Genomic DNA, 54,627 nt, shown 5'->3' with positions numbered 1-54,627 from the left:
GGGGACCGGTTGCTGCGGGTCGTGTACGTCGACTCGAACATCCCGACCGACGGGAAGTCGTTCGTGGACGGCTGGTCCGACGAGGGGCAGGCGTGGGTGCGCGAGCAGATGGAGCAGTCTGGCGGATATTGGCCACCGCTGACCACGGAGGACTACGTCGGGCAGGACCTCTCCGAGGAGGCCGTCGCGTTGATCCTGGAGCGCGGTACGCCGCATCCGGGGCGCTCGATCTCGGAGCCTGCTCAGCTGATCAAGCCGATCGGCGAACTGCCCACGACGTACCTGAAATGCCTGATGGACGGTACGACGCCCTCGTCCGACGTGCTCGAGCAGCTCAAGTCCCCGGTGTGGGAGCTGGCGGAGCTCAACACGGGGCACTGGCCGATGTTCTCCCAACCCGCAGCTCTCGCGCAGATCCTGAGCGCTGCTGCTGGGTTCGTCAGGCGACCTGGTGTGGCTTGAACTGCATCTGCGGGTCGGCGTACGCCTCCTGTGATTCGACCAACTGCAACTCGCGCTCCCCCGACTCGTGGGTGCGCGTGAGCAGATCGAAAACGCTCGAGGTCGTGCGCGCAAGCGCCTCCGCGAGATCCCCCGTACGCCGGTAGTGCGCCGTGAAGAGCGCGGCCGTCACGTCGCCGGAGCCGTTCGCCTTCATCGGGATGTACGGCGTCTGCACGAGCCACGCGCCGCTGTCGTCGACGGCCAGCATCTCGATCGTGCCGTCCTCGCGATCGGGGCGCTCGACGCTGGTGACGAGCACCGTGCGCGGCCCGGTCGCGCGGACCAGCTCCACCGAGGCCAGCGTGGACTCGAGCGTGTCCGGCTCGGTGCCGGTCAGGAAGCCCAGCTCGAACTGGTTGGGAGTGATGATGTCGGCTGCCGGCACCACCCGATCGCGCAGCAGCACCGGGATCGCGGGAGCGACGAAGCATCCGGACTTCGCGTTCCCCATCACCGGGTCGCACGAGTACACCGCCGCAGGATTGGCCGCCTTCACCCGCTTCACCGTCTCCAGAATCACGTCGGCGATCCCCTCGCCACCCTGGTAGCCGGAGAGCACCACGTCGATCTGCGGGAGGACTCCGCGGTCCTCGATCCCGAGCAGAACCTCTCGCACGTCGTCCGGGCTGATCATGGGACCACGCCACGCCCCGTAGCCCGTGTGGTTCGAGAAGTTCACCGTGTACACCGGCAGCACCTCCACACCGATGCGCTGAAGCGGAAACACAGCTGCCGAGTTACCCACATGCCCGTAGGCAACCGCCGACTGAATCGAGAGAATCTTCACCGCCCGATCATCCCACCGCCCCCGAACCCGGCTGCGCGCAGTACTGAGAATGTCGCCGGCTTGGTCTACTGTGCGCGGCATGGCTGAGTTCGTACTGGTGCCGGGAGCCCGGCTGGGCGCTTGGGCCTGGGACGCCGTCGCGGAAAGTCTGCGGAGTGCCGGGCATGCGGTGTACGCGGTGACGTTGAGCGGGCTGGCGGAGCGCGGCGGGCCGGACGGGGATCGGACCGGGCAGCAACAGCATGTCGACGACATCGTCTCGGTGGTCGAGGGCAACGAGTTGTACGACGTGGTGCTGGTCGGGCACAGCTACTCGGGGATCCCGGTCGGGCAGGCGGCCGGTCGGATCGGCGATCGGCTGCAACGGGTCGTGTACGTCGACTCGAGCATTCCGGCTGACGGCCTGTCCTTCGCCGACGGCTGGCCCGAGGACGAGCGGGCGTGGCTGGCGGAGCAGCTGATCGAGGGCGACGGCACGTGGCTGCCGGCCGAGGCGGAGCACTTCGTCGACCAGGACCTGTCCGACGAGGCAATCAGCCAGCTGGTGTCCCGCAGTACGCCGCACCCGGGCCTGACGCTGACGCAACCGGCACGGTTGCCCAGGCCGATCGGCGAGCTGCCGACGACGTACATCAAGTGCCTGATGGCAGGAGACACGCCCTCGCCCGACGTCCAGGAACAGCTGAGGTCACCGCAGTGGCACCTGAGAGAGATGCAGACCGGCCACTGGCCGATGCTCTCCCAGCCCGCAGCGCTCGCGAAGATCCTCACCGAGGTGGACTGAATGCCGGCGCAGACACCGGACGACCTGGCGCGACTGCTGGTCGCGCGGTTCAACGCACGTGACATCGACGGCATGGTCGAGCTGTACGAGGACGACGCCGTACTCGCGCTGCCGGACAGATCACTCGCGGTCGGCCGCGACGCGATCCGCGAGTTCTACGCGTCGTTACCCGGCGACGTGATCTTCCAGGTCGGCAGGCAGTCCCCCGCGCTGGTCACCGGCGACCTCGCGCTGACCTCGACCGTCCTCAGTCCGACGACCGCCACCGCCGAGGTCGCCCGCCGCCAACCCGACGGCACCTGGAAGTGGATCCTCGACCGGCCCAACGTCTTGGACGCTTAGCTGAGCCATTCCTCGGCGGTGTCGAGGAATGCGTCGACCTCCGCCACGTCGTACCCCTCGGTCAGCCGGACCGGTGTGAATTGGACATGCCGGATCTCCCGTACCGTCACCGGCCGCTTGACCGGTTGCCCGTTCACGGTTGCCATCAATCGGTCGATGAACTCGTCGACCTCGTACGGCGCGTAGCCCTCGCGCAACCGCACCGGCGTGAACAGCGGCGCCGTCCGCTCCCCCTTGACCGACCCCGCCGGACGAGCCACCGGGCGATCGGGCAGCCAGCGCTCCGCCTCCGTCAGGAAGTCGTCGACCTCGTCGGCCCGATAACCAGGGCCGAGCAACGGCGCACGAAACGCCGCGTTGCGAAGGTCGTCCACCGCGACGTTCGGACCGACCGACCGGCGTTCGACCGTGGCGATCAAGCGGTCGACGAATGCGTCAACCTCACCGCGGTCGTAGCGGTCACCGAGCCGGCGCACGCTGAACGCGGGCTTCAGCATCAGGACTTGCTCGAGGCGGCCAGCTGCCCGCAGGCGCCGTCGATCTCCTGACCGCGGGTGTCGCGGACCGTGACCGGGATGCCGCCGGCCTCGAGACGGCGGACGAACTCGCGCTCGTCGGCCGGGTCGGACGCGGTCCACTTCGAGCCCGGCGTCGGGTTCAGCGGGATCAGGTTGACGTGCACCCAGCCCCAGTCGCCGCGCGCGTTGAGCTTCTCAGCCAGCAGATCGGCCCGCCAGGCGTGGTCGTTGATGTTGCGGATCATCGCGTACTCGATCGAGACCCGCCGCTTGGTCTGCTGCGCGTACCCCCAGGCCGCGTCCAGCACCTCGTCGACCTTCCAGCGGTTGTTGATCGGCACCAGTTCGTCCCGCAGCTCGTCGTCCGGCGCGTGCAGCGACAGCGCGAGCGTGACCGGGATCCCCTCGGTCGCCAGCTGGTTGATCCGCGGCACCAGCCCGACCGTCGACACGGTCACACCACGCGCCGAGATCCCCAGACCTTCCGGCGACGGGTCCGTGAACCGCCGTACGGCGCCCATGACGGCCTTGTAGTTCGCCATCGGCTCGCCCATGCCCATGAACACGATGTTCGAGACGCGTCCCGGCCCGCCCGCGACCTCGCCGCGCGCGAGCGCCCGCGATCCGTCGACGACCTGCTCGACGATCTCGGCGGTCGACATGTTCCGGGTCAGGCCGCCCTGGCCGGTCGCGCAGAACGGGCACGCCATCCCGCAGCCGGCCTGAGAGGACACGCACATCGTCACGCGGCCCGGGTACCGCATCAGGACCGACTCGACGAGCGAACCGTCGAGCAGCTTCCACAGCGTCTTGCGGGTCTCGCCGTTGTCGCACTCCAGGTCGCGGACCCGGGTCAGCAGCGGCGGCATCAGGTCCGCGACGAGCTTGTCGCGGGTCGCGGCCGGCAGGTCGGTCATCTCGGCCGGGTCGGACACCAGCCGGGAGAAGTAGTGGTTGGACAGCTGTTTCGCCCGGAACGCGGGCTCGCCCAGCGCTTCGACCGCCGTACGCCGTTCCTCCCCGGTGAGATCGGCCAGGTGCCGCGGCGGCTTCTTGGCACGGCGCGGCTCATCGAACACAAGGGGAAGGGAGGTAGACATAACCGACCTATTGTCGCCCGCCGGTACGGCGCTTCACAAATTCACATCCCCGGCGTGCTGCGGATCACTCTCCTTGCGGTCCGAGTGGCCGAGCTTGCGGTCCGGCGCGATCCGGTCGCGGACCAGCTGCTTCAGCAGTGGGATCTCGGCGAATCCGCCCTCCGCCTTCCGCGACCACAGCAGCTCCCCGTCGAGGCTGACGTCGAACACTCCCCCGGTCCCCGGAACGAGCGCCACCTCCCCCAGCTCCTTCGGGAACGTGGTCAGCAGCTCCTGGGCGGTCCACGCCGCCCGCATCAACCACCGGCACTGCGTGCAGTACTCGATCTCCAACCGCGGCACTCGACTCACACCCACCAGTATCCCGGACCCAACCTTGAGCACCCACCAACCGTTCCGGGCGCCGGAGAACGGTCGATGGGTGCTCAAAGTGCGTCAGGCGGAGTAGCCCTTCGGGGGGATGAGGGTGGCGAGTTGGTTGAAGGTGAGCCAGTACGTCGCCGTGGGGGCGAAGCCGGCTGGGTCGGCGATCAGGACGGTCTGGTCGCTGTCGTCGTACCCGATCACCGTGAAGTAGTGGTAGATCGTGTAGTTCGGGTAGCCCGGCGGGTGGTTGCTGGCCGGGGCGACGATGTTGGCGACGATCGGATAGTTGTTGTCGATGTCCAGTACGACGTCCCGCCAGAGCAGATCGCGCTGCGCCTGGGTGGGCGGGTCGTTCGGCATCTCCTTGGTCTCGTACCAGCCGGTGCCGAGGTGGTTGTTGAGCACCCGGGTGACCTGGCCGATCCAGTCGGTGCCGTTGGTTGTGGTCGGCAACTCGTTGGCCAGTTGCTGCTGGCTCGGCGGCGAGATCCGGGCCGAGAGCGCGATCCGCGTCGCGGCCGGGCCGCACCAGTAGCCGGTCTGCTGGTACTGGAAGTCGATGTTCAGCGTCTTGACGGTCTGCGTCGAGTAGCCGAGCTTCGGGACCGGTTTGGTCGCCGCGACCGCTTCGGCCGAGACAGTCTGCGGTACGGCGGTAGCCGCGTTCATCGGAAGCACCGCGGCCGCGATGAGGGCGAGACCGCTCATGGCGGCCTTGAACTTCGTCGTGGGGGTCATGTCAGCTCCTCACTGGACGACCGGGGCGGATCGTCCTGTGTTTGATCCTGACACAGCGCGCTGAGCAGTGGTGAAAAAATCACCACTCGTTTCCATCTCAGTGGAAAGGGTCGATGATTTCGCGAACCAGCCAGCGCACGGCGTGTTCCGGGTACGGGCGCGGCAGCGAGAGGACGATGTGGTCGAAGCCGAGTTCAACGGCTTTTCGTACGATCGCGCGGGTCTCGGCAGGGTCGTCGTACGAGACGATCTGCTGCAGCGAGCGGCTGAGCGTGGACGGATCCCGTCCGATCCGCTCGCATTCCGCGTCCAAACGGCGTACGCGATCGGCAAGGGTGTCGAAGTCGACGTGCGGCGGGCCGCTGATGTTCCAGGTGTCGGCGTACTCCGCGACGAGCCGCAGCATGCGGTTGCCCCAGCCGCCGATCAGCAGCGGCGGACCATCTTTCTGAACCGGTTTCGGCGCGTTGCGGGTCCGCTCGAGCGTGTAGTGCGTGCCGTGGAAGTCGAACTCGTCCTCGGTCCACATCCGGCGCAGGATCTCGATCGTCTCGCGCAGTCGGTCGACCCCCTCCCCCGGCGGGACGAGCGTCAGCCCATAGGCGGCGTACTCCTCGATCGCCGGATTCGGGCCCGGGATGCCGCTCTGGCCGGCCGGTTGGTGGGTGCCTCCGGCGCCGAGGCCCATGATCAGCCGACCGCCGGAGATCACGTCCAGCGTGCTCGCGATCTTGCCGAGAACGGCCGGCGGGCGGATCCGGTTACTGGTGACCAGCAGACCGAGACGGAGCCTCGTGGTTTGTGCGGCGAGCGCGGTCAGCAGGGTCCAGCCCTCGAGTACGTCGCCGTCCTTCGGGCCGGCGAGCGGGAGGAAGTGGTCCCAGAGCCAGGCGTCGCGGATCTGCGGCACCTCGTCGGCCTCGAGCCAGACGCGGCGGATGTCGGCGTACGGGACATGCATCGGGGTGGTCTTCAGACCGAAGGTCGGTTCCATAATCGTCAGGATAACTGATGATCAGCTCTCCTGACGATCAGTTGCCCGGTAGATTTGCCGGTATGGCGTCCGACCGGCTGGGGTACCTGCTCAAACACGTCCTCGCGCAGCTCACCGACGCGCAGACATCGGCGTTGGCGCCGCACGGCCTGAACGGACGTGACCTGGCGGTGCTGGCAGCGATCGTGTCCGGTGAGCCGCTGTCGCAGCTCGAGGTCGCCGCGCGGCTGCGGGTGGACCGGACGTCGATCGGCGATCTGCTGGACGGGCTCGAGGAACGCGGCTTCGTCGAACGCCGGCGCAGCCCGGAGGATCGGCGCCGGAACGTCGTCGTCCTGACGCCGCTGGGCGAGTCCACGTTCGAGACCGCGGAACGGATCCGGTTGGAGGTGGAGCGGGAGTTCCTCGCTCCCCTGTCCTCAGCGGACCGTTTCCGCGACGACCTGAGGCTGCTCCTCGGGGAATGAGCGCTCCGGCGAGCAGGTTGGACTCTGCATGCTTTCCGTCCCGCTGTCAGTCCTGGACCGCTCCCGGACGCGAGTAGGCGAGTCAGAGGCGGAGACACTGCGCGCGACCGTCGCACTGGCGCAGCAGGTGGAAGAGCTTGGCTACAAGCGTTTCTGGGTGTCGGAGCACCACAGCGTGCCAGGAGTGGTCGGCTCTGCGCCGACGGTACTGGCTGCGGCAGTTGCCGCTCGCACCGATCAGATCCGCGTCGGCACGGGCGGGGTGATGCTGCCGAACCACAAACCACTCGTCGTTGCGGAGCAGTTCGGCGTACTGGAGTCGCTGTACCCGGGCCGGATCGACATGGGTCTCGGCCGCTCGGTCGGCTTCACCAACGGCGTACGGCGGGCTCTCGGTGTCGAGAAGGACGCAGCGGACGACTTCACCGCGCAGGTCCGGGAGCTCCTCGGGTATCTGGCCGGTACGTCGACCGACCAGGTTCATGCGCGACCGGGTGAGGGACTGCGCATCCCGCCGTTCGTTCTCGCTGTCGGCGAAGGCGCGACGATCGCGGCATCGCTGGGGCTGCCCGTGGTGCTGGCGGCGCGCTCAGACTCGGCTGATCTGCTTGAGGACTACCGGAGCACGTTCCGCCCGTCTGTATGGGCGTCGGAGCCGTACGTCATTCTCGCGGTCACCGCTGCGGTAGCTGACTCCACCGAGGCAGCGCGAGAGCTCTTGTTGCCGGAGGCATGGGCCAGCGCGTACTCGCGTACACGGGGCGTGTTCCCTCCGCTGCGGCCCGACGTACCGGACGAAATGACCGCGCGCGAGCAGGAGTTCTTCGAGAACGCGCTCCGCGGTCAGATCTACGGCACGCCCGCCGACGTCGACGAGGCGCTCAACGACCTGGTACGTCGTACCGCTGCCGACGAGCTCCTGATCACCACGAACACCTACGACCGCGCCGCGCTGCTGGCGACCTACGCGGCGCTGGCGAAGCTCACCGGTTGATCCGGTCCTCGAGCCGCTTCCGAACGTCCGGCCACTCGTCGGCCAGGATCGAGAACACCACCGTGTCGCGGAACGAGCCGTCAGCCATACGCTTGTGCCGCCGCAGCACGCCCTCGCGGGTCGCACCGAGCTTCGCGATCGCGGCCTGCGAGCGGGTGTTCTTCGAGCCGGTCTGGATCTTCACGCGCCCGAATCCGCAGGTCTCGAAGGCGTGCTCGAGCAGCAGCAGCTTGGCCGCCGGATTGACCGCGGTCCCCCACACGGCCGGCGCGTAGCCGGTGTAGCCGAGGTGGATCTCCTCGTTCGCCACGTCGACGTCGGCGAGGCTCGACGTACCGACGACGGTGCCATCGGCAACCAAGCGGACGACGTACGCGAACCGCTTGGCCGCGGCCGGGATCCACTTGGCGCGCATGTCCTCCGAGCTGGTCGGCATCGCGGCGGGGCCGCCGCCGAAACCGCCCGCATACACCTGCTCGTTGGCGATTGCGGCGTACAACTCGTCGATGTCGGACTCCTGCAACCGGTCCAGACGTACGACGTCGCCGACCAGGGAACGTCCGTCCGGTGCGACCGTCATGCTTTCACCAGCAAGTGCAGGAGGAGCCAGACGATCGGCGCCGTCGCGAGCAGCGAGTCCAGCCGGTCCATCACGCCGCCGTGACCGGGCAGCAGGTTCGACATGTCCTTGATCCCCAGGTCGCGCTTGATCATCGATTCGCCGAGGTCACCGACCGTCGCGGTCAGGACTGCGACGGCGCCGACGATCGCGCCGACCCACCAGTGACCGTCCAGCAGGAAGACGACCGCAGCGATACCGGCGCCGATGCACGCGAGCGTCGAGCCGGCGAAGCCCTCCCAGGACTTCTTCGGGCTGATTGTCGGCGCCATCGGGTGCTTGCCGAACAGCACGCCGGCCGCGTATCCGCCGACGTCACTGGCGACCACGACCCCGAAGAACGTGACCACCCGTCCGGGACCGTCCGCCTCCGGCTGGACCAGCAGGATCGCGAACCCGGCCAGCAGCGGCACGTAGCCGATCAGGAACACCCCGGCGCTCACGTCCCGGACGAACCCGACCGACCCGCCCGGCATCCGCCAGAAGATCGTCCCGAGCACGGTGATCCCGAGCGCGACGAGCAGTGCCATCGGTCCACCGAAGTACGCCGCCACCAGCATCGCCGTCGTACCGGCGAACAGCGGGATCCGCGGGATGACCGCCCCGCCGGTGCGCAGCGCCTTGATCATCTCGTCGACGGCGACCAGCACGACGGCCAGCACCAGGACGGTGAACAGGACTTTCTGCCAGTACAGCGATCCGAGGATCAGTGCGCCGAGCCCGACCCCCACCGCGATCGCCGCGGGCAGATTGCGCCCGGCACGGCTCGGGCTGGGACTCGGCGCAGGCGTGCTGTCGACGCCCATCACACCTCGAGCAGTTCGGCTTCCTTGTGCTTGAGCAGGTCGTCGATGGAGTCGACGAACTTCTTCGTCAACCCGTCGAGCCGCTTCTCAGCACTCTTGCCCTCGTCCTCGCCGGCGTCACCGTCCTTGACGGTCTTGTGCACCTGGTCCATGGCGTGCCGGCGGATGTTGCGAACCGAGACCTTGGCCTCCTCGGCCTTGGTCTTCGCGACCTTGATGTACTCCTTGCGGCGCTCCTCGGTCAGCGCCGGCAGCACGACCCGGATGATCGCGCCGTCGTTGCCCGGGTTCACACCCAGGTCAGAGTCGCGGATCGCCTTCTCGATCGCCGCCATCGCACCCTTGTCGTACGGCGAGATCAGCACGGTACGGGGCTCCGGCACCTGGAAACCGGCCAGCTGCTGCAGCGGGGTCGGGCTGCCGTAGTAGTCGGCCAGAATGCCGGCGAACATCTGCGGGTGCGCCCGGCCGGTGCGGATCGCGGCGAAGTCGTCCTTCGCAACCTCCACGGCCTTCGACATCTTCTGCTCGGCATCGCGGAGAGCTTCGTCGATCACGACATTCCTCGCTTCCTCTGGGCCACCTCGGCGCGGCCACACTCCTACCCTACGAACGCGGGTCTACCAGATAACGGACATCCACCCGTGTCCGACGATCCTAGTCGTACGGGCGGGTACCGAGTAATGCCGGGTACGCCCAGTTACTGGCCCCGGGAGACGACCGTGCCGATCTTCTCGCCGTGGATCACCCGGGCGATGTTGCCCTCCTCGAGACCGAAGATCACGATCGGCAGCGCGTTGTCGCGGGCCAGGCTGATCGCGGTCGCGTCGGCGACCCGGAGACCGCGGGCCAGGAAGTCGTCGTACGACAGCTGGTCGAACTTCACCGCGTCCGGGTTCTTCTTCGGGTCGGAGTCGTAGACACCGTCAACGCCCTGCTTGCCCATCAGCAGCGCCTCGGCGCCGACCTCCAGCGCACGCTGGGCGGCGACCGTGTCGGTGGAGAAGTACGGCATACCGGAGCCGGCGCCGAAGATGACCACGCGGCCCTTCTCCAGGTGCCGCTCGGCCTTGCGCGGGATGTACGGCTCGGCGACCTGGCCCATCGTGATCGCGGTCTGCACCCGCGTCTCGATGCCGAGCTTCTCGAGGAAGTCCTGCAGCGCCAGGCAGTTCATCACGGTGCCGAGCATGCCCATGTAGTCGGCCCGGTTCCGCTCCATGCCGCGCTGCTGGAGCTCGGCGCCGCGGAAGAAGTTCCCGCCGCCGACCACCACGGCGACCTGCACTCCCGCCCGCGCCACGTCCGCGATCTGCTTGGCGATCGAGTTCACCACATCGGGGTCGACGCCAAGCTTGCCGCCGCCGAACACCTCCCCCGACAGCTTCAGCAGCACACGGTGGTAGGCGGGCGAGGACGGCGAAGAGGCCGGACTCGTCTCGGTACCCAGGGTTTCCGTCACGATTCCGGCCTCCTCGTTCATTGCCTGTACTTCGGTGCCTGCGCTCAGATCCTTCGCGGGATCAGGCGCCGACCTCGAAGCGGGCGAACCGCTTCACGGTGACACCGGCGGCGTCGAGCACAGCCTTCACGCTCTTCTTGTTCTCCGTGACCGACGGCTGCTCGAGCAGCACGACGTCCTTGAAGAAGCCGTTGACCCGGCCCTCGACGATCTTCGGCAGGGCGCCTTCCGGCTTGCCCTCCTCGCGCGCGGTCGCCTCGGCGATCCGCTTCTCGTTCTCGACCGTCTCGGCCGGGACCTCGTCGCGGGTGGTGTACAGCGGGCGCATCGCGGCGGCCTGCATGGCGGCGCCACGGGCGGCCTCCACGTCGTCGCCCTCGAACTCGACCAGTACGCCGACCTGGGCCGGCAGGTCCGCGGCGCGCTTGTGCATGTACGCCGTGACCTTGCCGTCGAAGACGGCCACCTTGCCGAGCTCCAGCTTCTCGCCGATGACCGCGGCCAGCGCCTCGATGTTCTCGGCGACCGACTTGCCGTCGGTCAGCTTCTCGCTGAGCAGACCCTCGACGTCGCCGACCTTGCTCGCCGCAGCGTGCGCGACGATGTCGGCGGCCAGCTGCTGGAACTGCTCGTTCTTGGCAACGAAGTCGGTCTCGCAGTTCAGCTGGACCAGAGCGTTCTCCGCCGCGGCCACGAGGCCGTTGGTGGCGGACCGCTCGGCGCCGCGCTTGGCCGCCTTGGCCGCGCCGTGGATGCGCAGCTCCTCGATCGCCTTCTCGAAGTCGCCGTCGGTGGTCTCGAGCGCCTTCTTCGCGTCCATCATGCCCGCGCCGGTGGCGTCGCGGAGCTTCTTCACGTCAGCGGCGGTGTAGTTCGCCATTCCTCGATCTCTCGTCTTGTTCTGATGCGGCTGGGTGGGCGGGCAGCGCCGGCGGCCGGGCCGCGGCAGCTGGTGATGCCGCCCGGGATCGACCCGGGCGGCACCAGCGGGCTGTCAGGCCTCGTCGGCCTTCGGAGCGTCGTCGTCCTTCTTCGCCTCGGTGACCTCGGCGTCGGTCGCGACCGGCTCGGTCACGACGTCGGTCGCCGGAGCGGCCTCGGCAACCTCAGCGGCCGGAGCAACCTCGGCGGTCTCGGTGGCCTCAGCAGCCGGGGCAGCCTCGGCGGCCGGAGCGGCCTCAGCGGTCTCGGTGGCCTTGGCGGTGCCGTTCTGGCTCTCCAGCAGCTCGCGCTCCCAGGCAGCCATCGGCTCTTCCTGACCCAGCTCCTCGCCGGCGGCGGCGGAGCCCTGGCCGGAGCGGCCCATCAGGCCGTCGGCGACGGCGTCGGCGACGACCCGCGTGAGCAGGCCGACCGAGCGGATCGCGTCGTCGTTCCCCGGAATCGGGTAGTCGACCTCGTCCGGGTCGCAGTTGGTGTCCAGGATGCCGATGATCGGCAGCTTCAGCTTGCGCGCCTCGTCGACGGCGAGGTGCTCCTTCTTGGTGTCCACGATCCACACGGCGGCCGGAACCCGGGCCATGTCGCGGATACCGCCGAGGGTCTTGAGCAGCTTGTCGTGCTCGCGACGCTTCTGCAGCAGCTCCTTCTTGGTGACACCGGAGGCGGCGACGTCGTCGAAGTCGATGAGCTCGAGCTCCTTGAGCCGCTGCAGGCGCTTGTTCACCGTCTGGAAGTTCGTCAGCATGCCGCCCAGCCAGCGCTGGTTCACGTACGGCATCCCGACGCGGGTCGCCTGCTCGGCGATCGCTTCCTGGGCCTGCTTCTTGGTGCCGACGAACAGGATCGCGCCGCCGGAGGCGACCGTGCTACGAACGAACTCGTAGGCGCGGTCGATGTACGACAGCGACTGCTGCAGGTCGATGATGTAGATGCCGTTGCGCTCGGTGAGGATGTAGCGCTTCATCTTGGGGTTCCAGCGCCGGGTCTGGTGCCCGAAGTGCACGCCGCTCTCGAGCAGCTGCTTCATGGTCACGACGGCCATGAGGTGGTCTCCTTATTGCGACCCGGAGTGCTCTCCGGGTCTACTCGGTTGTCTCGCCACTGACCGGATGATCCGTGGCTCCTGATGCCCGTCGCACGAATCCACCCGGATCGCTCCGGGACCGTTGGATTCGACGCTCTTGTGCGGGCATGCGTAGTCGCCCCACCTAGGTGTGGCGCCACCGGAAGTGTACGGGACCACGCACGCCCAACGCGAACCGGGTCAGGTTGTCCACAAATCCCGGATCGCCGGTCCGCAGCCACCCCGAAACCGGCATCTTCCCTGGCATGAACCTCGCCTTGCTCCCCCTCGCAGCCCCGCCCCCGCCACCCACACCCAGCCCACCCCTGCACGCCGTCGCCGCCTGGCCGCTCCAACCCCGCCCGGAGGTCGTGCGCGGCTTCGAGCTACCCGCGAAACCCTGGCTACCCGGCCATCGTGGCGTCGACCTCGCCGGCCGCCCCGGCCAACCCGTCCTCGCAGCCACTCCAGGCACGATCACGTACGCCGGTGCACTCGCCGGCCGCGGCGTCGTCACGATCACCACCGGTCCCCGCCGTACGACGTACGAACCCGTTGTCCCCGCGGTCTCGGTCGGAACCACGGTCAAGACCGGCACCGTCATCGGCCGCCTGTCCGCCGCGGGCTCGCACTGCCTGCCCAGATCCTGCCTGCACTGGGGCCTGCTCCAGGGCAAGCAGTACCTCAACCCCCTGACCCTGCTCCCCAACCGCCCGGTCCGCCTGCTCCCACTCACCGACCGACAGAGCCAACCGGCCGCAGCCGCACCCCGCGGCACGTCGCCTGACCTGTCGCGCGATCTGCCGCCCGCCCCGGCACCTGACGGCCCGCCGGACAGCAACGGACGCGCGGCCAAGCTCGTCATCGCTGCCACCGCGGCCCTGACACTCACCGCCGGCCTGCTGATCAGGCGCGAATGAGCCTCACGCGTGCGGCAGGTTCAGCTGCCACGACACCCCGTACCGGTCGTTGACCCACCCGAACTTCTTGCTGAACCCGTAGTCACCCAGCGGCATCAGCGCGCTCCCGCCCTCGACCAGCGCGCCGTACAGCCGATCGAGCTCCGCCTCGTCCGCACAGTCCACGAACAACGACATCGAAGGAGTGAAGGTGAAGCCATGATGCTGATAGCTGTCGCTGCACATGAACTGCTGCCCGGCCAGCCGGAACACGGCCACCATCACAGACCCCTCGGGACCCGGCCCTTCGGCGCCGTACTTGACCATCGACACGACCTCGGCGTCCTCGAACAGCGACAGGTAGAAGGTCATCGCCTTCTCCGCACCGCCCTCGAACATGAGGAACGTCTTGATCTGCTGCATCGCTCATCTCCTACAGTCGCTGCTTATATAAGTCACGACTGTAACATGCGGTCAGCTGCCGGGGACCCGGGCCTGCCAGGCGTCCTCGTCCTTCGACCGGCGCTCGACGCCGGCCGGGAGCTTGTTCTTGGCGAGATCGATCAGCGTGGTGTTCTCGAGCACGTCCCGGAGGCTCGCGCGGGCGGCGATCCAGACCCGCTGCAGGACGACCGCGTGCTCGTTGTACGTGACGCTCTCCGGCCGGACACCCGAGATGCTCACGATCGGGCCGTCGACCGCGCGCATCACGTCGGCGACGGAGATCTCGTTGGGGTCGACGGCCAGCCGCCAGCCACCCGACTGCCCACGCTGGCTGGACAGGACGCCGGCTCGCCGCAGATCGGCCAGGATGCCCTGCAGGAACCCGTGCGGAATGCCCTGCGCCCGGCTCAGCTCCTCGGCCGACACCACAGCAGCATCGCCGGCCACCCACCGCTGGGTGATCTCGATCAGAGCTCGCAACGCATAGTCAGACTTCGCCGAAACCCGCATGTCCCGCAGTCTGCCGCATCCCGGCGCCCACGCGCCGCATCCCCTGCGAATGTCATGCCCTGGGGTGCGCCTGCTGGTAGGCCTGGCGGAGACGGTCCGTGGACACATGGGTGTAGATCTGGGTCGTCGCGAGCGACGCGTGCCCCAGGAGCTCCTGCACGCTCCGCAGATCCGCGCCGCCCTCCAGCAAATGAGTGGCGGCCGTATGGCGCAGACCGTGCGGCGCGAGATCCGGTACGTCGACGACAGCGAGCCGCTCATGCACCATCCGCCGTACCGCCCGCTGATCGATCCGGCCGCCCCGCGCCCCGAGAAAGGCCGCCGGCCCACTCCCCTCGCGCGCCAATTTCGGCCGCGCCTCGACCAGCCACCGCTCGAGCGCCTGCCCAGCCGGTACGCCGTACGGAACCGACCGCTCCTTCCGCCCCTTACCGAAGACCCGTACGACGCGGCGCGAGTCGTCCACGTCGTCTACGTCGAGGGCACACAGCTCGCCGACGCGGATCCCGGTTGCATAGAGCAACTCCATGATCGCGAGATCACGCAGCCCGACCGGACTGCCGTCGTCCGCCGCAACCGCTGCAGCGTCGAGCACCGCGCGGGTGTCAGCCTGACCGAGCACCCCAGGAAGGGTCTTGTGCCCCTTCGGGCTGGCCAGCAACGCTCCGGGATCCGTATCGATCCGCCCGGTCCGCTGCGCCCAGGCGGTGAACACCCTTGCGGCCGTCGCCCGGCGAGCCATCGTGCTGCGGGATTTCCCCAGACTTTGCTGTTTGGCCAACCATGACCGCAGGCTCCGAATATCCAACTGCCCGAGATCATCGTGACCAAGCCGAATCAAATGATCGAGTAAATCCGCGACATCTCCGATGTAGGCTCTCACCGAGTGAGTGCTGAGGTCTCTTTCCGCCGTCAGATGCCTTTCGTAGTCGGCCAGTAACACAGCGAAACCCTCCGGCCAGGAACGGTTTCCGCTGACTTCGTCCGGCGTCATACCTCGACGATGCGTGAGGTGGCCCTGCATCGCAAGCCACCGCGCGGGACCGACGAGAGGAGGGCTGGTCGATAGCCCAACGGTCGACTACTGTTCGGCCCGATTGCCCTAGTAGCAACGGAGGCACCCCTGACCATGGCCCCCTCAGCGAACGGACAGACCGTAGGCCGGCGCCTGCCGGTCGAGTCGGCGTTCACTCGAGTCGAGGACGCGCGGCACCGTCTGCCGCGTTTGTTCGGTCGTCGCGACCTGGTTGTACTCGGCCTGGGCGTGATGATCGGCTCCGGCATTTTCAGCATCAGCGGCGTTCAGGCGGCGAATGTCGCCGGACCGGCAGTCATTCTGTCGTTCGTCATCGCCGCGATCGTCTGTCTGCTGGCCGCGGCCTGTTACGCCGAACTGTCGTCCACCATCCCGGTTTCCGGTAGCGCGTACACATTCAGCTACGTCACCTTCGGCGAAGCGTGGGCGTGGCTGGTCGGCTGGGCGCTCGTGCTCGAACTCGTCACCGCGGCGGCGATCGTCGCCCGGGTCTGGTCGGCGTACTTCCTGGCCACGCTCGACGGCTTCGGAGTGACGCTGCCCGCCGGAGTGGCCCAGTTCTTCGGCCCCGAGGCCAAATTGAACCTGGTGGCCCCGCTGCTGCTGCTGATCCTGACCGCGTTGATCGTGACCGGCACCAAGCTCTCCTCCCGCGTGCTGACCGTCGTGGTGATCGCGAAGGTCGCGGTGATCCTGCTGGTGGTGATTGTCGGCGCCGCGCACATCAACATGGACAACTACCACCCGTTCGTGCCGCCGTCCCGGGCCGCGCCCGCGACCGCGAGCCCGACGTTGCTGGGCTGGATCCTGGACTCGTCGTTCGGCTCGTTCGGGACGATGGGCATCTTCACGGCCGCGAGCACGATCGTGTTCGCCTACATCGGCTTCGACCTGATCGCGACCGCGTCCGAGGACGCCCGCAGCCCGCGGAAGACCGTCCCACAGGGCATGCTGCTCGGCGTCGGCGCGGTGACGATCCTCTACATCGCGATGGCAGTCGTCCTGGTCGGCATGCGCCCGTACGGCCAGTTGGGCGGCGGTGCGCCGGTCTCCGAAGCGCTGGCCGCAGTTGGGGTCGGGTGGGCCGCCAAAGTGGTCAACCTGGGTGCGTTGCTCGCGTTGATGACGGTGATCATGGTGGTCCTCATCGCGCAGAGCCGGGTGCTGTTCAACATGGGCCGTGACGGCCTGCTCCCGAAGAGCCTCGGCCGGGTCAGCCGCGTGTACTCCTCCCCCGCCCGCGCCGCCGCCTTCGCAGGTCTCGCCGCGCTGGCGCTCACGCTCTATCCGAAGGTGCTCGAGCTCGAGGAGCTGCTGGTCATCGGCGCCCTGTTCTGCTTCGCGTTCTGCGCGGTCGGCGTACTCACGCTGCGTCGCTCGGAGCCCAACCTGGAGCGCGGTTTCCGGGTACCGATGGTCCCGCTGATCCCACTCCTCTCACTCGCCGCCACGGTCTGGCTGATGCTCAACCTGAAGACGAGCACCTGGACCAAGTTCGGCATCTGGATGGTCATCGGCATCGCGATCTACGGCCTCTACGGCCGCTGGCACAGCCGCCTCGCCAACGAGGACAGCTGGGACTTCGACCTCGGCGACACCGACCCCGGCACCGGCGGCCTCCAGGCCGTCCGCCAGGACCACGACCGCCCCACCGAACTCCGCGCCATTCGCACCCCACCCCAACAGCAACCCCACAAACCCACCCGCGGCAAACACATGCGCAACTAGCCCCTCGACAACAAATCTCGCCGACTGCAGACGAGTCGCCGCCAACTCATCGACTCGTCAGACCTTCATCGACCGATGAGGGCACGGGTTCCCACGCGAATCCGTCCGGGTCGACGAAGGTGCCCGCGTCCGCGCTCACGGCGATCCGGTGCGAGCCGCTGCCGTCGGCCGGTACGCCGGCGTCCTTGGCCAGGGCCTTTCGCCCGTACAGGCCCAGCTTGATCGGGCCCGTGGTGGCGAACTCGACGTACTTGCGTCCGAAGCTCCTGGCCACGGACAGCCCATGGTCCACATAGAACTTCTTGCTCACGGCAACGTCAGCGCATCCGAGCAGCAGTACGACGGAGTCGATCGCGCGTGTCGCCGGACCGGTGTCCTTCTTCGCCGAGGTGGCCACCTTCCAGGTCGTGCCGTCGGGCGCCTGGACGACGCCGCCGTACCCCCAGAGCGACTTGGTTACCGGCTTCACCACCGTCGCGCCGGCGTCGACCGCCGTCTCGAACAGGCTGCTCACCGTACTCGGCTGGGCCACCGTCAGGGACAACGTGAAGTCACGGAAACCGGCCGTTTCCGCGCTGGATTCACGCACCCGTACTTGATCAGTCAGCCCGAAAGCATCCGTCAGGAACCGCTCCGCCGATGCACCGTCGGCCACTTCGAGAACCACACTGTGAAGAGTTGTCATGTCTCCAAACTAGGGAGCCAGACCGCGCCCCGCTTCTCGATTCCTGACCACCTCCGAATGGGTGCCCTGCGGGACCGGCAGAGGTGGGCGAGTCGGTGGATTGATCTCCTGGTTGTTACGGGCATGGTGTGGCGGGTGTTAGGCGCCAGCCGGTGGGGGTTTGGGTTATGAGGGTCAGGGTCGTGAGGGTTTGTAGGCATTGCTGGGTGGTGGGGAGGTCCAAGCCTGCGGTGCTGGCTATGCGGTCTGTGGGGGCGGGGTTGTGGACCGGGACGGCGTCCAGGGTTCGTTGGAGGTCGGGGTCGAGGGTGTCGGTGAGGGTTGGGGCGGCTCTTGGGGGTTGGGTGAGGTTGGTGCCGAAGGGGGAGATTGCTTCGATGATGTCGGCAACGTTGGTGGCCAGGACGGCATTGCGTTCGCGGACGAGTAGGTGGCTGCCCGCCGACATTCGCGAGGTGATCGGGCCGGGGACGGCGAGGACGGGGCGGCCGCATTGTTCGGCCCAGCCGGCGGTGTTGAGGGCACCGCTGCGTACTGCGGCCTCGATGACGACGGTGCCTTGGGTGATGGCGGCGATGAGCCGGTTGCGGGCGAGGAAGCGGAGCTTGGTCGGGGCGCAGCCGGGTGGGAGTTCGGCGACGACCAGGCCGTCCTCGGCGATGCGGCTGAGCAGGGCGGAGTTTCGCTTCGGGTAGCTGACGTCGACGCCACAGGCGAGGACTGCGATTGTCGTGCCGGCGGCTGCGAGGGCTCCGCGGTGTGCGGCCGCGTCGATGCCGTAGGCGCCTCCGGAGACGATCGTGAGGCCGTTGTCGGCGAGGCCCGAGGACAGTTCGGCGGATACGTGTTCGCCGTACGACGAGCAGGCGCGGGCGCCGACGATGGCGACGGCTCGGGTTAGGGCGTGGCGGAGGTTCGCGCGGCCGCGGACCCAGATGCCGAACGGTACGCCGGCTCGCCGGGTCAGCTGACCGGCTTCGTCGAGGACCTCGACTTCGGCCGGCCATTCGTCGTCGCCGGGGATCACGAACCGAGCGCCAGCGGCTGCGGCTCGCTCGAGATCTCGGTGTGGGTCGGCCGTGGCGAGTCGGGTGGACCAGCGCTCCAGGCCGGCGGCGTTGTGCTGGAGGCGGTCCCAGATCTCCAACGGGGGAAGGCCGTCGAAGGCCTTCAGGGCGGCGAGGTCGCCTGGCTCGACCACCCGCGACAGGCCGGCGCGCGCCAGACGCTCCTCATCTCCGTTGCCGCTAGCAACCGACTCGTAGCCATCCGCCCCTCGCCCGGAGCCGGAACCTTCGGTCGTGAGTGCGTAGGTGGGTGTCATGGGGTGGATCCTTTGAGGGGGCGGAGGTCGGCTAGGTGGGTTAGGGGTTCGCCTGAGCGGAGTTGGAAGGCTTCGTGGGTTTCGTCGACTGTGGGGATGGTGGCGCCGGCTAGGTCGGTCAAGGTCCAGGCGAGGCGGACTACGCGGTCGAAGCCTCGGGCGGTGAGGCGGCCGGCTGTGTAGTGGTCTTCCAGGAGCTTCTGGCTGGCGTCGTCCAGCGGGTGTTCGCGACGCAGGACGGGGCCGGGGATCTCGCTGTTGAGGGTCCAGGCGGTCTCGCGGTAGCGGTGCGTCTGGCGATCGCGGGCGGCCTGGACGCGAGCGGCGACGACGGCAGTCGACTCCACGGGTTGGCCGTCGGTGACGGTGCGGGCGGCCGGCAGGATCTGGCGCTGAATGTCGAGGCGGTCCTTGATCGGGCCGCTGATCCGCTGGCGGTACCGCGCCAGGTGCTGTGGTGTGCAACTGCAGATGCCTTGGTTCGTACCGGACATGCCGCACGGACAAGGGTTCGCGGCGAGGACGAGCATAAAGCGGGCGGGGAACTTGGCAACGGCCGCCGCCCGGTGGATTTCGACGAATCCCGATTCGAGTGGCTGCCGGAGGCTGTCGAGGGCCAGTGGATGCATCTCGGGTGCCTCGTCGACGAAGAGGATGCCGCGGTGCGCGCAGCTGATGGCGCCCGGTCTCGGCACGCCGGTGCCGCCGCCGACCAGGCTGGCCAGGGACGCCGTGTGGTGGGGCGCGATGAATGGTGGTCGGTGGACCAGCTCGGCGTCGTTGGTGAGCAGGCCGGCGAGTGAGTGCACGGCTGAAACTTCCAGCGAGTCGTCGGTGCTGAGGTCAGGCATGAGCCCGGCCAGGCGCTCGGCCAGCATCGTCTTGCCGGACCCTGGTGGGCCGTGCAGGAACAGGTGGTGACCGCCGGCGGCTGCGGCCTCGATCGCGCGTCGACCCTCCTGCTGGCCGATGATGTCCTCGAGATCGACCGCCGGCAGTCGGATCAGCGATTCCGACACCAGGCGTGGCTCGGCGCGGGGTGGTGCTTCGTCGGGGATCTCGGTGCCACGGAGCAGGGCGAGGACCTGGCGGAGCGAGCGAGCGCCGTACACCTCGATGCCGGGGACCAGGCGGGCCTCGCCGACGTTGAGGTCGGGGACGACGATGCGGTCGAATCCGGCCCGGGACGCGGCCAGGGTCATCGCGAGCGCGCCGCGGACCTCGCGGATGCGGCCGTCGAGGCCCAGTTCGCCGATGATCGCCGTACGGCGGAGCGCGCCGGGATCGACCGCGCCGGCCGCCGTGAGGAGCGACAAAGCGATGGCGACGTCGTAGTGCGAGCCGGTCTTGGGCAGAGTGGCGGGTGACAGGCCGATCGTGAGCTTGCGGTCGGGGAACCGCTCGCCGCTGTTCACCACGGCGGCGCGGACACGGTCGCGGGCTTCGGACAGGGATGTGTCGGGAAGACCGATCAGGGTCGTCTTCGGCAGGCCCTGGGCGATGTCGGCCTCGACCTCGACCAGGTGACCCTCCAGACCGACCAGGGCGACGGACCAGGTGTGTGCGAGGGCCATCAGATCGCACCTCGGACGTGGTCCACGGTCGGTGGCGTGTTGTGGTCGAACAGGATCGAGATGATGTCGATCCGGATCTCGGCGGGTCTGAGCTGATGAGTCTGCAGCCAGCGGCCGGCTAGCCTCCGGAGCCTGGCCAGCTTCCGGTAGGTGATCGCCTCCAGCGGGGTGCCGTAGTTCAGCCCGCGCCGGGTCTTCACCTCACAGACGACAAGTGTGTCGCCTTCGCGCGCGACGATGTCGATCTCGCCGAACTCGCAGCGCCAGTTGCGCTCGAGCACGGCGAAACCGTGGGTGCTGAGATACCTCGCGGCGAGATCCTCGCCGTACCGTCCGACGGTGTTCCTGGTCCGCATCGATGACCACCTCCGGCAGAGAAGATGCCGGGATCAGGCCTCGGAAACGGACCTCACCTTCAAACTGTGGACAACCGCGCGCCTGTGGACGACGTCAGCGGCCGAAGTCGGAGTCCTTCGGGACTTCCAGGTCGGACTTGGCGAGCTCTTCGATGTTGACGTCGCGGAAGGTGACGACCTTGGCGTTCTTGACGAAGCGGGCGGAACGGTACACGTCCCAGACCCAGGCGTCGGCCATCGTCACCTCGAAGTACACGTCGCCGCCCTCGGTGCGGACCTTCAGGTCGACCGCGTTGCACAGGTAGAAGCGCCGCTCGGTCTCCACGACATATTTGAAGATCCCGACGACGTCCTTGTACTCCCGATAGAGCTGAAGCTCCATATCGGTCTCGTACTTCTCGAGGTCGTCTGCACTCATCGGTTCTCCACTCCGGTGGGACTGGTGACATTCTGTCCCATAACGGGCCGCAGACTGCGGCGGACATTCTCAAACCGGCGTCGATGTTGTGGGCACGGGCCGTATTCGTCCAGTGCCGCCTGGTGTTCAGGGGTGCAGTACCCCTTGTGGATCCCGAACCCGTACTGCGGGTACACCTTGTCCCAGTGCTCCATCACGCGATCCCGCGTCACCTTGGCGATCACTGACGCGGCAGAGATGCAGGCGGCCACCCGGTCGCCCTTCCACATCGCCAGGCCCGGTACGCCGAGACCGTCGACACCGAAACCGTCGGTCAGCACGTATGACGGCCGCACGTCGAGCCGGAACAGCGCCCGGCGGAGCGCCTCCACGTTCGCGACGTGCATACCGAGCCGATCGCACTCGTCCGCCTCGATGGACACCACCGACCAGGCCAGGGCACGCTTGCGGACCTCTTTGTAGCAGCGCTCCCGCGCCTTCGCGGTGAGCAGCTTCGAGTCGGCCAGCCCCGGGATCTGACCGCGCTTGCCCTCCGGCAGGATCACCGCGGCAGCCACCAGCGGTCCCGCGCACGGTCCACGACCGGCCTCGTCGACACCGGCGATCGGGTCCAGGCCGACGCGGCGCAGCGCGCGCTCGTACCCGTACAGCCCGGCGTCCCGCCGTACCGTGCTCCCGCGCGGTAACGCGCTCATCCAGCCCTCCGCATCACACAACTCACCCTAGGCGTCCGAGGCGACAGAACGGTTACTTGGGTGGTGGCGTGAGCGATATCGAAGGTTTGTCAGGCGCCGGACCGGCCGCCGGCACCGCCTTGAACGTGTCCGGTACGCCGAGTTTGCCCCAGCGGCCCGCCGGCCAGACGATCATGATCGCCCGTCCGGTGACCTTGTCGAGCGGGACGAACGCCGCGTCGCCCTGGTTGCCGCCGTTCGCGTCGAGGTCCTGCAGGTGCACGCGGGAGTCCCCGGAGGCGGAGCGGTGGTCGCCCATCACGAAGATCCGGCCGGCCGGGACGGTGACCTGGAAGTCCATCTGGGACGGGGCGTCGCCCGGATACAGGTAACTGGTCTCGTCGAGCGGCTGGCCGTTCACGAGCAGCCGGCCCTTCGCGTCGCAGCAGGCGACCTTGTCGCCGGGCATGCCGATGAGGCGCTTGATCAGGTGGCCGTGGCTGGAGTCCGGCAGCAGGCCGACGATCTCGAAGAACCGACCGATCGAGCCGCGCTTCTGGCCGCTCTCCTCGGCGCCGAGCCAGCCGCCCGGGTCCTCGAACACGACCACGTCACCGCGCTTGACGTCGGTGAGCTTCTCCACCACGACCCGGTCGCCGACCAGCAGGGTGTTCTCCATCGACTCGCTCGGGATGATGAACATCTGCCCGACGAACGCCCGCAGGATCGAGGAAACGATCAGGGCACCGACCACGATCAGCACGAACTCGCGGGCGGCCGCCGCGAAGCCCGAGCGGTGGGCAGGTTTGGCGTCCGTCTTGGTCGGTGTATCGGTCACTTCTTCAGCCCCGGCTTCTTGAAGGTTTCCGGAGGACGCAGCATCGTCATCCGGTCAGACGGCCAGATTACGCAACAGGCCCGGCCAACCACGTTCTCGACCGGCACGAATCCGCCGCCGGGGCCGCCCATGTGGGCGCGGGAATCGGCGGACTCGGCCCGGTTGTCGCCCATCACCCACAGGTGACCGGCCGGAACCAGCACGTTGAAGGGCAGCTCGGACGGTTTGGCGTCCTTCAGGAGGTACTCCCGCTCGTCCAGCGGGATGCCGTTGACGGTGATCTGGCCCTGCTTGTTGCAGCAGACCACCCGGTCGCCGCCGATGCCGATCACCCGCTTCACCAGGTGACCCTCGCCGCTGCGCGGCAGGATGCCGACGAACTCACCGATCCGGCGCACCGTGCCCGGCTTGACCTCTTCCTCGTTCAGCCAGTTGTCCGGGTCCTTGAAGACGATGATGTCACCGCGGTCGACGTCGCGGTGCAGGTAGCTGATCTTCTCGGCGAGGATCCGGTCGTCCTTCGTCAGGGTGTCGTACATCGACTCCGACGGGACGTAGAACGCCTCGGCGACGAACAGCCGCAGGACCACCGTGATGACGAGCGCGAGCACCGTGACGGTGCTCATCTCGACGAGCAGGCTGAGCAGCGGATTCCGCTGCTTCAGCCTGCGGTGACGTCCTTTGCTGCGACGTGCCCTCTTGGATACCGGTCGAGGGCGAGCGCGAGTCGCAGTGCTCGGCGCCATAGGTGACCGTCGTCGTTACGGGCGTCAGGAGGCCGGGACTTCGCGCTTCTCCTTGATCTTCGCCGCCTTACCGCGCAGCTCGCGCAGGTAGTACAGCTTGGCGCGGCGGACGTCGCCGCGGGTCACGACCTCGATCTTGTCGACGATCGGGGTGTGCAGCGGGAAGGTCCGCTCGACGCCGACGCCGAAGCTGACCTTGCGGACCGTGAAGGTCTCCTGCAGGCCACCACCCTGGCGGCGGATCACGACACCCTTGAACACCTGGACGCGGGACCGGTTTCCTTCGACGACCTTCACGTGCACGTTCACGGTGTCACCGGCGCGGAAGGCCGGGATGTCGTCGCGCTTGCTCGCGTTGTCGAGCTCGTTCAGGATGTTGCTCATCAGGTGTCTCTTCCTCGCGCGTGCCACAGGTCACCCACGAATGTCGGTGGTGATGAAGTCATCAAAAGGCTGCCGGTCGGTGGTCACCCCCTGTGGCAGGAGCACCGAAGGGCAGCAACAGACAATCTTGCCACACGCCCCACACGGCGACGAAATCCGGTGCCCCGTCGACCGCGCAGGGTGATCACTTACGGCGTCTGCGTTTGCCGAGCCGGACCAGGTCGACCTTCGGCGTCTGGGGCTCCCGGCTGAGCTCCCGATAGCCCGCTTTCCGGTACAAGGCGAGGTTCCGGTCGCTCAGGGCGCCCGTGTTCAGCGTGTACGACGTGACTTCGGCGGGGGCCACCTGCTCGGCGGCACGCAGCAGGCGGGCACCGAGCCCGCGGCCCTGCCAGTCCGGGGCGACGATGAGCCGTTCGATCTGTCCGACCGTGTCGTCGACGAGGAGCTGGACCGATCCGACGATGCGGGTGCCGGCGACGGCCTTCAGGACGGTCCCCCGCTCCAGGCGGGCGGCAGTCGCGGCAGGGTCGTCTGTCAGCGGCGGAATCGTGTAGTCGTCGTACAGCTGCGCTTCGGACAGGAACGCGGCCAGCTGCAGTACGTGGATCTCGCCTGCGTCAGCAGCCGTAGCGGGCAGCAGGCGGACCGCTGAGGTCGCGTCTTCCTTCTGAGCGACCACGTCGCCCCACGCGGCCAGGAGGTCCGGCCGGCGTTCCGCAGTACGCCGTACCGACTCGTCGTGGCGCCAGTCGGCGATCAGGCCGTGGTTCCCGGACAGCAGGACCTCAGGTACGTCGTACCCACGCCAGCTCGGCGGCTTCGTGTAGACCGGGTACTCGAGCAGGCCGTCGCCCGAGTGGGACTCCTCCGCCAGCGACTCCGGGTTGCCGATCACGCCGGGCAGCAGGCGAGCCACGGCCTCGACCATCACGAGTACGGCGACCTCACCGCCGTTCAGCACGTAGTCGCCGATGGACACCTCGTCGACGCGCATCCGCTCGCCGGCGTACGACGCCACACGCGCGTCGATGCCTTCGTACCGGCCACACGCGAACGCGAGCCAGGGCTCGGCGGCGAGCTCGTACGCGAGCTCCTGGGTGAAGGGCCGCCCGGCTGGTGTCGGCACGATCAGCCGCGGCTGCGCGGGACCGTCCACGGGGGCGATCGCGTCCAGCGCCTGTCCCCAGGGCTCTGGCTTCATCACCATGCCCGCTCCCCCGCCGTACGGGGTGTCGTCGACGGTCCGGTGCCGGTCATGGGTCCACTCCCGCAGGTCGTGCAGGTGGATGTCCAGCAGCCCGCTCTTGGCCGCCTTCCCGACCAGGGAGACGTCGAGGGCCGCCAGGTACTCCGGGAAGATCGTGACGACATCCAGGCGCATGTCAGTCCCCCGGCTCGGTCTGGACCACCTCTGCGCCCTCGGGGTCGAGCAGGCCGGGGCGGTCCGCCACGACGACGTACCGCTTGTCGATGTCGATCTCCGGGACGAGTTCCTCCACCATCGGGACCAGCACGAGGTTGCCCGCGGTACGCCGGATCTCCAGGAGGTCCTGCGACGGCAGATGCACGACGTCGGTCACCTCGCCCACGTCAGCGCCGTCGGTGGTGCGGACCGCGAGGCCGATCAGGTCGCGGTCGTAGTACTCCTCCGGGTCCTCCGGGCGCTCGTCCTCGTCGATCTCGCACTGGATGACCAGGTTGCGCAGTTGCTCCGCCGCGGTCCGATCCGGCACCTCGGCGAACTTCACCAGCAACTTCCCGCTGTGCCAGCGGCTCGAAGCGATCGTCAGCGTCCGCGACACCTTCGCATCGGTCACGACGGTCGCGCCGTCGGCGAACCGGCGATCCGGCTCGTCGGTACGCACGTCGATGCCGACCTCGCCCTTGATCCCATGCGCGCGGCCGATCCGACCGACAGTCACCAACACCTGCATTACTCCTTTGTACGAGAGAGGGGCCGCACCCCAGACCGGGTGCGGCCCCTCACAGGACTGCTGTGGACTACCGAGTCAGCGGCGCGGGCGCCGGTTGAACTCGTCGACGAAGTCGATGCGCAGGGACGACTCGGAGCTGAGGGCGCCGACGACGGTGCGGATCGCGGTGGCGGTGCGGCCGTTGCGGCCGATCACCTTGCCGATGTCGTCGGGGTGGACGTGCACCTCGAGGGTGCGGCCACGCCGCAGCGTCCGGGCCCGGACGCTGACGTCGTCGGGGTTGTCCACGATGCCTCGGACCAGGTGCTCGAGCGCCTCGGTCTCCATCATCGTCAGGCCTCGGTGGTCTCGGCCGCAGCCTCGTCGGCCTTCGGCTCGTCGGCCTTGGCCGCGGCCTTCGCGTCGTCCGCCTTGTCAGCCTTGTCAGCCTTCGGAGTCTCGTCGGCCTTCGGCGCCTCGGCGGCGGCCTCTTCCTTCTTCTCGGCCTTCTTCGCCGTCTTCTTGGCGGTGACCGCCTCGGTCTTCAGCGAGCCGTGGGCCTCGGCCAGCGCCTCGTTGAAGATCTCCTGCTTGTCCCGCTTCGGCTCGGCCACCCGCAGCGGCGCCGGGGCGTCCAGGCCCTTGAACTTCTGCCAGTCGCCGGTCGCCTTGAAGAGCGCCTCGACGGCCTCGCTCGGCTGCGCGCCGACGCCCAGCCAGTACTGCGCCCGCTCCGACTCGACGCGGATGAACGAGGGCTCGGTCTTCGGGTTGTAGATCCCGATCTCCTCGATCGCGCGGCCGTCCCGCTTGGCGCGGGCGTCCATCACGACGATGCGGTAGTGCGGGGTGCGCTTCTTGCCGATGCGCTTCAAACGGATCTTGACTGCCACGTTTGTGGGGTCTCCCTTGGAAATTACTGTCTTGATGAACTGCACGACGCGTCGTGGGGACAACGCAGTGACAGCTCGATGGGCCGGCCGGGCAGTGGAGTTAGAGGGCTGCACGAACCTGGACGGACTCAGCAGGCCATTGTGCCAGAAACCACGCTGCCCAACCAATTGGCCTCAGGGACGTAGATAGGCCAGGTTCGGGAGTTGGTCGACGTACGTGTCCAGGAGGCTCCGGGCGACCGTCACCGAGTCTACGAGCGGGTGGTAGGCGAAGGCCTTCACAGCGGTGGCCCGGGAGGCAGTGGTGGCAGCCTCGATCGTGGCACGCTCGACAGCCTTCACAGCACTGACCAGACCGGCCTGATGATCGGTCAGTTGCGACAAGGTCACTGGCAGTGCCCCGTTGGCGTCCACGGTGCAGGGGATCTCCACCACGGCGTCGTCGTCGAGGTGGTGCAGTACGCCGCGGTTGCGGACGTTCAGGATCAGCGAGGCCCGCTCGTTGTGCGCGATCGCCCGCATCAGCGACAGCGCGACCTGCTCGTACCCACCGGCCGCCATGTCGCGCTCGTCTCGCTCCCCCGCGTCCGCGACCTCACGGCTTTCCACCATGTACGTCGACTCGCGCTCGGCCCGGGTCTTCTGCCACAGCTCGAACGCCCGCTCGGGGTGCTCGCCGGTCTCGGCGTAGAACGCGGACTGCTGCTCCAGGAGGAACGTGCCACGCGTCTGCCGCACCCCTTGTACGGCGGCCAGCGTCTCGCGCGCGAAGTAGTAGTAGTGCAGGTACTCGTTCGGAATCGACCCCAGCGACCGCAGCCAGTCCTCACCGAACAGCCGGCCCTCCTCGAAGGAGGCCAACGCGTCAGCCGACTGCAGCAGGTCCGGCAACCGGTCCACGCCGCCAGACCGCAGCCCGCGCAGCCATCCGAGGTGGTTCAGACCGGCGTAGTCGTAGAACGCAGTAGACGGGTCCACACCGAGTGCCAGCGCCGCCCGGCGCCCCAGCCCCGACGGGGAGTCGCAGATGCCGATCACCCGGTCGCCCAGGTACGGAATCATCGCCTCCGTCACCATCCCGGCCGGGTTGGTGAAGTTGATGGTCCACGCTTCCGGAGCAACCGCCGCGATCCGCTGAGCGATCTGTATGGCAACCGGGAGAGTCCGCAGCCCGTAGGCGATCCCGCCGGCGCCGACGGTCTCCTGCCCCAGTACGCCGAGGCCTAGGGCGACTCGCTCGTCGACGGTGCGCCCCTCGAGGCCGCCCACACGGATGGCCGAGAAGATGAAGTCGGCGCCGCGCAACGCCGTATCCAGGTCGGTCGTCTCCGTCACGACCGGGGGCCGCTCTGAGCCGGCCGCCTGCTGGCGGAGGACCGCGGCGATGGCGGACAGGCGGGATGAATCGGCGTCGTACAGGACAACCGAGGTGATCCGTCCAGGCCCACCGTCTCCGAGCAACGCGTGGTACACGAGCGGAACCCGGAAGCCGCCCCCACCCAGGATCGTCAGCTTCACGCCAGAACCACCTCTACTCCAGCTTCGGTCAGTTGGGCACGGGTTGCCGCGTCGGAGTCAGGTTCGGTGACGACGATGGAGAGCTCTCCCGGCTCGCACACCCGGGCGACGCCGTGGCCCGGGAACTTCGTCCGGTCCGCGAGCAGGACCACCCGGTCGGCGGCGTTGATCATCGCCCGCTTGACCGGCACCTCGATCATCGTGCTGTCCATGACCCGGCCGTCCGGCCGGACCCCACTGGTCCCCAGGAACAGCCAGTCGACGTGGATCTGCCGCAGGCTCTCCTCGGTCAGGTAGCCGACCAGCGACCGGTAGCTGCGCCGTACGAACCCGCCCAGCACGATCAGCTCGATCTGCTCGTCGTACTGCAATTCCTCCAGTACGGCGAGATTGCTGGTCACCACGGTCAACGACCGCCCGTGCAGGTGCTGTGCGACCCGGAGTGCCGTCGTACCGATGTCCAGCAGCACCGACTCGCCGTCGGCGACCAGCTCGGCAGCACGTAGCGCGATCCGGTCCTTCTCCTCGGCATGGACGGCGTTGACGTCCGCGAACGGCTCGTCACCGCCGTCGACCGCGAGCGCACCGCCGTACACGCGGGTCAGACGACCCTCGGCGTGCAGTTGCTCGAGGTCGCGCCGGATGGTGGCCTCGCTGACGCCGAGCTTCCCGGCCAGCACCTTGACGCCCCCGGCCCCGTCGGCCCGGAGCGCGCGGACTATCTGATCCTGACGCTGCTTCGGCAACACAGAGAGACCGTATCACGCAAACTCCGTCATTTTCAGTCAATCTTCTGATCAGGTATTGCGGATCCTGAGCAAGAGTTTCAAGATTCATGCACGAGTTTGATCGACCCTGCAGGAGTGTGCCAAGCATGCACGAGCTGGACGTTGTGGTGTCCGGTCTGGTGTTCCAGGACCTGGTGCTTGGCCTGCCCACCGCACCGCGTCCCGGCACCGAGGTCTGGGCCACCGAGTCGCACGAGAGCCCGGGCGGTATCGCGAACTTCGCGGTCGCGCTCGCCCGGCTCGGTCTGCGGACGGGCATGGCCGCCGTCTTCGGGGCGGACGCCGACGGTGACCGCGTCTGGACGTACTTGACCGCCGAGGGCATCGATCTGACACTCTCCCGAAGACTCGCCGGCTGGCAGACGCCCCTCACCGTGGCCCTTGCCTACGACAACGACAGGGCACTGGTCACCCGGGGTACCCCTCCCCTGCTGTCAGCCGACGAGCTGATCACCACGCCGCCGGCTGCTCGAGCCGTCGCCGCCCACATCGGATCCTGGCCGAACGAGTGGCTGGCGAAGGCGAAGGCGGCCGGCAGCGTGGTGTTCGCAGACGTCGGCTGGGACCCGACCGAGCAGTGGGACCCGGCAGTGCTCGACCAGCTCCAGCACTGCGACGTGTTCCTGCCGAACGCCGACGAGGCCATGCAGTACACACGGACGGACTCACCAGAGCAGGCCATGCGCCAGTTGGCGGAGCAGGTGCCGCTGGTGGTCGTGTCCAACGGCGCTGCGGGCGCGACTGCACTCGACGCGAGTACTGGCGAGCAGGTCGTCGTACCTGCGTATGCCGTCCCGGCGGCGGACACCACCGGGGCGGGTGATGTGTTCGCCGCCGGTTTCATCGCCGCCACGCTCTGGGAGCTGCCGCTGGCGCAGCGGGTGCGGTTCGCAGCACTCACCGCGGCGCTCTCTGTCACCCGGCTGGGTGGTGCGGACGCCGCACCGCGCTGGGCGGACCTCGTGGCCTGGCAGGCCGCGCATCCCGAAGACCACCACCTCCAGGCGCTGATCAGCGCACACTCAGGAAGGTAGAACCATGGAGCTCTCACGTCGGACATTGCTCGGGGGCTTCGCAGCCGTAGCAGGCGGGTCGCTGGTCGGCTGCTCGTCAGGAATGAACAGCACCGATACGCCGGCCAAGAAGAACGTCGCCACCGAGCTCACCATGTGGTGCTGGCCGGGCGGTCTCGGCAAGTCGGTGCTGGACGACACGATCACGCACTTCCCGGACCCGAAGATCAAGTACTCCGAGATCGGCGGCGACTTCAAGCAGAAGCTGATCACCACCTTCAACGGCGGTACGTCGATCCCGGACATCACCGGCCTGAAGGGCGAGGACATCGCGTCGCTGCTCCCCCAGGCCGAGCGGTTCGTGGACCTGAAGACCGTCGGCGCGGACTCGATCCTCGGCGACTACCTGGAGTGGAAGGTCAAGCAGGCCACCACGCTGGACGGCAAGGTCATCGGTCTGCCGATCGACGTCGGCCCGACCGCGCTGTACTACCGCGAGGACGTCTTCGCGGCGGCCGGGCTGCCGAGCGACCCCGCGAAGGTGGCCGAGCAGCTGAAGACCTGGGACGACTTCTTCGCCGCCGGTGTCCAGCTGAAGGCGAAGAACCCGAAGGCGTTGCTGGTCTGGGACGCCACCGACCTCTACGACATGGTCGTCGGCCAGGGCACCGAGCGGTACATCTCCAAGGACAACAAGTTCATCGGCGACCAGGACCACATCCGCAAGGCCTGGGACACCTCGGTCAAGGCGATGACGATGAAGATCGACGGCAAGACGCCGAGCGGCTCGCCGGACTGGAACGCCGGCCTCGACCAGGGCACGGTGCCCGCGCACATCGGGGCGGCCTGGGTCGCGCTGGACATCAAGTCCGCGGTGAAGAAGACCGCGGGCAAGTGGCGGCTCGCGCCGACGCCGGGCGGCCCGGCGAACTTCGGCGGCTCGTTCCTCGCGATCACCAAGAACGCCGCCGATCCGCAGAAGGCGTTCGACGTGATCAAGTACATGCTCAGCGCCGACAACGAGGCCAAGGCGTTCGCCGACGCGCAGATCTTCCCGTCGACGCCGGCGGCGTACGACAAGCCGCAGCTCAAGGCGGCCGACACGTTCTTCGGCGGCCAGGTCCCGATCGACATCTTCGGTCCGGCCGCGAAGGAGATCCCGGTCGCGTACCAGAGCCCGTTCGACGACTCGGTCGCCGCGCCGTTCCACGACGAGCTGAAGACCGTGCAGTCCGGCGCCAAGACCTCGGACGCGGCGTGGTCCGCCGCCGTCTCGAAGGCGAAGGCGATCGCCAAGCGCCAGGGAGTCCAGTGACCGGATTGACAACAGTGCGGACTGCGCCACTGACCGGATCCTCTACCGGTCAGCGGCGCGGTCGAAACGTCTGGTCGTACTGGCGGTTCTACCTGGCGCTGTCGCCGTTCTACGTCCTGTTCGCGGTGTTCGGGTTGTACCCGATGCTGTCCACGATCTTGCTGGCGTTCCAGCGCTGGGACGGCCTGAGCGCCCGCAGGTTCACCGGGCTGGACAACTTCGCGTTCCTGGTCAAGGACCCGACGTTCTGGACGGCGCTGGAGAACACCGTCGTACTGTTCCTGATGTCGACGGTCCCGACGCTGGTGCTCGCGCTGCTGCTGGCGGTGATGCTGCAGTCGGCGGTCCGGTTCACCAACGTGTACCGGATCGCGTACTTCATCCCGAACGTCACCTCGCTGGTCGCGATGGCGATCTTCTTCAGCTCGATCTTCAGCACGAACTTCGGTCTGGTGAACGCCGCGCTGCGGTCGCTCGGCATCCCGCAGCAGGACTGGCTCGGGCAGCCGTGGGGTATCAAGATCGCGATCTCCACGATGATCGTGTGGCAGTGGGTCGGGTACAACACGCTGATCTACCTGGCCGGTCTGCAGGCGATCCCGAAGGACCAGTACGAGGCCGCCAAGGTGGACGGCGCGGGAGCGGTACGGACGTTCTTCTCGATCACCTTGCCGCAGCTGCGTCCCGTCGTACTGTTCACCGTCATCATGTCGACGATCGGCGGACTGCAGACGTTCACCGAACCGCAGGTGATGGTCGGCAACAGCGGCGGCACCGGGCAGAGCGGGATGACCGTGGTGCTGTTCTTCTACCGGGCCGCGTTCCTGGACAACGACTACGGGTACGCCGCCGCAATCGCGCTGAGCATCTTCGCGCTCGTGTTGTTGTTCACGGCAATCAACTGGCGGATCTTCCGTGGACGGGGTGAGGACCGATGACGCGGTACCGGCTGCGCGGCGTCGCGCTGCATGCGGCGCTCGTGCTGGCGCTGCTGGTGTTCATGTTCCCGTTCGTGTGGACGATCGTGATGGCGTCCAACACGACCGCGGACATCTACCGCTTCCCGCCGAAGTTCAGCTTCGGCGGCCATTTCGGCGACAACGTCCGTCAGGTGCTCGAGAACGTCGCGTTCTTCCAGTCGATGGCGAACACCGCGGTCGTGGCGATCTCGACCACGTTGCTGGTGCTGTTCTTCGACTCACTGGCGGCGTTCACGTTCGCCAAGTTCCGGTTCCCGGGGCGGAACGCGTTGTTCGTGATCCTGCTGGCGACGATGCTGCTGCCGGCGCAACTGGCCGCCGTACCGCAGTTCCAGACGATGGCGATCCTCGGCTGGGTCGGCTCGCTGAAGGCGCTGATCATCCCCGGCGCGGCGAACGCGTTCGGCATCTTCTGGATGCGTCAGTACTTCAAGAACTCGATCCACGACGAGCTGATCGAGGCCGCGACGCTGGACGGCTGCGGCTTCTTCGGAACGTACTGGCACGTCGCGCTGCCGTCGGCGCGGCCGGCGCTGGCGTTCCTCGGCATCTTCACGTTCGTCGGTTCCTGGAACGACTACATGTGGCCGCTGATCGTGCTGACCAACCCGGACCACGTGACGCTGCAGGTCGCCCTGTCGACACTGAACCGCTCCCACGGCGTGGACTACAGCATGGTGATGACCGGCGCGCTGCTGGCGATGATCCCGCTGGTGATCGTGTTCGCGATCTTCGCTCGCCAGTTCATCAAGGGCGCGACTGAAGGCGCAGTACGCGGCTGAGAACTCCGGCTACGATCAGCGCGCTGCCCAGCAGCGCGGCGAGGAAGACGACCGGTGCGTCCCCTCCGGTCAGCGCAGGTACGGCGGCAATCGCGCTGATCACGGCGTACGTCGTCGCTGTGGCGACAAGCCAGGTCAGGGCCCGTGCCTCGACAGCGGCCAGTGCGAGCCATGCCAGGGCGACGACCACGACCGGCTCGAGCACGGCCAGGACCGTGACGTCGACGAAGGCGAAGCCGTCTGGATGATTGATGAGCCCACTCGCCAGCAGGAGGATGCCGCCGGCAACGACCAGGGCCGCGCTCCGGACCGGCACCGGCCGGAGGCGCCATCGCTCGGGCCTCAGCACGACGAGGAGTACGGCGGCCAGGACCAAGCCGATCCCGAGCACCGCGAGCCAGGACCACGGCGTCTCGGTGTCGTTCTCCCAGATGCCGGCACCGAGGATCAGGATCGCGTCCTGGAGGACGCCGGCGACCGCGCCCGCGACGACACCGAGAGCGACAGGTCCCGCCCACCGGGAGATCAGGCTTACCACGAGTGCTGTGACGGACGACAGGAAGACCGGATCGTGCCAGCTCCGGTACACGTGCCAGCCGGTCGTCTCGACGTCGTACCACAGATTGCTCGACTCGGCCTCACCCGGCCAGTTGATCCCGATCAGGAGCACCGACCCGACGATCAGTACGGCGATCAGCCACCAAGGAGGTCGACCTGTCTCGACGGCCGGCTCGGGGAGCGGCCCGGCCTGTGGTGGCTCGGTCTGTCGTGGCTCGGTCTGTGGTGGCTCGGGTACGGGAGCCGGCCGGGGTACGGGCTCCGGCTCCGGCTCGGGCGGCGGCGCCGGCGGTTCGGACTCGGTGTCCGGCAGCGTCGCGCGGACCGGGATCGTGCGTTCGCCGATCGGCCCGCTGAGGATCACCGACGCATCGCCCGCCTCGTCGGCGCGGACCCGGACGATCGCACCGTCCTGCTCGACCTTCAGCCAGGAGACACTCGCCGACGCCGAGGCCGTCAAGGCGATCGGCGGTCCCTCGAGCCGCAGCTCCGCCGTCTCGCCGGTGAGCTCCACCTCGGGCGGCGTGACGACCAGCTCGGCTCCGGCGATCGCGCCGGCCACCGCGTCGGAGACCCGGCGGCTGTCGTCGCCGATCATCCGGTGCAGCGCCTGCCAGGCGGCGTAGGCCTGACCGAGGTCGGCGTCGTACAGACGTTCGCGCAGGTAGTCGACCACGCCGAACCTTGCTGCCGGCAACGGACTCTCCATCGCCTCGAGCAGTGCCGGAGCGAGCGGAGCGGGAGTGATCCGACGGACCCGGCTGCGGGCGATCAGCAGCTCGCCCTGCGAGCCGAACGTCCACATCTGCGGGTTCTGGTTCGGCGTGACCCGGTGAATCCGGTCGGTGACGTACCCGACCAGCTCGCTCAGGCCCACCCAGCCGTCACCGTCCTTGTCCGCCTCACCGGTGCTCAGACCGTCCACGACCGCGCCGGTGAAGACCGACGGCGCCGGCTTCGCCGCGTCGGTCGCCAGTTGGCCACCCTCGAAGGCGTACTCCATCGCGCTGGACGCCGTGACGATCACGCGACCTCGACCACCGCCGACCTCGGCCTGGCCCGCGAACGCGTCCCGGACCTGCGCCTCACCGGCAGCGCGGACAACCATGCCCCGTGGGAACGCGCCGCCGTAACAACAGTCGAGGAACAGCGCGATCCGCTGCGCCCGGCTGTCCGCCATCTGCCGGTTGACGAAGTCCGCGGCCACAGCGGTCGACGCGAGCCGGGCCGGCTTCGTGTCCGCGACCGCCAGGAACAGTTCACCCGCCGCGTTCTTGAGCCCGTGGCAGGAGAAGTGCAGCAACAACAGGTCCTCGGGCGCCCGATCCGCGAAGAAGTCCTCGACGGCGAGCCGGATCTCCTGCGCGGACTCGTTGTGCAGCACGCGGACCTCGAAGCCCCCGACCGACGGATCCGCCAGCACCTCCGCGAGCGCGGCAGCGTCCTGCGCCGGCGCGACCAGTCGCTTCAGACCGGGATCGTCGTACTGATCGTTCGCCACCACGAGCGCGACGCGCGAACCGTCCATCTCACACGTCCGCCCCGGCATGCCGGCGTACGAAGGCATCGACCAGCTGCTGCTGCAGCTCGTCGCTGGTGCCGGTCAGCTCGATCACGTCGTTGTCGATGGTGAGCTTCACCGTCCGGCCGTCCCCGGCCCGCCGCAGCCATTCCCGCACGACAGCCACCACCGAACCGAGTACCTGCAGACCTGGGGCGAGCGAAACACTCAGCACGCCGGCGATCGCGGCCAGCGCGCCGCGAGTCCCGTCCGGCGCTTGGCCTTCGCGATATGGCTCGACCGCGCGGACCTCGAGGGACAACAGCTCCCGCCGCAACAGCAGTGCCAGATCCTCGAGGCGCGCGTCGTCCGCGCCCTCCTCGGCGACACCCACGAGTACGTCGTGGCCCATGGCCCCCTCCCCCATCCCCCAGGCCGAACCGACTCCTCCACCATCCTCCTGCACCGACCCGGCGACAAGACGCACAGCCAGCTAGCATTCGGGGAACTGCAGCAGCCGGACGTGCGTCGGAGGGGCAACATGGTAGGCAAGCGGGGGCGGGTGATCGGCCGGATCGCACCCGGGATCGTCGGCGAGGTGATGTTGCCGGTCCGGGGTGCCACCGAGGCCTTCTACGCTTACCCGGCGACCGACGAGGTGCTCGAGGTGGGGACGCAGGTCGTCGTCGTCGACTTCGACCCACCCCGCACCGTGTACGTCGCTCGCGCCATTTAATTGAAGTTCCCTTGGAGGGGAAATGCTCTGGACGTACCTGATCATCGCGGCGATCGCGGTGGTCGTCCTTCTGATCCTGTTCCGGATGGTCTGGCGGGTGGCGGAGCCGAACGAGGCGCTGATCATCTCCGGCCTCGGCGCGCACTCGAGCACCGAGCAGGTCAACGAGACCCTCGGTTTCAAGATCGTCGTCGGCCGCGGCACCGCGGTGCTACCGGGTTTCCAGACGGTACGGCGGTTGCCGCTGGACATCCGCGCGACGCCGCTGACCGTGACGTGTGTGTCCAGCCAGGGCATCCCGCTGCACATCAAGGGCGTCACGGCGTACAAGGTCGGTGACGACTACGGCTCGATCGCGAACGCGGCCCGGCGGTTCCTGGAGCAGAGCGACGAGCAGGTGATGAGCACCATCCACGAGCTGTTCGCGGGTCATCTGCGGGCGATCGTCGGCTCCACGACGGTCGAGGAGATGCTGCACGACCGGGAGACGCTGACCACCAACATCCGCGGCTCGCTGGCCGGGGACATGGAGAAGCTCGGCCTGGTGGTGGACTCGCTCCAGATCCAGGAGATCGACGACGAGTCCGGCTACATCAAGAACCTCGGCCGTCCGCAGGCCGCCGCGGTCGAGGCCGCGGCCCGGATCGCGCAGGCCGAGCGGGACCGGGAGGCGACCGAACGCGAGCAGGCGGCTGCCGCGAAGAAGGCCGCGGCCGTCCGGGAGAGCTCGATCGCCCAGGCCGGTTACCAGGCCGAGGTCGACCAGGCGAACTCGAAGGCATCCCAGTCCGGTCCGCTGGCCGAGGCGCTGGCCCGCCAGCAGGTCGTCGTAGCCGAGACGGAGACCGCCAAGCTGAACGCGTCGCTGTCGGAGAAGCAACTGGAGTCCACGGTGCTGAAGCCGGCCGACGCCGAAGCGTACCGGCAGCGCACGCTGGCCCAGGCCGCCCGGGATGCGCAGATCGCGGCCGCCGAGGCGAACGCCCGGGAGGTCCAGCTGCGTGGTGAGGCGCAGGCGAAGGCCACCGAGCTGAACGGTAAGGCCGAGGCGTCCGCCGTACAGGCCAAGGCGATGGCGGAAGCGGCCGGTATCAAGGCGCGCGCCGAGGCGCTGGCCACCAACACCGAGGCCGTCGTCGCGCAGCAGCTGGCCGAGGCCTACCCGGCGATCGTCACCGCCGCGGCGAGCTCGTTCGACAAGGTCGGCAACATGGTCGTGCTGAACGGTGCCCAGGGCATCGAGGACACCCTGGTGAAGACCATCACGATGGGAGGTTCCGGCTTCGCACTGGCCAAGCAGCTGATCGATTCGCTGGCCACGAAGAAGGACGAGACCCCGAAACTGGAGCCGGTTCCGGACGAAACCGCCTGACAATTGGCACCTGTGGGATCCCCTTGCACGCAAGGGGATCCCACAGTCCGTTAGGCGGTGTGCAGGGTCAGGCCGTACGCCTGCAGGATCTCGTTGACCGGCTGGAACCACGTCTCGCCGCCGCTGCTGCAGTTGCCCCAGCCGCCGGACGTCACGCCCTGCGCCTGGTCACCGGTGATGAACGACCCACCGGAGTCGCCGCCCTCGGCGCAGACGCTGGTCTTGGTCGCGCCGTAGAACAGCTGGCCGTTGCCGTAGTTCACCGTCTCGTTCTTGGCCAGGATCGACCCGCAGTGCCAGTGCGTCGTCGAACCGCTCCGGCACACCGACGAGCCGATCGGCGCCTCCCACGACCCGCGGACCAGCTGGTCGCTCACCTGTCCCCAGCCGAGCACGACCGGTACGGTCCACCAGCCGTTGCCGACCGAGACCCACCCGTAGTCGTTGCCGGGGAACGACCAGCCCTGGAACGACCCGATGGCCGAGCCGTCCCAGCCGCTGACCGTGCCGCTGCGACCACAGTGTCCGGCCGTGACGAATCCGCCGTACACCGAGAAGCCGATCGAGCAGCGGATGTTGCTGACGTAGTACGGGTCACCGCCGACGGTGCCGGCCGCGAAGGTGCGTGGCGCCTGCGCCGCGACCTCCTTGACCGTGACCGCTCCGGCCTTGGCGACCTTGGCGACGAACGCGTCGACGGCCTGGGAACGCTTGCCTGCTTGGACGTTGATCACCACGCTGCCGGTGCGCGGGTCGGCAGCCCAGCCGCTGACCGCAGCAGGCACCGCTTTGCCGGCCAGCTTGTCGACTACTGCCTTCTGCTGATCCAGCGCCTTTGCCGGCACCGGTACGGCGGCCACTTGCGCACCTGTGGCGCGTACTGCGGCCGCGCGCGCTGAGCCGACCACGCCGACGACCAGCTTCTGCGTGGTCGCGTCGTACCAGGCTCCGCCGAACGCGGCGCCGGCCGCTTTCTGGGCCGCGGGCAACAGCTTGGCCGCCGAGGTCTCGGCGGCCAGGCGCTGCTGCATCTGCTGCTCGGTCAGCCCGAAGTCACGTTGCATGGCGGCAGACTGGCCGGGCACAGCCAGCGGCTCTGGTGCTGCCAACGCCTGCGCGGGCACAGTCAGGACAGCCGCCGTGAGTACGGCGGCCAGTAGGACCTTCATCGGAACTCTCCTCACCTAGGGGCGGTTCGGTGGATGAGAGCGCTCTCAGGTCGAGAGTGGCCTACGTTGTCAGGCGCGTCAAGAGTTCAGAGTCCGAGGTAGGCGAGAACGGCCAGGACACGGCGGTGGCCGGAGTCGGTCGGCGGCAGGTCGAGTTTCAGGAACACGTTGCCGACATGCTTGTGCACCGCGCCGTCGGAGATGACCAGCTTCTCCCCGATCGCGGTGTTGCCGAGGCCTTCGGCCATCAGTGCGAGTACTTCGCGTTCGCGCGCTGTGAGCCGGTCCAGCGGGCTGCTCCGCTTCACCATGAGCTGGCGGACCACCTCCGGGTCCAGCACAGTCCCTCCGCCCGCAACCCGGCGTACCGCTTCCAGGAACTCGTCGACGCGGGACACCCGGTCCTTCAGGAGGTAGCCGACCCCTTCGCTACCGGCCGCCAGGAGCTCGGCGGCGTACACCTCCTCGACGTACTGCGAGAACACCAGCACCGGCAGCCCCGGCCGGACGCGTCGGGCCTCGATCGCGGCGCGGAGACCCTCGTCGGTGAAGGTCGGTGGCAGCCGTACGTCGACGATCGCGATATCCACCTGGTGCTCGTCGATCGCCTTGGCGAACTCGTCCGCGTCGGTGGCGACGGCGGCGACCTGGAAGCCGGAGTTGTCGAGCAGCAGACTCAGGCCCTCCGCGAGGATCGGATTGTCCTCGAGGATGATCACCCGCACGGAAGGATCACCTCGACGGTGGTCGGCCCGCCGATCGGACTGTTCAGCTCCATGTGACCGTCGATCGCCTGCACGCGATGGAGCATGCCATGCAGACCGCTCCCCCGGCCCAGCAGGTCGGACTGCTCGCTGACTCGCGCTCCGCCGATCCCGTCGTCCGTGACCGCCAGGTAGAGCTCAGTACCGCGTCGCTCGAGCTGTATGTCGACATGTCCCGCAGCACTGTGCTTGGTGATGTTGGTGAGGGACTCCGCGACTACGAAGTACGCGGCGGCCTCTACTGCTGCCGGGACCTCACCCAGCTCGCCGATGCGGAGCTCAACCGGTAGCGGGCAGCGAGCAGCCAGTGCGGAGACTGCCCCGGTCAGACCGCGGTCCGCAAGGATCGGTGGGTACATGGTCCGCAGTACGCCGCGCAGCTCGGTCATGGCCTGCTCTGCGCCGTCACGGGCGTCGTCCAGTAGCTTGGCGGCCCGCTCAGGGTCGTCAGCCATCATCTGCTTGGCAACGCCGATCCGCATCGCCAGCGACACCAGCTGCGCCTGCGTGCCGTCGTGCAGGTCTCGCTCGATACGGCGCAGCTCAGCGCCGTGTGAGTCGACAGCACCTGCCCTGCTCTTGGTGAGCTCTTCGACGCGCTGCTCCAGCTTGGCTGTCTCCAGCTGCTCCTGACTCGGTGCGAGTGTCCTCAGCACCGTCCGGGCATGGCCACGGGCCACAGCGGGCGCTACCCACCCCAGGAAGCCCAGACTGACCAGGATCTGCATCGGACCGTTCGTGAGCGCCTCGAGCCAGCTGTCCACCCCGACGCCCATCAGGCTGAAGTTGCCCGGGTCAAACTTCCACAGCAGCATGCCGAGCACCGCTGCAGGCGCACCGACCACCGCGATCACTGCGACGAACAGCTCCGGGATCATCACCACTGGCATCAGCAGGCAGCGCAGACTCCGCTTGAACGACTTGTCCCGGAACAGCGTCACCACGTCCCCAGGCCGGCGGGGCAGCGCGGGTGGCAACGGCTCTGCCTGCGGCTGGCCGAGGTACTTCGCCGCGCGATCCCGCTCGCTGTTGGCCAGCCGCACCAGACCGCCGGTGAAGGCGGGGATCAGCCAGCCGAGCAGCAGGGCGTTGGGCAGTGCCAGCAAGAGCAGCAGCGACCGCACGTACCGGATCGCCAGGTACCCACTGGCCCGGCCGCCGCGCGCAAGGATCTTGGTCAACATGCCTCAATCCTCCGCCAGGCAGCCGGACCTGTCGGTACAGCAGGCTCTACCTTTCGACTTCTAGCAGTCCGGTACGCCGGGCAGCTTCGCGTTCGGGTCGTCGATGTAGATGTTGGTCATGTAGCCCTTCTGGTCGCGCAGCTTGGCCCACCAGTTGTTGGTGTAGCCGCCGGCGGTCACCGTGTCGCCTTGGACCTGGCACTCGACGAACACCCGGGTCGGGCCGGCCAGCGTGGTCACGACCGACGCGGACAGCTTCGGCGCCGAGCGGACGTTCACGCCGCTGCCCCAGGTGGTGAAGTTGTACTCCGGCGGGTTCGGGTCGCCGCCGTTCACCAGCTGCATGTAGTAGTCCCAGTTCCAGTTCGGTCCCGGGTCGGTGTGGTCGTTGTTCGGCATCTCGCTGTGGCCCTTGATGTGGGCCCGGTCCTTCGGGATGCCTCGCCGGTCGGCGATGTTGCGGGTCAGCGCCGCGGACGAGCGATACATCGCGTCGGTGAACCAGGACGGCTGGTCGACGTACCCTTCGTGCTCGATGCCGACCGTGTACGGGTTCTCGGTCCGGACGTGCCAGGCGGTGTCCTTCTCGGCCACCATCTGGGTGACCTCGCCGTCGCTGGAGCGGACCACGTAGTGCGCGCTGACCTGTGCGGACGGGTTCTTGAACCAGCTGATGGTGCCGGCGTACGAGCCCTGGGTCACGTGGATCACGATCGTCGTGATCGCCGCGGTCCGGCCGACGCGGTAGTTGCTGGTGCTGGCCGGGTTCCAGATCGCGCCCGGGTAGTCGACGGCGGCAGTCCCGAGCGGCGCGGCCTTCGCGTACGCGCCACGGTCCGGTGTGACCCTCTTCGGGTCCGTCGAAACGCCTGCGGTGCGGACGCCGCGGGCGATCACGCGGTAGACCTCGTCGGTGTACAGCCGCGCGGTCGGGGCGTCGGCGGAGTGCGAGTACTTCGCAATCACGCCGTACCACTTGCTGAGGTTGTCTCTGTCGGTCAGCTTGGCCTGATCGGCGTAGGAGTCGAGCACGGCTGCGGCGCCGAGGATGTTCGAGGTGTCGTCCTTGGACAGCTCGGCGACCGGCACCCCGGTCAGTTTGCTTGCTTCGGACATCGTCTTGTTCACGTTGTTGCTGGCCAGGTGCATCACGCCGTAGCCGTTCGCCTGGCTCGGTGTGCCGTTGTGGCCGTCGAGATGCGTCTCGGCGAAGCCGACACCGATCAGCACTTCCCGCGGTACGTCGTACTTCGCGGACGCCGTCTTGAACGCGGCCGCGAGGTCCGGTTGACCGGTGGGCTGCGCCGGCTCGGCGGCGTTGCTCGGAAGGGCGGTCAGCGCGAGTGCGCCGACGGCCAGGACTGCGGGTATCAGGGCAGTTTTACCCATCGGGGCGGATTCCTTCCCGTGTCTGGTCCGCCGAGGGGCGTCGGCGGTCCCGAGAGCCACGCTAAGGGAAGATCTTCCGTTCCATCCAGTGTTTGAGTGAATTGTTTCCCGTCACCGGGAGAAGACGACGTTTCCACGCAGTGCGATCAGCCGCGGATGCGTCAGTACGGCGGGATTCGCGCGCGGATCCTCGTCGTACACGACCAGATCGGCCGGATCGCCGAGGCGCAGCTCGCTGGGCGCACCGAGCCAGGCGCGGGCCGCCCACGACCCGGCGGCGAGCGCCTGCTCCCCCGACAGGCCGATCTCGGTGAGCGCCTGCACCTCCTGCGCGACTAGTCCGTGTCCGAGGACACCGCCTGCGTCGGTCCCGGCGTACACGGGGACGCCTGCCTCGAACGCGTCCCGCAGCCGGTGCAGGCGGCGCTCGTACAGATCGCGCATATGGGCCGCGTAGATCGGGAACTTGGCCGCGGCCTGGTCGGCGTACTGCGGGAAGTTCTCGAGCTGGATCAGGGTGGGTACGACGGCCACCTGACGCTCGGCCATCTCGCTGAGCAGGCTGGGCTCGATGCCGGTGCCGTGTTCGAGGCAGTCGATGCCCGCGGCCAGCAGATCCGGGAGGGCGTGTTCGCCGAAGACGTGCGCGGTTACCCGGGCGCCGAGCTCGTGGGCGCGTGCGATCGCGGCGTTCAGCGCTTCGGCCGGCCAGCACGGGGTCAGATCGCCGGCGTCGCGGTCGATCCAGTCGCCGACGAGCTTCACCCAGCCGTCACCACGGCGGGCCTCCTGCTCGACATACGCGACCAGTTCGTCGGGCTCGATCTCCCAGCCGTAGTTCCGGATGTACCGCTTCGAGCGGGCGATGTGCCGGCCGGCGCGAATGATCTTCGGCAGGTCCGCGCGGTCGTCGATCCAGCGGGTGTCGACCGGCGAACCGGCGTCCCGGACGAGCAGCGCACCGGCCTCGCGGTCGGCGATCGCCTGCTGCTCCTGGATCTCCTCGCCGACACCGCCGTGCTGGTCGAGGCCGATGTGGCAGTGCGCGTCGACCAGACCCGGCACGATCCAGCCGCCGGTGTGCACGGTCGTCACATCAGCAGCGGCGGGCCGGTCGACGACCAGCCCACCGCTGAGGTGAAGCTCCTGCTGCTCACCGGCCGGCAAGACGGTGCCGACCAGCCTGAGTACGCCGGAATCACTCATGGAGCGACCGTATCCGGCGAACTGTTATCCGTGCGAGCCAGTGCCTGGTGTGCAGGTCGGGGTGGTGGTCTCGTTGCCGGCGCACGGCGATCCGGACGGGGTGGCCGTCGGGGTCGGTGTGGGCGTCGGGGTCGGGGTCGGCGTCGGCGTGGGGGTAGGAGTCGGGGTCGGCGTCGGCGTCTTCGTCGGCGTCTTGGTGGGGGTCTTCGTCGGCGTCGTCGTCGGCGTCCGGGTCGGCGTCTTCGTCGGCGTGTCCACCGGCTTCGGCAGCGTCGGCGTCGCCCACGGCGTGGACGGCGGCACCGCGGTCGGCGTGGTCGTCGGCACCGCGGTCGGGGTCGGCGTCGGCGTCTTGGTGTCGTCCGGCACGTCCGGCACGTCCCGCGGGTCGACCCGGCGGTCGGCGTTGCCGTCCGTCTTGGCGCTCGCGATGTTGCCCTTCGCGTTCGGCACCAGGACCGCGTTCTTGCTGTAGACGCGCATCCACTTCAGCACAGTGGCGACGAAGTCCTTGGAGTGCTGGTAGCGGAGCAGAGCGGCGACCAGGTCACGCGGGCTGCGCAGGTCGTCGCCCTCGGAGCAGAGCACGACAGCGACCGTGGTGACCGCGTCGTACACGTTGTTCGGGTTGCGGTAGCCGTCACCGTTGCCATCGGCCCCGTACTCGTCCCAGACCTGCGGGATGATCTGCATCGGGCCGACCGCGCGGTCCCAGGTCGAGTCCGCGTCGTACTTGCCCTTGTCGGAGTCGGTGATCCGGCCGTTGCCGTGCCGGCCGTTCAGCACCGGGCCGAGGATCCGGCCGCGGGTGGTGCCGGCCACGTCGACGCGGCCGCCGCTCGCGTGGTCGGACTCGACCTTGCCGACCCCGGCCAGCAGCGGCCAGGTCAGCCCACAGTTCGGCCGCACGACCGCGAGGTTGGCGGTGGCGCGGCGGTACGCGGGGAACACCCCGCGCGGGATGCCGTTCACGGCACCCGGACGCCCGGGACGGACGACCGATCGGCCGTCGGTGGCCCCCTGCACGGGGACGTCGGCGCGGGCAGGTTTGTCGGATCCGAGCCGGCCGTCCACTCCGGGACGCTGCGGCACGATCATCGTCAGTTCGTCGAACTCACCGCTGTTCAGCCCGGCCCCAGGCGATGGGGCGACCGGGTTGCCTGCCGTGAGCGGTCCGGAGGCACCGGCTCCGCCCGAGGCGACGGTCACGATGGCCCCGACCAGGAGCGGGGCCGTACACAATGAAGCGATGATGATTTTGACCCGACGGTTACCACTACGGGTTAGGCGCATAGCCCCTTCAACGAACCATGCGCCAGAAAGTTACATCAAGACGACGCAAAGTTACGGCGCCCAGAAACCCCTCGGAAAACCGGCACCGAGGTAACGATCGCCGCTACCTCACACTACCGAACGTCAGCGACCGGACACCAATCGCTGAGGTCGATCCCGGACGGGGCTGCCGGCAGGCGGGCTCAGCCGGCAGCCGGGGCGTCGCTCGGGCTGGACGCCGGCTCGCTCGGGTTCGACTCCGGGGCGGTGGAGCTGCACGGGCTCGGAGTCGGCGTGGGCGTCACCGTCGGCGTGGTGGTCGGCGTCCCGGTCGGAGTCGGCGTCGGCGTACAGGTCGGGTCGGTCGGAGTCGGCGTCGTCGGCGTGGTGGTCGTCGGCGTGGTCGTCGCCGGTGTGGTCGTGGTCGGCGTCGACGGCGGCGGGCTCAGCGGTGGCCTGGTCGGCTTCGTCGTCGGGTTCGTCGTGCCGGGACTGTTCGTCACGGACGGGGTCGGCGTCGTCGAACCGGTCGCGCTCGGGCGAGGTGACGTCGGGACGGTCGTCGGCCGCGTGGTCGCCGGCGCCGTGGTGGGCACGGTGGTCGGGACTGTCGTGGGCGCCGACGTCGGTGCGGTGGTCGACGTCGAGGTCGTCGTACGGGTCGAATCCCGCTCGTCGTTGTTCCCGTCGTCGTCCGGTGCGTCGATGATCCCCGGCTTGTCCGGGATCGTCACGGTGTCCTTGCTGTACGTCTGCATCCACCGCAGGACCGTCGACACGTAGTCCATCGAGTGGTTGTAGCGCAGCACCGCCTGGACCAGGCCCTGTGGGTCGGACAGGTTCGCGCCGCCGGAGCAGAGGTAGTCGCCCGCCGCCCGCGACGCGTCGAACACGTTGTGCGGGTCCTTGAGCCCGTCACCGTTGCCGTCGGCACCGAACGCGTTCCAGGTGCCCGGCACGAACTGCATCGGCCCGACGGCGCGGTCCCACGTCGCGTTCCCGTCGTACACGCCCTGGTCGGTATCGGCGATCGACGCCATCCCGGGGCCGCCGTCGAGGACCGGGCCGAGGATCTTGCCGCGGGTGTTGCCGTTCGCGTCCACCTTGCCGCCGCTGGCGTGCCCGGACTCGACCTTGCCGATGCCGGCCAGCAGCGGCCACGTGATGTGACAGCCCGGCATCGACATCGCGAGGTCGCGCGCAGCCTTCTGGTACGCCGCCAGCACGGTGCCCGGGATCCCCGAAGCGTCCCCGAACACGCCGGGGATCGGCTTCACGGTGCCGTCCGTCGTCCCCGTGATCGGGACCTGGACGGTGGACTTCTCCTGGGTCGGCAGGCTGCCGTCGACACCCGGCTGGTTCGGCACGGCGTCGGCCAGATCGTCGAACACCGCGTCCTGCCGCGGGGCGGCCAGCGCGTGCGCGTCGACGATGAACGTGTTCGAGGTGACTCCGCCGACCACGAACACGGCGACCATGGCGGTGGGCGGAGCCAGGCAGACCCAGGTGGCGGTCAGCTTTCCCCGCCACGTGTCCAGGTTCTTGAACTGCTGCCTCATCCGAACCGTCCTCGACGCATTCCGCAGGTGGTGTGTCTCTCGGGCGTAGGGTCGATCTTAGCCGTCACCGGGTCGTCGACAACCGCTGACGGTGCGCCGCTCCCCACCGTCACCGGGTACCGGCCAGCGCTGTTCAGGCGTCGGCCGCCCAGAGTTCACCCCTACCCACCAAACCGCTGATGTGCCCTTTCGGGAAGGGTTCAGTTGCCGCCGAGCATCTTCTTCAGGTCGTCCGGCAGCTCGAAGTCGCCGCCGTCCTGCCCACCGAACGCGGCCGGCAGCTGACCCGGCTGCGGGGCCTGCGGCTGCTGGTTGCCCTGGTTCGCCCGCTTGGCGGGGTTGCCGGAGCCGCGCTTCTTGCCCTTCTTCTGCTGCTGCTTGGCCTTCCGGCCGCCGGCGCCCATCCCCGGCATGCCCGGCATCCCGGGCATTCCCGGCATCCCCTTGCCGGACGCCATCGCGGACATCATCTTGCGGGCCTCGAAGAACCGCTCGACCAGGCCGCTGACGGTCGACACCTCCGTCCCGGAACCCTTCGCGATCCGGGCCCGGCGGGAGCCGTTGATGATGTTCGGGTCGTTCCGCTCGGCCGGCGTCATCGAGTGGATGACCGCCTCGATCCGGTCGATCTCGCGCTCGTCGAAGTTCTCCAGCTGGTCCTTGAACTGGTTCGCGCCCGGCAGCATGCCGAAGATCTTGGTCAGCGGTCCCATCTTCCGGACCGACTGCATCTGGGCGAGGAAGTCGTCCAGGGTGAAGTCCTTGCCACCCTTCTTCTGCAGCTTGGCCGCGGTCTTGGCGGCCTCCTCCGCGTCGAAGGAGCGCTCGGCGGACTCGATCAGGCTCATCACGTCGCCCATGCCGAGGATGCGCGACGCCATCCGGTCGGGGTGGAAGACGTCGAAGTCCTCGAGCTTCTCGCCGTTGCTGGCGAACATCACCTGGCGGCCGGTGACCTGCGCGATCGACAGCGCGGCACCACCCCGGGCGTCACCGTCGAGCTTCGACAGCACGACACCGTCGAACCCGACTCCGTCCAGGAAGGCCTGCGCGGTGGTGACCGCGTCCTGACCGATCATCGCGTCGACGACGAACAGGATCTCGTCCGGGCTGACCGCGTCGCGGATGTCCGCAGCCTGCTTCATCAGCACTTCGTCGACACCCAGCCGGCCGGCGGTGTCGACGATGACCACGCTGTGCTGCTTGGTGCGCGCCTCGTCCATCGCCCTGCGGGCGACGTCGACCGGGTCACCGACGCCGTTGCCGGCCTCCGGCGCGAACACCGGTACGCCGGCGCGGTCACCGACCACCTGCAGCTGGGTCACCGCGTTCGGCCGCTGGAGGTCGGCGGCGACCAGCATCGGGGTCTGGTGCTTGGTTTCCTTCAGCCACTTGGCGAGCTTTCCGGCCAGGGTGGTCTTACCGGCACCCTGCAGACCGGCGAGCATGATCACCGTCGGCGGCCGCTTCGCCATCCGCAGCTCGCGGGTCTCGCCGCCGAGGATGTTGACCAGTTCCTCGTTGACGATCTTGATGACCTGCTGCGCCGGGTTCAGCCCGCCCCGCACCTCCGCCCCGGCGGCACGTTCCTTGACCGCCGCGATGAACTCCCGCACGACGGGCAGCGCGACATCGGCCTCCAGCAACGCGACCCGGATCTCCCGGGCGGTCGCGTCGATGTCGGCGTCGGTCAGCTTGCCCTTGCCCCGCAGATTCTTGAACGCGGTGGAGAGCCGATCGGAAAGCGTGTCGAACACGAGAAACAGTCCGTTTCCTCGAAGCGATGAACTCCCCGAGTCTACCGGCCCCCCAACCTGTGGATAACTCCGGCAACGCAGGCCTCTTTCTCGCTACCGTGCTCCCATTCCCCACATCCCCCAAGGAGCCGCACGATGCCCCTCGACCTCCCCGCCTTCAACGACGCGTTCGGGCGCGCCCGCGATCGGGTGCGCGGCGGCGTACAAGCTGTGGACGTGGCAGCCGAGCAGGAGAAGCTGCGAGCGCTCGTACCTGCTGACGCGTCGGACCACGACCGCACCTGGACCACCCAGCTCATCGACGACCTCGCCGAGCCACCACCTCCGCCGCCTGTCCGAAGCGACCTGTACCGCGAGGCAGTGCGGATCCACATCGCTGTCTACCCACCGAAGGGGACCACCGAGGAAAAGATGGCGATGCTGGCAGAAGGGCGCCGCAGGATCTGGGAAATCGCCGATCGCGCCACCGCGGACGAGGAGGACGACATCCGCGCGATGACGGAGGATCTCAAGTCCATGGAGGACTGGCTCCGCGACCCACCGGTCCCGCTGACCGATACACCGTTCCCCAATGGCTGAGTCCGCTCAGCGCGTCCCCGAGGACTCGCCGACGTACCGCGAATTCAGCCGGCTGTACGACCTGGCGCGGCAACTCCGCCCCACCGGCGTCGACCGCTGGAACCGCGAGTTGTACGCAACAAGCGGACCCGGCGGCCTCGACCAGCGGACCGGTGCGATCGGGATCCACGAGCCGCTGCTTCGCGCCGGGCTGACCAGGAATCCGACTGACAACCCTCGACGGCAGGGGCGTGCACTGGCGACGGTTCTCAACCGGGTCACGCAGGCCGGGATGGAGGTGGACGCACCGGGCGAGGTCAACGCCGTCGGGACGACACAGTCCCAGGGGCTGCACGAGGGCGTGGCGGCGGTCCGGGCCGCCAACGACTTCGACGTCTTCACCAGATCGGCCGGATACCCACACCTGGCGTTCGACGGCACTCAGCAATCCGGCGCGTACGTCGCTGCGAACGATCTGATCCAGCAAGCCTCGGGCCCGAGCGTCGATCGTCTGAAGTTGATCAACCGCCTCAACAACGGGCCGGCAGTGATGCATTTCGACCAACTGGCGGAGGCCGTCGTACGGAACCGGCTGCAGGAAGTCGCTCCATCCGAGGGCGCGGACCGGCAGGCAGTTCGACGCGAACTGATCACGACGATGCTGCACCCGCAGTGGGACTCGTTGGCTCAGCGATCACCCGAAGCGGGACAGCATGTGGCCGGCGAGATCGGCAAGGCACTCAACGCGAAGGTGGACGAGATTCGGCAGAGGTTCCAGCACACGGTGCAGGAACCTGCGGCGGACGGCGTACGGCAGCAGGCTGTGGAGCCGACGCCCGTACGGGACAGCAAGCAGTCGGAGGTGCCGGCGGCGCGGTTCTTGAGTGGTGTTGCGCCGGCTGCCGGAGCGCTGGGACAGCGGCCCTCGCTGGGGGACGGATCGCGGGCGGCGGTTGAGCGTGGGACTGCGACGGTGCGGTCGCGCGGTCCTGGTGAATCCCCGCGCAGATGGGGCGACTGAGCTGGTTGACAGGGTGGGATGCAGGATCGAGGATCTAACCAATTCGATGATATTTACAGGTTAGGAGACTCGGGTGCGGGTTGTGGTGGACGGGCCTTCTAATTTGGGGTTGCGGGCGCCGAAGGCGGGGGTGGTGCCGGGGTGTTACAAGTTGGCGGGGGCGGTGCGGGATCGGGGGTTCTTGGGGCGGATCGGGGCGGAGGACGGTGGGTGTGTGACGCCGCCGCGGTACGACATGCACGACTGGAAACCCGGGGACGGCGTGTTCAACGCGGCAGCGATGGCGTCGTACACAGTGCAACTGGCGGATCGGGTTGCCGGGTTCGTCGGGCAGGGGAAGTTCGTGGTGTTGCTGGGCGGTGAGTGCAGCAACCTGCTCGGGCCGGCGTTGGCGTTGAAGCGGCTCGGGCGGTACGGCGTGGTGTACCTCGACGGGCACTCGGACTTCCGGACCGTCGACAACTCGCCGTACGTCGGGGCTGCGGGCGGTGAGGCGCTGGCGCTGGTCACCGGCCGGGGGCAGGCGGACCTGACCGATCTCGGAGGGCTGGGGCCGTACACGCGGGACAGCGACGCGGTGCTGCTCGGGATCCGGGCGGACGACGAGTACGTCGGCGATGTCGAGAAGGCCGGGATACCGGTCTGGCCGGCCTCGAAGATTGCGGACGACCCGAATGCGGCCGCCCAAGGAACGTTGGCGCACCTGGCCGAGCTGGACGGGTTCTGGGTGCATCTCGACGTGGACATCCTCGACGCGGCGATCATGCCGGCCGTCGACAGCCCCGACCCGGGCGGGGTCGACCGCGAGCAGCTGCGGGCGCTCCTCCAGCCACTGCTCGCGTCCCCGAAATGCGTCGGGGTCGACATCGGCATCTTCGACCCCGACCTCGACCCCGACGGCACTTACGCCACCGAACTCACCGACACACTGGTCGCAGCACTCAGCTGATCTCTTCCGATCCCCACACGAGGCCCTGGCCGTGTGGCTCGGCGTGCCCGAGGACTTGGCGCTTTCCGCCCGGCCAGGTCTGCAGGTCGACGCGGTACTCCCAGCCGGTCGCGCCGGGACCATGGGCGATCACCTGGTGCGGCTCGAGCCGCAGACGGGCCAGTGGTGCGGACGCGGTGGCCGTTGCACCGAGCTCCTCCAGGCGCGCCTCGATCGCGGCTCGGTCCGGGCGGCGCAGGTACTGCCACATGATCGAGTGCCACACGACAGTCACATGCCCCGACGACAGCTCCAGCCCGCGCAAGAACGAGACCGCGTCCTCCCGTCGTACGTCGGCCGGCACATCCCGCGCGACCTTCAGCGCACCACGGAGCCGCTCCAGGCGATCAGCCATGTCCGGCCACACGTACGACGTCAGCGTGAGCGCACCGTCCGTCGTCAGCGGGTTCACCGGGGCGATGTCGCACCCCACCCGCTCAGCGATCCGCAACTCCACTGACGGCACCTGTCCGGACCAAGCCGAGTCAAACACCACCGGACTGTCAGCAGGCCCGTACGACGCCTCGTCCGTCACGTACCGGTACTGATCGGCCCGCAGGTTCAGACCACCGCTGGCACCGATCTCGAACAGCCGCACCGGCAGCGGCACCGCCTCGACCAGCTGCAGCAGGCCGCCGTACAGCGCAGCCGACCGCCCTACCTCGTTCGTCTGCGGCGGCTGTGTCAGTAGCGACCGCACCTCGCCCAGCCGCGACTGCAGTACCTGCTCGAACGCCTCCCAGCCGAGCACCGGGTCCCACGTCCCGCCAACGCTCGGGTAGAACGCTGCCAGCTCAGGCGCCGTACCGGACAGCACCATGCCATGCACAGCTGCCAGCAAGCGCAGACCGATCGCCTCACCGAACGAACGGCCCTCATACCCGGCCAGTACTTCGACCGACACCCCGCCGACCTCGTAGTCGTCCACGAGCAGCCGGAGCAGCTCGGCATACATTGGGGACCCCAGGTCCTCGCAGGCGGTCGCTTGTCGCTGGAGAGCCTCTACAACATCCACGTGCCGAGACTAGAAGGTCAGTCGATCCAGCACTGACTTTGCGGTCGTCCGCGCGTCCTCGGATTCGAGCGGCGCACCGTGGCTGTCGGTGAGGTAGAAGACGTCCACACACTCTGCACCGAGGGTGCTGACGTGTGCGGAGCGGATGTCCGCACCAGTCGAGGCGATCGCCGCCGTGACGTCGTACAGCAGGCCCGGACGGTCGTGGGCACGCACCTGCAGCACCGTGGCTGTCTCCGACGCTTCCGGCAACAGGTCCACGCGACTCGCGACACGAGCGCGCGACGAGTCCCGTGCGGCCAACCGCCGTACGACGTCGGTCGAGTCACGCAGCGCCACCGCGAGCCGGTCACGTAGCCGCACCGGATCGGGAGGCGATCCAGCGACGGTCCACTGCGAAATGCCCAGCCCGTCAACAGACGTTATGACCGCGGACCGGACCGCCAGCCGCTCCACCGCGAGTACGGCGGCAACGGTCGACAGCGTCCCCACTTGATCGGGTACGGCGACGTTCACTCGCAGGTCGCCGTGATGGTCGGACACTGTGACGCCGAGCCGCCCCACACCAACCACCTGATGCAGCACGGGCACCGCAACGGGCGGTGCCTCGGTCCACATGCCCTCGCCACCACCAGCCAGCTCACCGCGCACGCGCCGGCAGAGCTCACCGACCAGGCGCATCCGCCACGGCGACGACGCAGCCGGACCGGCTGCCCGCGCATCGGCGTACGTGAGGGCCTCCAGTAGGTCCAGCGTCTCGGTGCTGCGCACGATGCCGACGACCATGTCCACGGTCATCGGGTCTTCCAGGTCTCGCCGGGTGGCGACCTGCGCGAGCATGAGGTGCTGTCGGACCAGCAGCGTGATCGTGTCGGCGTCGGCCTCGCTGAAGCCGATGCGACGGGCCACCCGAGCCGCGATGCCGGCACCGGTGACGCTGTGGTCGCCGTCGAGCGACTTGCCCAGGTCATGCACCAGAGCAGCCACCAGCAACAAGTCAGGTCGCCGTACGTCGCGCACCATCGCGGACGCCTCGACACAGGTCTCCAGCAAATGCCGGTCGACGGTGAACCGGTGGATCGCCGACTGCGGCGGCCGGAACCGTACGGCGTCCCACTCGGGCAGGATCCGGGAGATGTACCCGGCCTGATCCAGCGCTTCCCACACTTCAAGCAATCCGCTGCCCGCACCGAGCAGGGCGCACAGCAACCGCCGCGCCTCCCCCGGCCACGGCTCGGGCAGGTCCGCAGCCGACGCTGCCAGCCGCGCACAGACAGCAGGCGACAGCACGAGCTCACGGTCCGCAGCAACTGCAGCAGCACGCAGTCCGAGGACAGGGTCCCGCTCCGGACGCGCGTCCGGCATCAGCACGACTTCGCCCTCGTGCTGGCCCACACCCTCGTCCAGTGCGAGCAGCAACGGCCCACCGCTCCGCTGACGACGCCGGGACCGCGGCGGCTTGGTCATCAAGCTCTCGACGCGCCGCCAGGACACGTCACACACGTGCGCGAGCGTCCGACCCGTCGCGTACACGTGCCGCAGCAGCTCGTCCCGCCCCGACATCCCGAGCCCAGCCGCCACTTCCCCGGCCAGGTCGGCGACAAGCCTGTCGGTCGCGCGACCAGCCACCTCGTGCAGTGCGTCGCGGACTTCGAGCAGGTCCCGCCGTGCGCGCTCCAGCACAGGATGCGGTACGTCGACCAACCACGACGCCACCAACGCCCGCAGTACGACGGCATCGCGCAGACCGCCGTACGCCTCCTTCAGGTCGGGCTCCGCGAGGTGTGCGAGCTCTCCGACCGTGGACGCCCGGTCGCGGCACGCCTCGGCCAGCCCGGGCAGCCGGGACTTCGCAGTACGTCGCCAGTCCGCCATCAGCACCGAACGCAGCTGCAGCGTCAGATGCGTGTCCCCCGCGACATGTCGTGCGTCGAGCAGTCCCAGGGCCACGCGGTCGTCGTCTGCTGCGGCCTGCCGCGCTTCGGCCAGGGTGCGGACGCTGTGGTCCAGCTTGGTCCTCGAGTCCCACAGCGGGTACCAGATCTGGGCAGCCAGCTCGTCGAGCCGCGGGTACCCCTCGGCGTGCACGAGCATCACGTCGAGGTCGCTGTACGGCGACAGCTCCTCACGCCCGTAGCCGCCCACCGCAACCAGGGCGACGCCCTCGGTAGGTACACCGAGGGCGTCACAAGCCTTTGCGAGCAGCAACTGCAGCAGCGCGTCGGCCTCTTCGGCACGACCGCGCCGCTGCTCTGCTCGATCCAGCATCTAGAGTGCGTCTCCGTCCAGCTCGCCGGTGCGGACCCGGACGATCGACTCCACCGGGGTGACCCAGACCTTGCCGTCGCCGATCTTGCCGGTCTGCGCGGCCTTCACGATCACATCGACCACGTCGGCGCCGTCACCGTCCTCGACGACGACCTCGAGCCGCACCTTCGGCACCAGGTCCACTTCGTACTCCGCGCCACGATAGACCTCGGTGTGGCCCTTCTGGCGGCCGTAGCCGCTTGCCTCGGTGACCGTCATGCCGGTGACGCCGAACGTCTCCAGCGCGGCCCGGACGTCCTCCAGCTTGTGCGGCTTGACCACCGCGGTGATCAGCTTCATGCCTTGACACCTTCCTTCTCCGAGACCTCAGTGGTTCCATTCTCGGTCTCGGCAGGCGCCGGGCGCCCCAGCGCGCCGCGCAGACCGCCGGCGCTGAGATAGTCGTACGCCGTCTCCGCGTGCTCGGTCTGGTCGACACCGGTGACCTCGTCGTCCTCCTTGAGCCGGAAGCCGATCGTCTTGTCGATCACCTTGCCGAGGATGAACGCGACCGCGAAGGAGTAGACACCGACCGCCAGGTTGGCCACCGCCTGCTTGCCGAGCTGGGACGCTCCACCGCCGTAGAAGAGGCCGTCGACCGCGGACGGCGCCGCCGCCGAGCCGAGCAGACCGATCGCCAGCGAGCCGAACAGACCGCCGACCAGGTGGACACCGACCACGTCGAGCGAGTCGTCGAAGCCGAGCTTGTACTTCAGCGACACCGCGAAGGCGCAGATGGCACCGGCGAACAGGCCGAGGATGATCGCGCCGACCGGGGTGACAGCACCACAGGACGGGGTGATCGCGACCAGACCGGCGACCGCACCGGACGCCAGACCCAGCGTGGTGGCCTTACCGTGCGTCAGCCGCTCGACGATCAGCCATCCGATCACCGCGGCAGCGGTGGCGACCTGGGTGTTGACGAAGGTGACAGCAGCAGTCGTACCGGCGCTCAGCGCGGAGC

General features: G+C 68.4%; 60 protein-coding genes (2 of these 60 only partly in view). 16 read left to right on the top strand and 44 right to left on the bottom strand.

What is annotated here, in order from left to right; all coding sequences use genetic code 11:
- Positions 1-462 carry the 3' portion of an alpha/beta hydrolase gene (locus EV649_RS33710; RefSeq protein WP_130387695.1) on the top strand. 261 nt of this gene lie to the left of the window's left edge, so the window shows 462 of its 723 coding nt (coding positions 262-723); its start codon lies beyond the left edge, outside the window; the stop codon is at positions 460-462.
- Here EV649_RS33710 and pdxY read toward each other — a convergent pair.
- Positions 440-1,291, bottom strand: coding sequence for a pyridoxal kinase PdxY (pdxY, locus tag EV649_RS33705; protein WP_130387694.1), 852 nt, complete (start codon positions 1,289-1,291; stop codon positions 440-442). The genes EV649_RS33710 and pdxY overlap by 23 nt on opposite strands.
- A gap of 79 nt (positions 1,292-1,370) precedes the next feature.
- Between pdxY and EV649_RS33700 the strand changes: the two genes are divergently transcribed.
- Positions 1,371-2,075, top strand: a complete 705-nt coding sequence (locus EV649_RS33700) for an alpha/beta fold hydrolase (protein ID WP_130387693.1) — start codon at positions 1,371-1,373, stop codon at positions 2,073-2,075.
- Positions 2,076-2,417 carry a nuclear transport factor 2 family protein gene (locus tag EV649_RS33695; protein WP_130387692.1) on the top strand — a complete coding sequence of 114 codons (342 nt, stop codon included), beginning with the start codon at positions 2,076-2,078 and terminating at the stop codon, positions 2,415-2,417. It abuts the gene before it with no gap.
- Here the strand turns inward: EV649_RS33695 and EV649_RS42085 are convergent.
- The 5 genes from EV649_RS42085 to EV649_RS33670 form a co-directional block, all read right to left on the bottom strand.
- A complete protein-coding gene (locus tag EV649_RS42085) occupies positions 2,414-2,914 on the bottom strand; it encodes a DivIVA domain-containing protein (RefSeq protein WP_130387691.1) in 501 nt (166 codons plus the stop codon). The two genes, EV649_RS33695 and EV649_RS42085, sit on opposite strands and share 4 nt — an antisense overlap.
- Positions 2,914-4,035: a 23S rRNA (adenine(2503)-C(2))-methyltransferase RlmN gene (rlmN, locus tag EV649_RS33685; protein WP_130387690.1), complete on the bottom strand. Its 1,122-nt coding sequence runs from the start codon at positions 4,033-4,035 to the stop codon at positions 2,914-2,916. Before rlmN ends, EV649_RS42085 begins: the two co-directional genes overlap by 1 nt.
- A gap of 33 nt (positions 4,036-4,068) precedes the next feature.
- Positions 4,069-4,386: a SelT/SelW/SelH family protein gene (locus tag EV649_RS33680; RefSeq protein ID WP_130387689.1), complete on the bottom strand. Its 318-nt coding sequence runs from the start codon at positions 4,384-4,386 to the stop codon at positions 4,069-4,071.
- Positions 4,387-4,470: 84 nt separating this feature from the next.
- Positions 4,471-5,139, bottom strand: coding sequence for a C39 family peptidase (locus EV649_RS33675; protein ID WP_198682832.1), 669 nt, complete (start codon positions 5,137-5,139; stop codon positions 4,471-4,473).
- Between the two features lie 97 nt (positions 5,140-5,236).
- Positions 5,237-6,133, bottom strand: a complete 897-nt coding sequence (locus tag EV649_RS33670; RefSeq protein ID WP_198682831.1) for an LLM class flavin-dependent oxidoreductase — start codon at positions 6,131-6,133, stop codon at positions 5,237-5,239.
- Between the two features lie 62 nt (positions 6,134-6,195).
- On the opposite strand from EV649_RS33670, the gene EV649_RS33665 reads away from it, so the two are divergent.
- Positions 6,196-6,600 carry a MarR family transcriptional regulator gene (locus tag EV649_RS33665; protein ID WP_130387688.1) on the top strand — a complete coding sequence of 135 codons (405 nt, stop codon included), beginning with the start codon at positions 6,196-6,198 and terminating at the stop codon, positions 6,598-6,600.
- Positions 6,601-6,628: 28 nt separating this feature from the next.
- On the top strand, positions 6,629-7,594 hold the full coding sequence (locus EV649_RS33660) for an LLM class flavin-dependent oxidoreductase (RefSeq protein WP_130387687.1): 966 nt from the start codon (positions 6,629-6,631) through the stop codon (positions 7,592-7,594).
- Here EV649_RS33660 and EV649_RS33655 read toward each other — a convergent pair.
- From EV649_RS33655 to rpsB, 6 genes are all read right to left on the bottom strand, one after another.
- Positions 7,584-8,174, bottom strand: a complete 591-nt coding sequence (locus EV649_RS33655) for a GNAT family protein (protein WP_130387686.1) — start codon at positions 8,172-8,174, stop codon at positions 7,584-7,586. The two genes, EV649_RS33660 and EV649_RS33655, sit on opposite strands and share 11 nt — an antisense overlap.
- Positions 8,171-9,019, bottom strand: coding sequence for a phosphatidate cytidylyltransferase (locus EV649_RS33650; RefSeq protein WP_130387685.1), 849 nt, complete (start codon positions 9,017-9,019; stop codon positions 8,171-8,173). The genes EV649_RS33655 and EV649_RS33650 overlap by 4 nt, the downstream gene beginning before the upstream one ends.
- The gene (gene frr, locus EV649_RS33645) at positions 9,019-9,573 is read right to left on the bottom strand and encodes a ribosome recycling factor (protein WP_198682850.1); all 555 of its coding nucleotides are present in this window, start codon (positions 9,571-9,573) and stop codon (positions 9,019-9,021) included. The genes EV649_RS33650 and frr overlap by 1 nt, the downstream gene beginning before the upstream one ends.
- A 146-nt stretch (positions 9,574-9,719) precedes the next feature.
- Positions 9,720-10,481, bottom strand: a complete 762-nt coding sequence (pyrH, locus tag EV649_RS33640) for a UMP kinase (protein WP_130387683.1) — start codon at positions 10,479-10,481, stop codon at positions 9,720-9,722.
- A gap of 61 nt (positions 10,482-10,542) precedes the next feature.
- Positions 10,543-11,361 carry a translation elongation factor Ts gene (tsf, locus tag EV649_RS33635; protein WP_130387682.1) on the bottom strand — a complete coding sequence of 273 codons (819 nt, stop codon included), beginning with the start codon at positions 11,359-11,361 and terminating at the stop codon, positions 10,543-10,545.
- Between the two features lie 114 nt (positions 11,362-11,475).
- Positions 11,476-12,465, bottom strand: a complete 990-nt coding sequence (gene rpsB, locus EV649_RS33630; RefSeq protein WP_130387681.1) for a 30S ribosomal protein S2 — start codon at positions 12,463-12,465, stop codon at positions 11,476-11,478.
- A gap of 287 nt (positions 12,466-12,752) precedes the next feature.
- Here rpsB and EV649_RS33625 point away from each other — a divergent pair, with 287 nt between their 5' ends.
- A complete protein-coding gene (locus EV649_RS33625; RefSeq protein WP_130387680.1) occupies positions 12,753-13,406 on the top strand; it encodes a M23 family metallopeptidase in 654 nt (217 codons plus the stop codon).
- 3 nt (positions 13,407-13,409) lie between these two features.
- Here EV649_RS33625 and EV649_RS33620 read toward each other — a convergent pair whose 3' ends face one another.
- The 3 genes from EV649_RS33620 to EV649_RS33610 are packed head-to-tail and all read right to left on the bottom strand — an operon-like array spanning position 13,410 to position 15,333.
- Entirely contained in the window at positions 13,410-13,808 is a 399-nt protein-coding gene (locus tag EV649_RS33620; RefSeq protein ID WP_130387679.1) for a VOC family protein, read from the bottom strand.
- Positions 13,809-13,859: 51 nt separating this feature from the next.
- Positions 13,860-14,339, bottom strand: a complete 480-nt coding sequence (locus tag EV649_RS33615) for an Rrf2 family transcriptional regulator (protein ID WP_130387678.1) — start codon at positions 14,337-14,339, stop codon at positions 13,860-13,862.
- A 52-nt stretch (positions 14,340-14,391) separates the two neighbouring features.
- Positions 14,392-15,333 (bottom strand): tyrosine recombinase XerC, encoded by a 942-nt coding sequence (locus tag EV649_RS33610; RefSeq protein WP_130387677.1) that lies wholly within the window; start codon positions 15,331-15,333, stop codon positions 14,392-14,394.
- Between the two features lie 135 nt (positions 15,334-15,468).
- Between EV649_RS33610 and EV649_RS33605 the strand changes: the two genes are divergently transcribed.
- Positions 15,469-17,103, top strand: coding sequence for an amino acid permease (locus EV649_RS33605; RefSeq protein ID WP_130387676.1), 1,635 nt, complete (start codon positions 15,469-15,471; stop codon positions 17,101-17,103).
- A gap of 46 nt (positions 17,104-17,149) precedes the next feature.
- Here EV649_RS33605 and EV649_RS33600 read toward each other — a convergent pair whose 3' ends face one another.
- The 15 genes from EV649_RS33600 to EV649_RS33530 form a co-directional block, all read right to left on the bottom strand.
- A complete protein-coding gene (locus tag EV649_RS33600) occupies positions 17,150-17,788 on the bottom strand; it encodes a glyoxalase (RefSeq protein ID WP_130387675.1) in 639 nt (212 codons plus the stop codon).
- 115 nt (positions 17,789-17,903) lie between these two features.
- On the bottom strand, positions 17,904-19,112 hold the full coding sequence (dprA, locus tag EV649_RS33595) for a DNA-processing protein DprA (RefSeq protein WP_130387674.1): 1,209 nt from the start codon (positions 19,110-19,112) through the stop codon (positions 17,904-17,906).
- On the bottom strand, positions 19,109-20,686 hold the full coding sequence (locus EV649_RS33590) for a YifB family Mg chelatase-like AAA ATPase (RefSeq protein ID WP_130387673.1): 1,578 nt from the start codon (positions 20,684-20,686) through the stop codon (positions 19,109-19,111). Before EV649_RS33590 ends, dprA begins: the two co-directional genes overlap by 4 nt.
- Entirely contained in the window at positions 20,686-21,042 is a 357-nt protein-coding gene (locus EV649_RS33585) for a YraN family protein (protein ID WP_130387672.1), read from the bottom strand. Before EV649_RS33585 ends, EV649_RS33590 begins: the two co-directional genes overlap by 1 nt.
- A gap of 94 nt (positions 21,043-21,136) precedes the next feature.
- Positions 21,137-21,460 carry a DUF2469 domain-containing protein gene (locus EV649_RS33580; protein WP_012922325.1) on the bottom strand — a complete coding sequence of 108 codons (324 nt, stop codon included), beginning with the start codon at positions 21,458-21,460 and terminating at the stop codon, positions 21,137-21,139.
- Positions 21,457-22,155: a ribonuclease HII gene (locus EV649_RS33575; protein ID WP_130387671.1), complete on the bottom strand. Its 699-nt coding sequence runs from the start codon at positions 22,153-22,155 to the stop codon at positions 21,457-21,459. The genes EV649_RS33580 and EV649_RS33575 overlap by 4 nt, the downstream gene beginning before the upstream one ends.
- A gap of 52 nt (positions 22,156-22,207) precedes the next feature.
- The gene (gene lepB, locus EV649_RS33570) at positions 22,208-22,972 is read right to left on the bottom strand and encodes a signal peptidase I (RefSeq protein ID WP_130387670.1); all 765 of its coding nucleotides are present in this window, start codon (positions 22,970-22,972) and stop codon (positions 22,208-22,210) included.
- On the bottom strand, positions 22,969-23,598 hold the full coding sequence (gene lepB / locus EV649_RS33565) for a signal peptidase I (protein ID WP_238151156.1): 630 nt from the start codon (positions 23,596-23,598) through the stop codon (positions 22,969-22,971). The genes lepB (EV649_RS33570) and lepB (EV649_RS33565) overlap by 4 nt, the downstream gene beginning before the upstream one ends.
- A gap of 144 nt (positions 23,599-23,742) precedes the next feature.
- The gene (gene rplS / locus EV649_RS33560) at positions 23,743-24,102 is read right to left on the bottom strand and encodes a 50S ribosomal protein L19 (RefSeq protein WP_130387668.1); all 360 of its coding nucleotides are present in this window, start codon (positions 24,100-24,102) and stop codon (positions 23,743-23,745) included.
- A gap of 184 nt (positions 24,103-24,286) precedes the next feature.
- Entirely contained in the window at positions 24,287-25,486 is a 1,200-nt protein-coding gene (gene trmD, locus EV649_RS33555) for a tRNA (guanosine(37)-N1)-methyltransferase TrmD (protein ID WP_130387667.1), read from the bottom strand.
- A 1-nt stretch (position 25,487) separates the two neighbouring features.
- Complete coding sequence (rimM, locus tag EV649_RS33550) at positions 25,488-26,033, bottom strand: ribosome maturation factor RimM (RefSeq protein ID WP_130387666.1); 546 nt, start codon at positions 26,031-26,033, stop codon at positions 25,488-25,490.
- 81 nt (positions 26,034-26,114) lie between these two features.
- A complete protein-coding gene (locus tag EV649_RS33545; protein WP_130387796.1) occupies positions 26,115-26,366 on the bottom strand; it encodes an RNA-binding protein in 252 nt (83 codons plus the stop codon).
- 5 nt (positions 26,367-26,371) lie between these two features.
- Positions 26,372-26,911: a 30S ribosomal protein S16 gene (rpsP, locus tag EV649_RS33540; protein WP_130387665.1), complete on the bottom strand. Its 540-nt coding sequence runs from the start codon at positions 26,909-26,911 to the stop codon at positions 26,372-26,374.
- Between the two features lie 174 nt (positions 26,912-27,085).
- Positions 27,086-28,429, bottom strand: coding sequence for a 6-phospho-beta-glucosidase (locus tag EV649_RS33535; RefSeq protein WP_130387664.1), 1,344 nt, complete (start codon positions 28,427-28,429; stop codon positions 27,086-27,088).
- The gene (locus EV649_RS33530) at positions 28,426-29,178 is read right to left on the bottom strand and encodes a DeoR/GlpR family DNA-binding transcription regulator (protein WP_130387663.1); all 753 of its coding nucleotides are present in this window, start codon (positions 29,176-29,178) and stop codon (positions 28,426-28,428) included. The genes EV649_RS33535 and EV649_RS33530 overlap by 4 nt, the downstream gene beginning before the upstream one ends.
- Positions 29,179-29,303: 125 nt before the next feature.
- Between EV649_RS33530 and EV649_RS33525 the strand changes: the two genes are divergently transcribed.
- Genes EV649_RS33525 through EV649_RS33510 form a run of 4 tightly spaced genes read left to right on the top strand, consistent with a single transcriptional unit; the run spans position 29,304 to position 33,307 of the window.
- Entirely contained in the window at positions 29,304-30,251 is a 948-nt protein-coding gene (locus EV649_RS33525) for a PfkB family carbohydrate kinase (protein WP_130387662.1), read from the top strand.
- Between the two features lie 4 nt (positions 30,252-30,255).
- The gene (locus EV649_RS33520) at positions 30,256-31,545 is read left to right on the top strand and encodes an extracellular solute-binding protein (protein WP_130387661.1); all 1,290 of its coding nucleotides are present in this window, start codon (positions 30,256-30,258) and stop codon (positions 31,543-31,545) included.
- On the top strand, positions 31,542-32,483 hold the full coding sequence (locus tag EV649_RS33515) for a sugar ABC transporter permease (protein WP_130387660.1): 942 nt from the start codon (positions 31,542-31,544) through the stop codon (positions 32,481-32,483). The genes EV649_RS33520 and EV649_RS33515 overlap by 4 nt, the downstream gene beginning before the upstream one ends.
- The gene (locus tag EV649_RS33510; protein WP_130387659.1) at positions 32,480-33,307 is read left to right on the top strand and encodes a carbohydrate ABC transporter permease; all 828 of its coding nucleotides are present in this window, start codon (positions 32,480-32,482) and stop codon (positions 33,305-33,307) included. Before EV649_RS33515 ends, EV649_RS33510 begins: the two co-directional genes overlap by 4 nt.
- Here the strand turns inward: EV649_RS33510 and EV649_RS33505 are convergent.
- Positions 33,273-35,432 (bottom strand): caspase family protein, encoded by a 2,160-nt coding sequence (locus tag EV649_RS33505; RefSeq protein WP_130387658.1) that lies wholly within the window; start codon positions 35,430-35,432, stop codon positions 33,273-33,275. The genes EV649_RS33510 and EV649_RS33505 overlap by 35 nt on opposite strands.
- Positions 35,395-35,778 (bottom strand): hypothetical protein, encoded by a 384-nt coding sequence (locus EV649_RS33500; protein ID WP_130387657.1) that lies wholly within the window; start codon positions 35,776-35,778, stop codon positions 35,395-35,397. Before EV649_RS33500 ends, EV649_RS33505 begins: the two co-directional genes overlap by 38 nt.
- A 129-nt stretch (positions 35,779-35,907) precedes the next feature.
- On the opposite strand from EV649_RS33500, the gene EV649_RS33495 reads away from it, so the two are divergent.
- Positions 35,908-36,102 carry a hypothetical protein gene (locus tag EV649_RS33495; protein WP_130387656.1) on the top strand — a complete coding sequence of 65 codons (195 nt, stop codon included), beginning with the start codon at positions 35,908-35,910 and terminating at the stop codon, positions 36,100-36,102.
- Positions 36,103-36,124: 22 nt separating this feature from the next.
- Complete coding sequence (locus EV649_RS33490) at positions 36,125-37,474, top strand: flotillin family protein (RefSeq protein ID WP_130387655.1); 1,350 nt, start codon at positions 36,125-36,127, stop codon at positions 37,472-37,474.
- A gap of 50 nt (positions 37,475-37,524) precedes the next feature.
- Here the strand turns inward: EV649_RS33490 and EV649_RS33485 are convergent, their stop codons facing one another.
- The 8 genes from EV649_RS33485 to ffh form a co-directional block, all read right to left on the bottom strand.
- Entirely contained in the window at positions 37,525-38,643 is a 1,119-nt protein-coding gene (locus tag EV649_RS33485; RefSeq protein ID WP_130387654.1) for a S1 family peptidase, read from the bottom strand.
- 86 nt (positions 38,644-38,729) lie between these two features.
- A complete protein-coding gene (locus EV649_RS33480) occupies positions 38,730-39,368 on the bottom strand; it encodes a response regulator transcription factor (RefSeq protein ID WP_130387653.1) in 639 nt (212 codons plus the stop codon).
- Complete coding sequence (locus EV649_RS33475) at positions 39,359-40,591, bottom strand: histidine kinase (protein WP_130387652.1); 1,233 nt, start codon at positions 40,589-40,591, stop codon at positions 39,359-39,361. Before EV649_RS33475 ends, EV649_RS33480 begins: the two co-directional genes overlap by 10 nt.
- 60 nt (positions 40,592-40,651) lie before the next feature.
- Positions 40,652-41,980 (bottom strand): N-acetylmuramoyl-L-alanine amidase, encoded by a 1,329-nt coding sequence (locus tag EV649_RS33470; RefSeq protein ID WP_130387651.1) that lies wholly within the window; start codon positions 41,978-41,980, stop codon positions 40,652-40,654.
- Between the two features lie 111 nt (positions 41,981-42,091).
- On the bottom strand, positions 42,092-43,186 hold the full coding sequence (locus tag EV649_RS33465) for an amidohydrolase family protein (RefSeq protein ID WP_130387650.1): 1,095 nt from the start codon (positions 43,184-43,186) through the stop codon (positions 42,092-42,094).
- Positions 43,187-43,210: 24 nt separating this feature from the next.
- Positions 43,211-44,395 carry a lytic transglycosylase domain-containing protein gene (locus EV649_RS33460; protein ID WP_241999028.1) on the bottom strand — a complete coding sequence of 395 codons (1,185 nt, stop codon included), beginning with the start codon at positions 44,393-44,395 and terminating at the stop codon, positions 43,211-43,213.
- Between the two features lie 266 nt (positions 44,396-44,661).
- Positions 44,662-46,017, bottom strand: a complete 1,356-nt coding sequence (locus tag EV649_RS33455; protein WP_198682830.1) for a lytic transglycosylase domain-containing protein — start codon at positions 46,015-46,017, stop codon at positions 44,662-44,664.
- 200 nt (positions 46,018-46,217) lie between these two features.
- Positions 46,218-47,774 carry a signal recognition particle protein gene (ffh, locus tag EV649_RS33450; RefSeq protein ID WP_130387648.1) on the bottom strand — a complete coding sequence of 519 codons (1,557 nt, stop codon included), beginning with the start codon at positions 47,772-47,774 and terminating at the stop codon, positions 46,218-46,220.
- A 135-nt stretch (positions 47,775-47,909) separates the two neighbouring features.
- Between ffh and EV649_RS33445 the strand changes: the two genes are divergently transcribed.
- From EV649_RS33445 to EV649_RS33435, 3 genes are all read left to right on the top strand, one after another.
- Positions 47,910-48,353, top strand: coding sequence for a hypothetical protein (locus EV649_RS33445; protein WP_130387647.1), 444 nt, complete (start codon positions 47,910-47,912; stop codon positions 48,351-48,353).
- A complete protein-coding gene (locus tag EV649_RS33440; protein WP_130387646.1) occupies positions 48,346-49,353 on the top strand; it encodes a hypothetical protein in 1,008 nt (335 codons plus the stop codon). Before EV649_RS33445 ends, EV649_RS33440 begins: the two co-directional genes overlap by 8 nt.
- A gap of 73 nt (positions 49,354-49,426) precedes the next feature.
- The gene (locus EV649_RS33435) at positions 49,427-50,302 is read left to right on the top strand and encodes an arginase family protein (RefSeq protein WP_241998995.1); all 876 of its coding nucleotides are present in this window, start codon (positions 49,427-49,429) and stop codon (positions 50,300-50,302) included.
- Here EV649_RS33435 and EV649_RS33430 read toward each other — a convergent pair.
- The 4 genes in view from EV649_RS33430 to EV649_RS33415 are tightly spaced (at most 9 nt apart) and all read right to left on the bottom strand, a layout consistent with a single transcriptional unit that may run on beyond the window.
- A complete protein-coding gene (locus EV649_RS33430; protein ID WP_130387645.1) occupies positions 50,295-51,356 on the bottom strand; it encodes a DUF2332 domain-containing protein in 1,062 nt (353 codons plus the stop codon). The two genes, EV649_RS33435 and EV649_RS33430, sit on opposite strands and share 8 nt — an antisense overlap.
- A 9-nt stretch (positions 51,357-51,365) precedes the next feature.
- The gene (locus tag EV649_RS33425) at positions 51,366-53,624 is read right to left on the bottom strand and encodes a [protein-PII] uridylyltransferase (RefSeq protein WP_130387644.1); all 2,259 of its coding nucleotides are present in this window, start codon (positions 53,622-53,624) and stop codon (positions 51,366-51,368) included.
- Positions 53,625-53,963, bottom strand: a complete 339-nt coding sequence (locus EV649_RS33420) for a P-II family nitrogen regulator (RefSeq protein WP_130387643.1) — start codon at positions 53,961-53,963, stop codon at positions 53,625-53,627.
- On the bottom strand, positions 53,960-54,627 hold the final stretch of the coding sequence (locus tag EV649_RS33415) for an ammonium transporter (RefSeq protein ID WP_198682829.1). The gene runs 676 nt beyond the window's last position; 668 of the gene's 1,344 nt are visible here — the last part of the coding sequence; the start codon falls outside the window, past its right edge; it ends in the stop codon at positions 53,960-53,962. The genes EV649_RS33420 and EV649_RS33415 overlap by 4 nt, the downstream gene beginning before the upstream one ends.

The organism is Kribbella sp. VKM Ac-2569, from assembly GCF_004216905.1.
In the GTDB taxonomy this organism is placed as follows: Bacteria; Actinomycetota; Actinomycetes; order Propionibacteriales; family Kribbellaceae; genus Kribbella.
Note: the sequence above shows the minus strand (reverse complement) of the source record. Positions and strands in the feature narration are given on the sequence as shown.

What these genes read in the sequence shown, in the direction of transcription:
- EV649_RS33545 (WP_130387796.1), bottom strand. Translation starts at nt 26,366, where the DNA reads ATGGAGACCGAGGCGCTCGAGCACCTGGTCCGAGGCATCGTGGACAAC.
- EV649_RS33575 (WP_130387671.1), bottom strand. Translation starts at nt 22,155, where the DNA reads ATGAGCGCGTTACCGCGCGGGAGCACGGTACGGCGGGACGCCGGGCTG.
- EV649_RS33625 (WP_130387680.1), top strand. Translation starts at nt 12,753, where the DNA reads ATGAACCTCGCCTTGCTCCCCCTCGCAGCCCCGCCCCCGCCACCCACA.
- EV649_RS33495 (WP_130387656.1), top strand. Translation starts at nt 35,908, where the DNA reads ATGGTAGGCAAGCGGGGGCGGGTGATCGGCCGGATCGCACCCGGGATC.
- EV649_RS33455 (WP_198682830.1), bottom strand. Translation starts at nt 46,017, where the DNA reads ATGAGGCAGCAGTTCAAGAACCTGGACACGTGGCGGGGAAAGCTGACC.
- tsf (WP_130387682.1), bottom strand. Translation starts at nt 11,361, where the DNA reads ATGGCGAACTACACCGCCGCTGACGTGAAGAAGCTCCGCGACGCCACC.
- trmD (WP_130387667.1), bottom strand. Translation starts at nt 25,486, where the DNA reads ATGCGCCTGGATGTCGTCACGATCTTCCCGGAGTACCTGGCGGCCCTC.
- rlmN (WP_130387690.1), bottom strand. Translation starts at nt 4,035, where the DNA reads ATGTCTACCTCCCTTCCCCTTGTGTTCGATGAGCCGCGCCGTGCCAAG.
- EV649_RS33420 (WP_130387643.1), bottom strand. Translation starts at nt 53,963, where the DNA reads ATGAAGCTGATCACCGCGGTGGTCAAGCCGCACAAGCTGGAGGACGTC.
- EV649_RS33585 (WP_130387672.1), bottom strand. Translation starts at nt 21,042, where the DNA reads ATGCGGACCAGGAACACCGTCGGACGGTACGGCGAGGATCTCGCCGCG.
- rplS (WP_130387668.1), bottom strand. Translation starts at nt 24,102, where the DNA reads ATGAGCAACATCCTGAACGAGCTCGACAACGCGAGCAAGCGCGACGAC.
- EV649_RS33525 (WP_130387662.1), top strand. Translation starts at nt 29,304, where the DNA reads ATGCACGAGCTGGACGTTGTGGTGTCCGGTCTGGTGTTCCAGGACCTG.
- EV649_RS33465 (WP_130387650.1), bottom strand. Translation starts at nt 43,186, where the DNA reads ATGAGTGATTCCGGCGTACTCAGGCTGGTCGGCACCGTCTTGCCGGCC.
- EV649_RS33475 (WP_130387652.1), bottom strand. Translation starts at nt 40,591, where the DNA reads ATGTTGACCAAGATCCTTGCGCGCGGCGGCCGGGCCAGTGGGTACCTG.
- EV649_RS33580 (WP_012922325.1), bottom strand. Translation starts at nt 21,460, where the DNA reads ATGAGTGCAGACGACCTCGAGAAGTACGAGACCGATATGGAGCTTCAG.
- EV649_RS33440 (WP_130387646.1), top strand. Translation starts at nt 48,346, where the DNA reads ATGGCTGAGTCCGCTCAGCGCGTCCCCGAGGACTCGCCGACGTACCGC.
- EV649_RS33470 (WP_130387651.1), bottom strand. Translation starts at nt 41,980, where the DNA reads ATGGGTAAAACTGCCCTGATACCCGCAGTCCTGGCCGTCGGCGCACTC.
- EV649_RS33695 (WP_130387692.1), top strand. Translation starts at nt 2,076, where the DNA reads ATGCCGGCGCAGACACCGGACGACCTGGCGCGACTGCTGGTCGCGCGG.
- EV649_RS33700 (WP_130387693.1), top strand. Translation starts at nt 1,371, where the DNA reads ATGGCTGAGTTCGTACTGGTGCCGGGAGCCCGGCTGGGCGCTTGGGCC.
- EV649_RS33500 (WP_130387657.1), bottom strand. Translation starts at nt 35,778, where the DNA reads ATGGGCCACGACGTACTCGTGGGTGTCGCCGAGGAGGGCGCGGACGAC.
- EV649_RS33505 (WP_130387658.1), bottom strand. Translation starts at nt 35,432, where the DNA reads ATGCCTTCGTACGCCGGCATGCCGGGGCGGACGTGTGAGATGGACGGT.
- EV649_RS33520 (WP_130387661.1), top strand. Translation starts at nt 30,256, where the DNA reads ATGGAGCTCTCACGTCGGACATTGCTCGGGGGCTTCGCAGCCGTAGCA.
- EV649_RS33675 (WP_198682832.1), bottom strand. Translation starts at nt 5,139, where the DNA reads ATGACCCCCACGACGAAGTTCAAGGCCGCCATGAGCGGTCTCGCCCTC.
- EV649_RS33485 (WP_130387654.1), bottom strand. Translation starts at nt 38,643, where the DNA reads ATGAAGGTCCTACTGGCCGCCGTACTCACGGCGGCTGTCCTGACTGTG.
- EV649_RS33490 (WP_130387655.1), top strand. Translation starts at nt 36,125, where the DNA reads ATGCTCTGGACGTACCTGATCATCGCGGCGATCGCGGTGGTCGTCCTT.
- EV649_RS33620 (WP_130387679.1), bottom strand. Translation starts at nt 13,808, where the DNA reads ATGCAGCAGATCAAGACGTTCCTCATGTTCGAGGGCGGTGCGGAGAAG.
- EV649_RS33650 (WP_130387685.1), bottom strand. Translation starts at nt 9,019, where the DNA reads ATGGGCGTCGACAGCACGCCTGCGCCGAGTCCCAGCCCGAGCCGTGCC.
- EV649_RS33615 (WP_130387678.1), bottom strand. Translation starts at nt 14,339, where the DNA reads ATGCGGGTTTCGGCGAAGTCTGACTATGCGTTGCGAGCTCTGATCGAG.
- lepB (WP_238151156.1), bottom strand. Translation starts at nt 23,598, where the DNA reads ATGAGCACCGTCACGGTGCTCGCGCTCGTCATCACGGTGGTCCTGCGG.
- EV649_RS33665 (WP_130387688.1), top strand. Translation starts at nt 6,196, where the DNA reads ATGGCGTCCGACCGGCTGGGGTACCTGCTCAAACACGTCCTCGCGCAG.
- EV649_RS33655 (WP_130387686.1), bottom strand. Translation starts at nt 8,174, where the DNA reads ATGACGGTCGCACCGGACGGACGTTCCCTGGTCGGCGACGTCGTACGT.
- dprA (WP_130387674.1), bottom strand. Translation starts at nt 19,112, where the DNA reads ATGACACCCACCTACGCACTCACGACCGAAGGTTCCGGCTCCGGGCGA.
- EV649_RS33445 (WP_130387647.1), top strand. Translation starts at nt 47,910, where the DNA reads ATGCCCCTCGACCTCCCCGCCTTCAACGACGCGTTCGGGCGCGCCCGC.
- EV649_RS33425 (WP_130387644.1), bottom strand. Translation starts at nt 53,624, where the DNA reads ATGCTGGATCGAGCAGAGCAGCGGCGCGGTCGTGCCGAAGAGGCCGAC.
- rpsB (WP_130387681.1), bottom strand. Translation starts at nt 12,465, where the DNA reads ATGGCCGTCGTGACCATGAAGCAGCTGCTCGAGAGCGGCGTGCACTTC.
- EV649_RS42085 (WP_130387691.1), bottom strand. Translation starts at nt 2,914, where the DNA reads ATGCTGAAGCCCGCGTTCAGCGTGCGCCGGCTCGGTGACCGCTACGAC.
- EV649_RS33600 (WP_130387675.1), bottom strand. Translation starts at nt 17,788, where the DNA reads ATGACAACTCTTCACAGTGTGGTTCTCGAAGTGGCCGACGGTGCATCG.
- EV649_RS33510 (WP_130387659.1), top strand. Translation starts at nt 32,480, where the DNA reads ATGACGCGGTACCGGCTGCGCGGCGTCGCGCTGCATGCGGCGCTCGTG.
- EV649_RS33605 (WP_130387676.1), top strand. Translation starts at nt 15,469, where the DNA reads ATGGCCCCCTCAGCGAACGGACAGACCGTAGGCCGGCGCCTGCCGGTC.
- EV649_RS33670 (WP_198682831.1), bottom strand. Translation starts at nt 6,133, where the DNA reads ATGGAACCGACCTTCGGTCTGAAGACCACCCCGATGCATGTCCCGTAC.
- EV649_RS33660 (WP_130387687.1), top strand. Translation starts at nt 6,629, where the DNA reads ATGCTTTCCGTCCCGCTGTCAGTCCTGGACCGCTCCCGGACGCGAGTA.
- EV649_RS33610 (WP_130387677.1), bottom strand. Translation starts at nt 15,333, where the DNA reads ATGACGCCGGACGAAGTCAGCGGAAACCGTTCCTGGCCGGAGGGTTTC.
- EV649_RS33590 (WP_130387673.1), bottom strand. Translation starts at nt 20,686, where the DNA reads ATGGCCCTCGCACACACCTGGTCCGTCGCCCTGGTCGGTCTGGAGGGT.